This is a genomic window from Botrimarina sp. (assembly GCF_040219535.1).
Taxonomy (GTDB): domain Bacteria; phylum Planctomycetota; class Planctomycetia; order Pirellulales; family Lacipirellulaceae; genus Botrimarina.
Window position 1 is genome coordinate 230,685 of the sequence record NZ_JAVJSH010000016.1, and the last position, 56,990, is coordinate 287,674.

Consider the following 56,990-nt stretch of genomic DNA (forward strand, 5'->3'; position numbering starts at 1 on the left):
CGACCTGGTTGGTCGCTCCCTTACGGTCGCGGCTCGGCCAAGCGACTAACCCGTCGAGGCTGTCCCCGTCGAGGCTGTCGCTGGCGCGCGGTTTGCAACCACGGTCCGGGGTTGCGCGAGCGATGCGCTCGGAACCGTAAACCTATCCGCACCCCAAGGGAGCGATCGATGTACCACCACGTGAAAAAGCTGATGTTCGAGGTTAACGTCGGCGAAGCCGACCCGCGCTTCGGCAAGATGCTGCTCGAACAGTTCGGCGGTGAGAACGGCGAACTGGCCGCCGCGATGCAGTACTCCGTGCAGGGGATGAACTGCGAGGACCCGGCCCGCCGCGACCTGTTGATGGATATCGGCACCGAAGAGCTGAGCCACCTCGAGGTGATCGGCGCGCTGGCGCGCATGCACCTGAAGCCGCTCCGCGAGTCGGACGAGGCCGCGATGGCCGACCCGCTGATCGCGTTGGTGGGCGGCGGCGGCGTGGGCCTGCACAACTCGCAGGGCGCCGCGTGGACGGCCGACTACGTGTCGGTCTCCGGGCAGCTCGAGGTCGACCTCCGCAACAACATGGCCGCCGAGGCCGGCGCGAAGATCGTCTACGAGCGGCTGCTCAAATACACCGACGACGCCGGCAGCCGCGACGCGCTGAAGTTCCTCATGGCCCGCGAGATCGCCCACCTCAAGGCGTTCGGCCGCGCGCTAGAGAGCATGGACAAGGGCCCGCTCGAGATCGGCGACCTGCCAGCCGACGAGGAGTACGTCACCCCGTACTACAACGACTCCACCGGCGACGGCGACGCCGGCCAAGACTCCGAAGGCCCGTGGAACACGGCCGACGACGTCGAGGTCGTCGAGAACCCGGCCTTCAGCGGCATGGCCGTGAGCTGACGCCCGCCGAGCGTTGACCGGTCAGAGACAACCAAAGCCGGCAGCCACCGCGAGTGGCTGCCGGCCTTTTTTCTAATGTCGCTTCAACGAACAGCCACACACCGAACCGAGACCGTCAGGGAGCGACCAAGGGGGCTTGCGAGTCGCCCGGTCGCTCCCTGACGGACGCAGCTCGGCTCGTAGCAGTTTACTGGGGTCGCTGAACTGCGGCGAATTGCTGGTTTCGATTCGCTTCGATTCGTTCCATTCGTGGGCAGCTCGTGAACCCTCTCGCCGCGCCGCTACGCGGCTTTCCGCGCTTGGCCCACGTAGTGGCTGCCGATCACGGCCGGCAAGGGGCTGAGCACGAAGCGCTCGTGGTCGACGAACTCGAAGCCGCTTTGCTCGATGAGCCCGATCGGGTCGCGGTTGAGGTTGCAGCCGAGCATCAGCCGGCGCCAGAGGCCATTGACCGCGTGCTGCGTTGTGCGGGCCGCCGAGCCGGACGCGGCGCCGTGCTCGCACAGCAGCAGCCGGCCTTCCGGCTTGAGCACCCGACGGAGCTCCGATAGGACCGCGGCCGGGTCGGCGACCGTGCAGAGCGTGTAGGTGATCACCGCGCAGTCGGCCGAGGAGTCGTCGAGGGGCATCGCGTCGGCCGAGCCCTCGATCACTTCCACAGCGAACGGCGCCGCGGCCACCCGCTCGCGGCCCAGCTTCAGCATCGACAGGTCCGGCTCCACGCCGATCACCCGCTCGACCGCTTGGCCGTCGTAGTGCGGCAGGTTCAGCCCCGAGCCGATGCCGATCTCGAGCACCGTGCCGGAGGCTTGCGACACGACGCGCTTGCGTTGCTCGGTGATCGGGGCGGACGAGCAGATGTGGTGCACCAGCCGCGGCGCCACGTGTCGGTTGTACATGCCTGGGGTCCGGTAGGAGTGGATCGGTTACGGCGGGGGGACAACCCGCCGAGCGTAGCGGTTCGCCGCGCGTTGCGGGACCACGCAAAACGCGCAGGGGGCCCGGCTGATGTGCGGACGGCGCGGAACCGTTATTCGATTCGCGCACGTTCGCCCTGTCGTCGGCCGCCCTGTCCTTGGCCGCCCTGTCCGCGGGCGATCGCCGACGAGAGTCGGTAGTGGCCTCGTCGCGGCGCCGGCCGAATCGGAGTCGCGCGGCCAAAACACGAAGGAGCCCCACCACGCCGCGGCATAATGCGGGGTTTCTTGCTGGCGAGGGGGCGCGGATAAGTTGTCAGGCGGTTTGCCGCGTAACGAATCAGAACCCGTTGCGACGCCTGCACTTAGGCCCGGAAATGGCCGTTTAAGCGTGACACACGCATCGAAACGGGCGTGTCGCGTTTCGAATCAAAAGGAAGCGAGCGCCGGTCGCGTCTGGCCGGGGTCAGTACCGCAGCGGCGGCGGCACGGACGGCGCCGCGCCCAGGCGCGTGCCGCTGGGGCCGGTTGTGAGCGTCGCGGCCGAGCCGGCCGCCGACTGGAGCGTGGCGACCCGCGCGGCCACCTGCGGTTGGAAGCGGTTCACGGCCAGCGACCGCTGGTAGTTCTGCAGCGCCTGCATGTGGTCGCCGGCCTCGTCGCGCAACCGGCCGAGGGCGGCCAGGGCGCGGGCGTTGTTGGGGTCGATCGTGATGGCTTGCACGAGCTGGGTCTCGGCCTCTTCGGGCCGCTGGCTCTCTTCGAGCAGGCGGGCGATCTCGATCTTGGGGTCGGGGTTTTGGGGGCTGGCGATGGCCCAGTTGTTCAGCAGGCGGAACGCGGCGTCGCGGCGATCGGTCTCGTTCAAGAGCACGGCCAGGCCGCGGTAGCACTCCGCGTGGTTGGGGGAGCGGTCAAGGGCCTGGTTGTAGAGGTCCTCGGCTTGGCGGAGGTCGTCGGGGCGGTTGTGCCGCACGCCGGACTGGTGCAGGGCCGCGGCCAGGTTGTAGTAGCCGTCGCCCAGGTCGGGCCGCTTGGCGATGGCCTCTTGGAACTTCTGGGCCGCCTGCGGGTAGGCGCCCTGGCGGTAGAGGGCGACCCCTTCGGCGTTGAGGGTTTGGTTTTGGACCGAGTTGCAACCCGCGAGCCCGGCCGCGAGGCAGGCGCACAAACGGGTGGCGTGGGTCATCAAACGGCTAGACATTCCGGCCTCGCCTGGCGGGAGCGCAGGGTCGTGCGGGTTCTTAGGGTCGGGCGGGGGACCGTAGCAACGGCCGGCGCGGGCCGCAAGGCAAGGTGCGTGGCGCGAGCGGAACAGCAGATGCGGCCGAAAAGACCGCCCCACCGCGCACGACCCCGCAGACGGGAAATCTTCGCTGGCCGCTACGCCTTGCCACGGGGCGGGGTCGATGCTTGCACGTGTCGCCCCCCCCATCCGCCAGGTCGGCGAGCCGAAACGGTCCCTTCCGGAAGCCCCGCCGCCCCTGGCCCCGCCGAGGAGTCCCCCGCCTGTGGCCCAGACCAAGACCCCGACCAAGAAGACCGCGAAGAAGCCCGCCGCCGCGAAGGCCGGCAAGAGCCCCAGCCGCAGCGCGGCCACGAAAGCGGGCAAGGCGTCGAACGCCAAGTCCGCCAAGGCGAAGGCCACGAAGAAGCCCGCCGCGAAGGCCGCCGCGGGGAAGCCGGCCAAGCGCCGCTCGGCGGGCGAAGAGCTGGTCACGATCGACCGCCGCGCGGGCGCCGACCGCCGGGAGGAATCGGCCGCCGAGTCCGAAGCGCCGAAGCTGGAGCGACGGGAGAAGGTCAACCGCCGCCGGCAGATCGACCCGACCACTTGCGAACGCGACTACAGCGACCAGGAGGTCGAGTTCATGAACGCGATGGACGAGTACAAGCGTCGCAGCGGCCGGATGTTCCCGACGTGCAGCGAGGTCCTCGAGGTGATCCGCGACCTGGGCTACGTGCGGCTCACGCCGGCCGAGGCCGCGATGATCAGCGCCGAACGGGGCGACACGGCCGCCGAGCCCACGCTAGAAGACTCCGCCCAGCAAGACGCCGAGCAGGCGCTGGCCGAGTCGGAGGCCCTCCGGGCGGACTGAGCCCCGGGCTTCAGCCGCCACCCAACGCGCTTGATCCGGCGACGCGGCCGGCCGTTTATCGGTCGGCCGCTTCGCTGATCAGGTCGCGCAGCTCGTCGGGCGAGGCGTCGCGGATCCGCTTGCCGCGTTGGTCGAGCCGCTCGGTGACCTTGATCATGGTCTCCTGCATCTGCGCGTGGGTCTCTTCGGACCCGCCGGCGAGCAAGAAGTCTTTGCCGCGGGTCAGCCGCTTGTGCCCGTCGGCGTTGTCGAGGCCGATCCCCAACACGCCGGCGACGGGGGCTTTCTTCCGTTTCGGCGTGTCCATCGGGGACGCTCTCTGGCTCCGGGGTCGCTCGTCGGGGCAGCTTGCGGCGGCTCAGCGGCGGCGGGACATCTCTCGGAGGACCTGCTCGGCCGCCTCGCGGCTGTCTTTCGCCTGCGGCGCCGAGGGGCGGAAGGGGAGCTTGCCGGGCTTCTTCTTGCCCTTCTTGTCTGGGGTCCCGTCGTCGTCGGCCGTTTCGCTGGGCTCGCCGTCGGCGGGCTCGCCGTCGCCGGCGTCTTGGACCTCGGCCGTGTCGGCGGTGTCGTCGACCACTTGGCGGGTCTCGTCGGTCCGCATGCTCATGGTCTCGCCCAGGTTGGGCGCTCGGCCGGCCGGTTCGGGCGGGCTGAGCAGCCAGTCGCTGATCGAGGCCTCGAAGTTGTCTTGGTCGGCCGAGGAGGAAGCCTTTCGCTGCACGGCCTCGGCCGCGTCGGCGATTTTGGGGGCCTTGGCCTTCTTGAGCTCGCCCTCCGCGTCGTAGCGGAACTCGAGCGGCCCGATCCGCAGGCGGTCGCCGTTGGACAGCGTGTAGGCGCCCTCGACCTTCTCGTCGTTGACGTAGGTCCCGTTCCTGCTGCCCAGGTCCTCAACGGTCACGCCGGAGTCGGTCACCTTGAGCTCGCAGTGCTTTCGGCTGATCGCCTCGCTGCCGGCACGCAGGGCGCACTCCTTCGATCGTCCGATGATGAACGACGATTTCTTGATCGGCACAGCCGTCCCGGCTTTGGCGCCGGCGAGCACGGTTAGCTTCATGTTCCTCTTTCCTACGCCTTGTTGGGGCTGGGCTGCTCACGCACCAGAGAAGAACGCCAGCGGGGGCGTCGTGGTGGGAGCGCTTAGGAGTTGTTCCGGGTCCGCGATGCGGCCTGCGTCGCGGGTTGAGGGTTGGATATTGGCCTCGGGGTTGGGGGAAGAGCCCGTCGTGGGTTCTGCCCGTGGTTGGGCGCCGGCCGTCGCCGACGTTTTTAGCTCGGTTGTTCTACGCTCTCAGGACGCATTCGGTCGCGGAATTCGGGATGCCGAAGCGCTGCCATCGACCGTTGAGCCACCGTGCAAATCGATCGCTTTCCGACCTTCGGCTGCGCAGCTGTCAATGTAAGCCAAACGGCAGTCGGGCGCCTCTGCCCGGTTGGAAATTCGAAAGGGGCGTTCGATCCGCCTCACCGCTTGCGGAGCCACGTGGCGGAGGTGTGGTGAGAGTCGATCAAGCTGCGGATAGCCGCTTGCTCCGAAGCGGTTAGCTGGCTCGATCGACCAGCGAGTCCGAGTTGCTCCTGTAGCTGGCGGGTGAGGCTGCCGGCGAGCCGATCGACCGACGCGTCGGTGACACCCAGTTCGCTCAACCCGGGCAACTCTGGCGCCATCACCGATTGCTGGACCAGCACGCTGCCGTGCTGCAGCAGGGCGCCGCGGAGTTTCCGCTGGGCTGAGCCGCCAACCTTGTATCGGCCCGCAACCCCCGGGCTATTCACGCCCCCGGGCGGGGGGCCTTGGACGAGCAGGTCGCCGTCGCTGCGGCGGAGGAAGCAGAGGAACGGCTCGTCGGACCGCCCAGTGGTCCGGTCGGGGTCGCACAGCGTGAGCCGGCTCACCTCGCCGCCGAGCTGGCCGACCGCCGCGATCACCGCCCGGTGGGCCTTGCAGTACAGCGCGCGGTGGTCGCGGGCGAGGGCCGAATCGGTCGGCAGGCACAGCGAGTAGGTCAGCTCGTGGTCGTGCACGATCGCCCCGCCGCCGGTGCGCCGACGCACGCAGGGGAGCGACCGGCTCGGCTCGTGGCGGTCGCGATCGGAGTAACTCTGGAAGTAGCCGAGCGAGAGCGTGGGCTCGCTCCACTGGTAGAGCCGCAGCGTGGGCCGGCCCCCCTCGGCGACGCTCTGAAGCAGCGCGTCGTCGACCGCCATGTTCCACGCGCCGGGGGCCGGCGGGTCGATGATCAGGCGGCAGTCGAGCGGCATGGGGAGTCACGCAAAGGCGCGAAGTCGCCAAACATCGGCTAAGCGACTTCCTTTGCGCCTTTGCGGCTTTGCGTGAGAAATCTGATCACCCGCAGTGACACAGCGTCGGGTTCCGTGCGGCGTTCACCTCGTCCGGGCGGCTGATGGCCGTCGTGTGGGGCGCCTCGTGGAGCAGCTCGGCGGGCTCTTCGGTGATGCGGAAGAGGGTCTCGGCGAACAGGTCGAGGGTCTCCTTGCTCTCGGTCTCGGTCGGCTCGCACATGAGGGCCTCCGGCACGGTCTGCGGGAAGTAGACCGTCGGGGCGTGCACTCCGTAGTCGAGCAGCCGCTTGGCGATGTCCATCGCGGTGACGCCGCGGTCGGCCTTGAGCTTCTTCGCCGAGGCGACGAACTCGTGCATGCAGCGGTCCCCCTGCGGCACGGGCAGGAAGTGCTTCACCCGGCTGAGCAAGTAGTTCGCGTTGAGCACCGCCTGCTCGCTCACACGCCGCAGGCCGTCGGGGCCGTGGGTGCGGATATAGCAGTAGGCCCGGACCAGCACGCCCGTGTTGCCGAAGAACGAGCGGACGCGGCCGATGGACTTCTCTGAGGAGTAGTCCAAGTAGTATTGCGGGTCGCGGACTGCGGATTGCGGGTTGTCGTCGGCTGACCGCTTGGCGACGACCGGCGCGGGCAGGTACGGCCGCAGCATCTCGGCCACGCAGATCGGCCCCGCGCCGGGGCCGCCGCCGCCGTGGGGGCCGCTGAAGGTCTTGTGGGGGTTGTAGTGCTGCATGTCGGCGCCCCGGCCCTCGCCAGTAGAAGACCAGTCTCCCGGGCGGGTGATGCCGAGGATGGCGTTCATGTTGGCCCCGTCGAGGTACACGAGCCCGCCACGGGCGTGGACCTCGTCGCAGATCGTGCCGATCTCCGGCTCGAAGACACCGACCGTGTTCGGGTTGGTGATCATGAACACGGCGATGTCGTCCGAGAGCTTCGCGCGGAAGTCGTCCATGTCGACGGCCCCCGACGTGAGCGTCTTGACGGTGACCGCCTCGAAGCCGGCCATGATCGCGCTGGCCGGGTTGGTGCCGTGGGCGCTGTCGGGCACCAGGACCTTTCGGCGGTGGGCCTGGCCCTGGTCCTTGAAGTAAGCGGCGGCGACCCACAGCGCGGTCAGCTCGCCGTGCGCGCCGGCCGCGGGCTGCAGGCTGCACGCTGGCAGGCCGGAGATCTCGCAGAGGTACTGCTGCATCTCGTACAGCAGCTCGAGCATGCCCTGGATCGATTCCTCGGGCTGGTACGGGTGCAGGTCGACGATGCCTGGGAGCGACGCGGCCCGCTCGTTCCGCTTCGGGTTGTGCTTCATCGTGCACGACCCGAGGGGGTAGAAGTGGGTGTCGACCGACATGTTCTGCGTCGACAGGTTCGTGAAGTGCCGCACGACCTGCGGCTCGGCCAGCTGGGGCATGTCCGGCGCGCGCTCGGCGAGCACGCTCGGCGGGAGGAGCTCGTCGACGGGCCGCTCGGGCACGTCGAGTTCCGGCAGGCGGAGCGCGCGGCGGCCCGGCTTGGTGAGGTCGAACAGGAGCTGGGTGCTGTGGGTGTTTCGCATAAGGGTCACCGCGGAGTCGCGGAGGGGGCTAGCTTAGCTTGACGACGACGCCGAGCGACTTTTCGCTCGTGCCGTGGAGGTAGTTCTTTAGCTCTTTAAAGGCGCCGTTTTCAGCGGCGAGCGCGCTTAGGTGGCGGTCGAGTTCTGCGACTTCATTCGGGTAGACGGCGCGCTCGTCGCCGTAGCCGTGCGTGCTGCCTTCGATCGCCTTACCGCCGGTGAGCAGCGGGGCCAGGCTTTCGTTGGTTTGCACGTCGAGGCCCCCGTCGAGCCGCAGCACCTCGCCCGATCGATCGAGCTCCGGCGGCGCCTCGGGGAGCTCCATCGGCGGGGTGTAGCCGCCCAGGCGGCGGGCGATGAACTTGACCCAGCCGGGCTGCTTTGGTGGCTTGTAGTCGGGGTCCATCCAGAAAACGACCGCCAGCTCGGGCCGCTCAAGCAGCAGATTGAGCGTCGCCGCGGGGGCTTGCTTGAGCGACAGTTGAGGACTGCTCATAGCGACGCTTGGGGAACGCTGACGGAGCCGCGACCGTGAGGGAGCGACCGAACGGGGTTGTTGTCTCTCTGGGTCGCTCCCTCACGGTCGCGCCTCGGCGAGCTAGCCGACCGTCGCCGGCTCGTACTTCTGGGCCTTGGTGTGCCTCGTGGCTCCGTGGTCCCCAACCCCGACCACCTCAACAAGGCGGTCGAGTTCCTGCCGCGTGCGCTTCTCGGTCACGCACACCAGCAGGCAATCGGACAGCTCGGGGTAGAACCGCCCGAGCGGAACCCCGATCAGGTAGCCGGCGTCGAGGCCGTCCCGGATCAAGTCGTCGATGCGGTCTTGCCGGTCGCGCACGACGAACTCCTTGAACGTCGGCGCGGCGAAGGCCAGTTCGAACCGCTCGGTCTCGCACAGCCGCTCGGCCAGGTAGCGGCTCTTTTGGAGGCAGTGGTTGGCGGTTTCTTTCAGGCCTTCGGGGCCGAGCAGCGACAGGTAAACGGTCGCCCGTAGGGCGAACAGCCCTTGGTTGCTGCACACGTTGCTCGTGGCCTTGTCGCGGCGGATGTGTTGTTCGCGGGTTTGTAGCGTGAGCACGTAGCAGCGTTTGCCGCGGCGGTCTTTGGTTTCGCCGACGACGCGGCCCGGCATCCGCCGCACGAGGCCTTCGCGGCAGGCGAGCACGCCCAGGTAAGGGCCGCCGTACTGCATCGGCGAGCCGAGCGACTGGCCCTCGCAAACGGCGATGTCGGCCCCGCCGGTTAGGCGTTCCTCGGCGCCGCCCGCTTCGGCGCCGCCGGCCCAGTCGCCGGCGGCCCAGTCGCCGGGGCGCTTCATCAGGCCGAGGCTGATCGGGTCGAACACGGCGATCATCAACGCGCCGGCCTCGTGGGCGATCTGTGTCGCCGCGTCGGCGTCCTCGACGCAGCCGAAGAAGTTGGGCTGCTGCAGCAGAACGCAGGCCGTTTGGTCGTCGACGGCCGAGCGGAGCTCGTCGGGGTCGACCACGCCTGAGGGCGCGGGGACGGTCACGGCCTGGGCGTCGAGGCACGTGAGGTAGGTCTCGATCGTCTGGCGGTACTCGGGGTGCAGGCTCGCGGGGAGGACGACGCGGCTGCGGCCCTTGCCGGCGGCCAGCGCCATGAGGACCGCCTCGGCCGCGGCGCTGGCGCCGTCGTAGAGGCTGCAGTTGCTCACATCCAGGCCGGTCAGGCGCGTGATGAGCGTCTGGTACTCGAACATCGCTTGCAGGTTGCCCTGGGCGACCTCGGCCTGGTAGGGCGTGTAGCTCGTGTAGAACTCGCCGCGGCTGGCGATCGCGTCGACCACGGCGGGGACGAAGTGGTCGTACGAGCCGCCGCCGAGCAGCGACACCGCGCCGGAAGCCGCGCCGACGTTGCGGCTGGCAAGCTCGCGCGTGTGGCGGTCGAGCTCCATCTCGCCCATCGCGGGGGGCAGGTCGAGCGGTCGGTCGAGCCGGAAGTCGGCCGGCACCTGCGCGAGCAGCTCGTCGATCGATTCGGCGCCGATTGCGGCGAGCATCTGGGCGACGTCTTCGTCGGTGTTGTAAGTAAACGGCATTGCGGATTGGGGATTTCGGATTGCGGATTGTTTCGCTCGCGACTCTTTGCGGGGGGGGAAGCCGGACTCCGCAATCCGCAATCCCCAATCCGCAATCGCTACGCTTCTTCGGCGATCATCTTTTCGTAAGCGGCGTGGTCCATCAGGGCGGCGAGGGCCGCGTCGTCGGTGATGCGGATCCTGGCGATCCAGCCGTCGCCGTAGGGGTCGTCGGAGATCTTCTCGAGCTCGTCGGCGAGGGGCTCGTTGACCTCGGCGACCTCGCCGGTGACCGGGCTGTAGATGTCGCTAACCGCTTTGACGGATTCGACTTCACAGAACGCCTCGCCGGCGGCCACTTTCGCGCCGGGCTTGGGCAGCTCGATGAAGACCAGGTCGGTCAGGGCTTCGACGGCGTGCTTGCTGATGCCGACCGTGGCGACCTTCTGGCCTTCGGACTCGGCGACCGCCACCCACTCGTGGGTCTTGGCGTAGAGGAGTTTTTCGGGGTCCATGAAGAGGTGTGAGGCCTGAGGCTTGAGGGGGTGAGGCTTGGGGGGCGGGTCACGCGCGCTTGTAAAACGGCAGCGGCGCGACGACGGCGGGCGTCTCGGCGCCGCGGATGTCGACGGCCAGCCGCGTGCCGTCGGCCGCGAACTGAGGCTCGACGTAGGCCATCGCGATCGGCCGGCCGAGGGTCGGCGAGTGGGTCCCGCTGGTGACAACGCCGCACGGCCTCCCATCGACCATGACGCGGTATTGTTCGCGCGGCGGGCGCTTGCCCTCGACCAGCAGGCCCACGCGCTTGGCCAGCGCGCCGTCGTCCTTGGCGAGCAGGCACGCGTGGCGCCCCACGAACTCGCGCGGCGACCCGTCGGCCTTGTCGAAAGTGACGGCGAAGCCGAGGCCCGCGTGGATCGGGTTGAGGACCTCGGTCAGCTCGTGGCCGTACAGCGGCATGCCGGCTTCGAGTCGCAGCGTGTCGCGTGCGGCGAGGCCGCAGGCGAGGGCGCCCCGCTCGAGGAGCTTCTCCCACAGCGCGACGGCCTCGTCGGCCGGGCAGACGAGCTCGAACCCGTCCTCGCCGGTGTAGCCGGTCCGGCTGACCGAGCAGGCCACGCCGGCCACGCCGGACCTGCGGGCTTGGTAGTAGCGGAGCGAGGCCACGTCGGCGTCGGCCAAGCCGGCGACTAGCGCGACCGCCTTGGGGCCTTGCGCGGCGATCATCGCGGTCGCGGTCGTGTGGTCGGTGAGCCGGGCGCCGTCGTCGGCGTGGTCGACGAACCAATCCAGCAGCTTCGCGCGGTTCGACGCGTTGACGACCAAGTCGAAGCGCTCGGGGCCGCTGCGGCCGACGAGCACGTCGTCGAGCACGCCGCCGGACTCCTTGCAGACGAGGCTGTAGCGGACGCGGCCTTCGTCGAGGCCCTCGACGCGGCGGGTGAGCAACCCGTCGAGCCAGGCTTCGGCCTTCGGGCCCTCGACCGAGAACCGGCCCATGTGCGACACGTCGAACAAGCCGGCGGCGGTGCGGGTCGCGTTGTGCTCGGCGACGATCGAGCCGTACTGCACCGGCATCGACCAGCCGGCGAAGTCGACGAGGCGGCCGCCGTTGGCTTCGTGCCAGGGGGCGATCGGTGTTTGCAGCAGCTCGGCGATGGCGGGGGCGTCCGGCGAGTGGGCGGGGACGGGCGGCGCGCCGCGTCGTCGACTCGGGCAGGACCCTCAGCTTATCCGAGTCGCCCGCCCTCGGAAGGGGCCCGCCGCCGAAGCAGCGGCATTCGCGGGGCGGCTCTCAGCCCTTCTTCTTGCCCCGATTGCCCCCGCCCTTCGGGCCGCCCTTGTGACCGCCCTGGGGCCCGCCCTTGGCGCCGCCCTGGGCTCCTCCCTTAGCGCCGCCCTGTGGGCCGCCTTTGGATCCGCCTTTGGATCCGCCCTTGGCTCCGCCCTTGGCTCCGCCCTGTTGGCCGCCCTTGGCGCCGCCGCGCTTCTGTCCCTCGGCGCGCGCGGCCTTGCCCTTCACGCCCGAGGAGGATTGCGCCTCGGCGGCCCGGTCGCGTGCGCGGCGGTTCTTGCCCTGCGAGGGGCGTTTCTTCTTCTCCGGCGGGAGGGGGCGTCCGGACCTGCTGGCCGGCTTCTTTTCGCCATCGGCCTGGGGTGGGGCCTTCGCGCGGCCCAGGTAGTGGAAGTCGAGTTCGCGGGCGTCGACGTCGACGGCCGCGACCGCGACGCGGACCGCGTCGCCGAGGCGGAAAGCGCGGCCGCTGCGGCGGCCGACGAACGAGTGGCTGGAGCGGTCGAAGTCGTAGTAGTCGTCGCCGAGGGCCGTGATGTGGATGAACCCCTCGGCGGGCAGTTCGCGGCCCATGATGAACACGCCGAACTTCTCGACGCCGGTGATGACTCCGTCCATCTCCGTGCCGATCTTGTCGGCGAGGAAGTTCAGCAGCTTGACCTTGGTGAGCACGCGCTCCGCGGCCGTGGCCCGGCCCTCGCGCTCGCTGCAGTGGTCGCCCTGCTGGACGAGCACGCCCATCTCGTTGACGGGTTTGGGTCCCTGGCCCGACTCGTGCTGGGCCAGGGCTTCGAGCAGGCGGTGGACCGTGAGGTCCGGGTAGCGGCGGATCGGCGAGGTGAAGTGGCAGTAGCAGTCGCTCGCCAGCGCGTAGTGGCCCTCGTCCTCCGGGCTGTAGACCGCCTTCTGCATCGAGCGCAGCGTGGCGAAGTTCAGCGCGTGCTGGCGCGGGTCGCCCTTGACCCGGTCGAGCAGCCCTTGCAGCTCGAAGCGGTCTTGCAGGTTCTCGGCGGGCAGCCCGAGCGAGCGGGCGAACTCCGTGAGCGCGCGGCTCTTGCGGGGGTCGGGCGAGCCGTGGATCCGGCGCAAGAAGAGCAGCCCCGCGTCGCGCAGCCGCCGGGCGACGGCCTCGTTGGCGGCGAGCATGAACTCCTCGATGACCTGGTGGCTCTCGGTGTTCTGGGCCACGTGCGCGCCCTCGACGCGGCCCTTCTTGTCGAGGTCGATCTCGACCTCGGGCATGTGCAGCTCCAGCGCGCCGCGCTCCAGCCGGCGCTTGCGCAGCGCCATCGCCAGGCGGAACATGTCGCCCAGCAGCCGGTCGACCTCGGGCGTGAGGCCTTCGGGCAGCTTGCCGGGGCGGCCGGAGAGGAGGCTCTCTTTGCCGACGAGGTTCTTCTTGGCGAGGTAGTCGTCGACCTCTTCGTAGGTGAACCGCCGGCGGCTCTTGATCGCGCTCTTGAAGACCTCGCAAGCGACGGGCATGCCCTCGTCGGTCATCTCCAGCAGCGCGGTCACCGCGTACCGGACCTTGTCCGGCTGGAGGCTGGCCAGGTTGTTGCTGATCACCTCGGGCAGCATCGGGATGACGGCGTCCGGCAGGTAGACGCTCGTCGCGCGGTCGTAGGCCTCGTTGTCGAGGGCCGTCTTCGGCTGCACGAAGTGCGACACGTCGGCGATGTGCACGCCGAGTTCCCAGTGGCCATTCTTGAGTTGCTTGAGGGAGATCGCGTCGTCGAAGTCGCGCGCTGTGACCGGGTCGATCGTCACGATGACCTCGCCGGTCAGGTCGCGGCGGCCGGTAGGGATCGCCTCGTCGAACGCCTCGGCCTGGCGGCGGGCGTCGTCGAGGGCCGCTTCGGAGAACTCGCCGGGGAGGTCGAACTCGTACTTGATCGCCAGCGTGTCGACGCCCGGCGCGGCCCGGTCGCCCAGCACCTTGGTGATGACGCCCTCGCCGTCGCGCACCTGCGACGGGAAGCGGACCATCTCGACGACCACCTTGTCCCCCTCGTTCGCGCCCTTCGCGCCGGGGTCGCCCACGTAGATGCCGCTGCCGAAGACCTTGCCGTCGACCTCGACCATGCCGACGCCGCCTTCCTCGTAGTACGAGCCAACGAACACGTTGGTCGCCCGCTCGACGATGTCCACGAGCCGGCCGTTGGGCTTGCCGCGCGGCCCCGGCTTGCCGGAGACCTCGATCCGCACGACGTCGCCGCTGGCGGCGTCGCCCGACTGCTTCGCGCCGACGAAGATGTCCAGGTCGCGGTCCGCCGACTTGGGAGTCCCCTCGGGCCGGACGAAACCGTCGCCGGAGCTGATCCGCCGGAACGTGCCGACGACATAGTTCGAGCCGCGGCGTTCTGCCGGCTTCCCCTTTTCGCTTTCCCCGTTCGATTCGCCCATCAGGTTCGCCCGCGCAGGGTGATCGGGGTCGATCGGCACGACCAGGTGGTTCGGGCCGAACTCGAGCTCTTCCTCGCGCACCATCTTCTTGATGACCTTCTTGCAATGGGCGGCCGCGTCCCCTTCGAGGCCGAGCCGCTCGGCGATCACCTTCGGCTTGACCGCGCGGTAAGCCGGGTTGCTCGTGTAAGACAGCACCGCGGCGCGGAGGTCGTCGTCCATAGGTCGATCAAGAGTGGGTCGAGTCGCCGGGGTCAGGGCCGGCGGGCCGGGCGGTTATTGCCCGACTCAGGGAATCAGAGAGCACGGTCGGCGGCCGGGTCGACCGCGTGCGGGCTCGCCAGAACGCCCGCCGTGGGGGGCATGGTAGCACGCCCGGGGGGGCGGCGGCAGCGGGGCGCGGATCGAGCTTGACGCTCTCCGGCGGCCTCTGGAACACTCCGCGCCGCCCGCTCCTCCAACAATCCGAACCACCAATGCCCGCTCCCTCGGTCGCCCACCCCACGAAGCTCGCCGACGAAGTGACGCGCCACGCCGTCCAGAGCGTGAACGACTGCCACGCGAGCGACGACCCGTTCCCGCATTTCACGACGCTCGCCCTCTTCCCGGAGGGCTTCTACCGCGAATTGGTCGACGCGTTGCCGGGCGACGAGCTGTGCACGCCGATCGGCGCGAACTCGTCGGTCGACGGCGACGCCGCTTGCCGGCTGCGGTGGGGCACGCACGAGGACTCGCTCGCCCTGCTCGACGCCGACGCCGCGCGGCTGTGGCGGGCCGCCCGCGAGGCGCTCGCCAGCGAGGCGTTCCGCCGGGCCGTTTACACGAAGCTCGCCGGCGGCCTCGCGCTCCGCTGTGGCTGCCGCCCCGAGGAGGTCCTCGACAAGGCGCCCGGCTTCGCGTTGCCCGAGCTTTACCGGGAGACCCGGGGCTACCGGATCACGCCGCACCCGGACACACGCAAGAAGGTCGTGACCATGCAGGTCAGCCTCGCGCGCGACGCCAGCCAAGAGCACCTCGGCACCGAGTTCTACCGCCGCAACCTGGCGCCCGCCGCGTGGCGGAGCGAGCCGCGTGGCTTCGACATCGTGAAGACCGTGCCGTTCTTGCCCAACGCGGCGTCGGCCTTCGTCGTGCTGAACAAGATCGGGCTGAAGAGCTGGCACGGCCGCACGGCCCTGTCCGAGCAGAACGGCGTGCGGAACTCGATCCTCAACATCTGGTACGCGAAGGCCGAAGCCACCCATCGCTCCGGCGCGGGCACGCCGGCAAGCTACGCGGCCTGATCGCCGCGCCCGACCCACCTTCCCCCACGAAACCCGACGAGCCACCAGCAATGTCCGGCCCGCTGTACCGCGACACGACAGCCAACGTGCCGTGCCCGCTCACCGGCTCGCGCGGCGCGGTGGTGATCGCCGAGCGTGACCGCCACGGCAAGCCGCTGCGCACCGTGATGAGCAAGGCGAGCGGCCTGGCGTTCACCGACCCGCGGCCCACGCCCGACGAGGTCCGCCGGTTCTACGCCGAAGAGTACCGCGTCCAGTACAAGCAGACGGCCACCCCCAAGCCGAAGCACATCGTCCGCGCCGGCCGCCTGGCCCAGCGGCGGCTGTCGGTGTTCGCCAACCGGCTGGCGCCCGGCTGCCGCTTGCTCGACGCGGGCGCGGGGGGCGGCGAGTTCGTCCACTTGGCCACGCGGCGTGGGTTCGCGGCGCAGGGCGTGGAGCCGAACCGCGGCTACGCGGAGTTCGCGATCCGCGAGTACGGCGTGCCGGTCTTCAACGGCTTCTACCAAGACGCGCCGTTCCAGCCGGAGCAGTTCGACTGCGTGACGATGTTCCACGTGCTGGAGCACCTGGAGCAGCCGGTCGACGCGCTGCGGCTGCTGGCCGGTTGGCTGCGGCCGGGCGGCACGATGGTGGTCGAGGTGCCCAGCCTCGTCGCGACCGACACCGCGCCGAACCAGAAGTGGCACCTGGGCCACCTGTACCACTTCACCGAGGCGACGCTCGCGGCCACCGCGGTCCTCGCCGGGCTGCGGCCGGTCCGGTTCGTCGAGTTCGGCAACGTGTTCGGCGTGTTCGAGAAGCCCGCCGCGGGCGAGCCCGCGGGCGACGCCGGCGCCTGCCTGCGGGGCGCGTTCGAGGCGAATCTCCGCGTGCTGAAGTCGCACACGCCGCTCGCCCACTACAGCGTGCCGGCCCGGCCGCTGCTACGCGTCTGGTCGAAGGCTTCCCGCGCGGTGAGCGAACGGCGCGTGACCGAGCGGTACCGCGACCGCCGCCCGGCAGAGATGCTCAACGACCTGGCGCTGGGGCGCGTGGCGTGAGGAGATGAACCGCCAAGACGCCAAGAGCGCCAAGGTACGGGCTTAAGCCGAACGCACCGGCGTCGGGTGTACGAAGCTGGCGGCGCCACGCTTGGTTCGCCGGCGTTAGCGCGCTCAGCTCAAGCAAACAGCCTTGGCTTGGCGACCTTGGCGTCTTGGCGGTTTCAACCCCGTCGCTAAGCGCCTCACACGCCCTTCCAGAGCTTCCGGTCGATGTTCGGGAAGTACTGCGTCCAGCGGCTGTCGGCGTTGGGGCACTCTTTGATGAGGCCGGTGAAGCTGGCGAGCTTGGCGTCGAGGTCGTCGAGGGTGGCCAGCGTGACCGCCTCGAGCGTCATCGGGACCTTGGGGCTGCCGAAGTGCGTCTGGCCGTGGTGGCTGATCACCAGGTGCTTGAGCTCCATCAGCAGCACCGGGGGGATCGCGACCTGCGAGCGTTGCTCCGCGTCGCGCGCCTTGCGGTCGAGCACGCACACCGCTTGCACGATGTGGCCGATCATCTGGCCCTCGTCGGTGTAGGCCAGGTCGCGCTCGTACTCGAGCTCGTCGACCTTCCCCGAGTCGTGCAAGAACACGCCCACCAACAGCTTCTCCAGGTCGAGCTGCGGGTACATCGGCGCGACCGCTTTGACGAGGTCCATCATGCTGACCACGTGATCCAGCAGGCCGCCCTTGTAGGCGTGGTGGTTCTTGATGCCCGCCGGGGCGCGGCAGAACTTGTCCATGAACATATCGTCGGACAGGTACGCGTCGACGAGCGCGGCGAGCGGCTTGCTCTTGATCTCCTTGAGAGTCGCCACCAGGCGCTCCCTGAGGGCCTCGAGCTCCGCCGACTGCAGCGTCATGAAGTCCGACTCGTCGACCTCGCCCGGCTCGGCACGCTTGACGCTCTGCGCGATGACCTGCATCGCCCCCTGGAAGAGCTGGGCGGTCCCCTCCACGTACACGTAGTCGCCGTTCTCGATCCCCCGGTAGTCGCTCTCGCCGGCGTTCCACATGCGGCACGCGATCGTGCCGGAGCGGTCGGACAGGTCGAGCTGCAAGAACAGGTTGCCCTGCCGGTTCGGGCGGAGTTGCTTGTTGCTAGCGAGGAAGACCTGCTCGACCTGCTCGTTGTTGGCGAGTTGCGAGACGAAGCGACGTTCTGGCATTGCGGATCGCGGAAATCGGATTGCGGATTGGGCAGGGGCGGAGCCTATCAGATAGGGCGGCGGCTTACGCGGGGGGCGGCGCCATTCCGGAAAGCGCGGCCCGGGCCCTAGAATGCCCGCTCCCACCGCCGCCAATCCGCAATCCGCAATCCGAACTCCGCAATGGCCAAGTCCGCCATCTCCCCCACCCGGGCCGAAAATTACCCCGAGTGGTACCAGCAGGTCGTCAAGGCGGCCGACCTCGCCGAGACCTCCGACGTGCGCGGCTGCATGGTCATCAAGCCGTGGGGCTACGCGATCTGGGAGAACATCCAGCGGCGGCTCGACGCGATGTTCAAGGCCACCGGCCACGAGAACGCCTACTTCCCGCTCTTCATCCCGATGAGCTTCCTGGAAAAGGAAGCCGAGCACGTGGAGGGCTTCGCCAAGGAGTGCGCGGTGGTCACCCACCACCGCCTGGAGCCCGACCCAGAGACCGGCGGCCTACGCCCCGCCCCCTCGGCCAAGCTCGAAGAGCCGCTGATCGTCCGCCCCACGAGCGAGACCATCATCGGCGCAACCTTCGCCCGCTGGGTGCAGAGCTACCGCGACCTGCCGATCTTGATCAACCAATGGGCGAACGTGGTGCGGTGGGAGCTCCGCACCCGGATGTTCCTCCGCACGACCGAATTCCTCTGGCAGGAAGGCCACACGGTCCACGCCACGCGCGAGGAAGCCGAGGAAGAGACCCGCCGCATGCTCGACGTGTACGCCGAGTTCGCCGAGGGCGCGATGGCGATGCCGGTCATCCGCGGCGAGAAGACCGCCGGCGAGCGCTTCCCCGGCGCGGTGGCGACCTATTCGATCGAGGCCATGATGCAGGACCGCAAGGCCCTGCAGGCCGGCACCAGCCACTTCCTCGGCCAGAACTTCGCCAAGGCGCAGGACATCAAGTTCCAGAACCAATCCGGCGAGCTCGAGCACGCCTGGACCACCAGTTGGGGAGTGAGCACCCGGCTGGTCGGGGGGCTGATCATGTCGCACTCGGACGACGACGGCCTGGTCGTCCCGCCGAAGCTCGCGCCGGCCCACGCGGTGATCCTGCCGATCTACAAGTCGGACGACGAGCGCGCCGAGGTGCTCGCCTACTGCGATTCGCTCAAGGACGAGCTGTCCGCCCAGACCTACGACGGCGAGGCGGTGCGCGTGCGGCTGGACGACCGCGACCTCCGCGGCGGCGACAAGAAGTGGCAGTGGGTCAAGCGGGGCGTGCCGCTGCGGATCGAGGTCGGCCCCCGCGACGTGGCCTCCGGCGGGGCGTTCGTCGGCCGCCGAACTGCTTCGTTCGATGGGGGCGATGGCAAAGGGCAGGGGACCCCGCGCGGCGAACTGGTCTCTGGCGTGGCGGACACGCTGGGGTCGATCCAGAAGTCGCTGTTCGACCGGGCCGAGTCCGCCCGCGACGCCGCGACGACCGTTGTCGACTCGCTCGCCGACTTCGAGGCCTTCTTCGCCGACGACGCGCCCGGCGGGCTCGCCTACGCCCACTTCACCGACGGCCCGGAGATGGAGAAGAAGTGTAAGGAGCTGAAGGTCACGCCCCGTTGCGTGCCGATCGAGCCGCTGGCCGGCGACGACGGCCCCGGCGAATGTTTGTTCACCGGCAAACCGAGCCCCCGCCGAGCGGTCTTCGCCAGGGCGTATTGAACAATCGACGGCGCGGGGCGGTAGAATGGGCGGCCGCCGTGTTCGCCGGCACGGAATCCTTCCAATCCCCATGCGTGTGAGCCGGATGAAGTTGTTCTCGTTGCTGCTCGTTTCGGTCGTGCTCGGCGGCGTGCTCGGCGTGGCGCTGGCGCGGAACGACGTCGGACGCGTCGACGAGCGCTTCTACCCGTCGCCCGAGATGGCCGCCGCGGCCGCCGGGGCTGCCCTGCCATCGGCGCCTGGCGGCCCGGCCGCGTCGGTCCAGGGGCCGGTCGCGGAGGTCGACGACCCGGTCTACGACTTCGGCGCGATGCAGCGGGGCACGACCGAGTCGCACGAGTTCATCGTGACGAACGCGGGCACGAAGCCGCTGACCCTGCAGGTCGGCCAGACCACGTGCAAGTGCACCCTAGGCGAGGTCAGCTCGCGCCCCCTCGCGCCCGGCGAGTCGACGCCGGTCCGCTTGGAGTGGGTCGCGAAGTCGATGCCCGGCGCGTTCCAGCAACACGCCACGGTGATCACGAACGACCCGCTCCGGTCGCGGCTAGAGTTGACGGTGACCGGGCGGATCACCGAGCCCGCCGGCCTGCAGCCCAACGAGCTGTTGTTCGGGCAGATGGCGGCCGACGAAGAGCGTGCGGCGAGCGTCTACCTCGCTTCGTTCGAACCCGACGCACCGCCGCTTCGGGCGACCGCCCGACTGGAAGACAACTCTCCGCTTGAGGGGAAGGTCGAGCTCAGGGTCGAACAGGTCCCCGCCGACGAGCTGCCGCAAGAGAAGGCGAAGTCGGGCGTGAAGATCACGGCCACCGCCGGGCCCGGCTTGCCGATCGGCCACGTGACCGGCTGGGTCAAGGTGCGAACCAACCTGCCAGAAGGGCCCCGGCCGTCCGCCGGGGAGCAGTCCGTGTCGAAGTCGGCGGCGGCCGGAGCCGACGCCCAGGGCGAGGCCGACGAGCTCGACGGCCTGGAGCTCCAGGTGCCGCTGTACGCTCGCGTCGAGGGCGACATTTCTCTGCGTGGCGTGCGGTGGTCGCGGGAGCTGGGGATTCTGAACCTGGGCAAGGTTCGCCGGTCGAACGGGACGAGCGAAACGCTGCTGGTCTCTTTCAAGGGCGAGCACGCCGAGGGCGCCCGCGCCCGGCTCGAGAGCGTCGACCCCGAGTGGCTCCAGGTCGAGCTGGGCGAGCCCCAAGAGGTCCGCGACGGGGTCACGCACCAGAAGATGACCGTGACCATCCCCCCCGGCCGCACGCCGGTGATCCGCAGCGGCGGCGGGCAGGACGAGGGGGGCATCGGCGCCGGCGACGCCGTCATCAGCCTGTCGACGAACCACCCCGTGACGAGCGAGCTAGACGTGCGGGTCCGCTTTGTGATAGCAGAGTGAGCCGCTCCGGTTCGGCTCGCGGCGACCGCCGCCGCCCCTCCTCGACCGCCCAGCCCGACTAGCCCGCCGTGCCCCGACTCTACCGCGTCGTTGTTTGCGTCACGCTCCTGGCCGCGGCGCCGCTGGTGCTCACCGCACTGGCCCAGGCGCCCCCCAAGGCGGAGCAACCGGGCGGGGAGGACCCCCCGCCGTACCTAGCGGACGAGGAAGACCTCCCCGAGATCGCGGAACGCTACGGCCTCGACGCCGACGCGCTCGAGCGCCTGCGGCGCGCCCACCACCACCTGGTCGAACACCAGCAGCAGCCCAAGCCCGACCCGGTCGAAGCGAACGGCCCGGTGTTCGTCGATTGGCCGAAGCCAGACGCCGCGATCGTGTTCACCGGCGAGCAGATCGGCTACCTAGAACCGTGCGGGTGCGCCGGCCTAGAGAACCAGAAGGGGGGCCTGAAGCGGCGCCACACGATGATCCGCACGCTCCGCGAAAAGTGGGGCTGGCCGCTGGTGTTGCTCGACGCGGGCGAGCAGGTCCGCTACTTCGGCAAGCAGGCCGACATCAAGCACCGGCACACCATCGAGGCGCTCATCCAGATGGGGTACGACGCGGTCGGCCTCGGCGTGATGGACTTGCGGACGGAGCTGCTCGGCCTGGCGATCAACCTGGACGAGGCCGAGAACCCGCTCACGTCGGCCAACGTGGCGGTGCTCGACTTCGACAGCGGCTTCACGAAGCGTTGGCGCGTGGTCGAGGTCGGCGGCGCCGAGGGCCAGCCGCCGGTGCGGATCGGCGTGACCCACGTGCTCGGCGACAAGGCCCGCTCGGAGGTCGCCCCCACCGGCGACCTGACGATCGTGCCCGCCGACGAGGCCCTGACCGAGCTGCTGCCGCAGATCGACGCCGACGCGTGCGACCAAAACGTGCTGATGGTCTACGGCGACCGGGCCGAGGCCGAAGCCCTCGCGCGGCGGTTCGACGTGTTCGACTGGGTCGTCGCCGCGCGCGGCTCGGACGAGCCCCGCATCCGGCTCGACGAGGCCAACCGCATCGAGGGCGCCACGCGGGGCGGCGGGCCGTTGCTGATCGAGGTGGGTCACAAGGGGATGTACGCGGTCGTGGTCGGGCTGTACCGCAAGCCAGACGCCCCGGCCGACGAGCCGGGCGCGGGCTGGGAGGCCCGCTACCAGAAAGTTCCGCTGGACCACCGCTGGGCCGACTCGCCCGCTATGTACCGGTTGCTCGTGCGTTACCAGGACGAGCTGCAATCGCTCGGGTGGGAAGGCCTCGGGCTGGAGCCCAAGCCGCACCTGACGGAGCGCGACTTCGCCGGTTCGGCCGTCTGCGCCGACTGCCACACCGCCGCTTGGGAGGTGTTCGAGAAAACGCCGCACTACCACACGTCGGAGACGCTCGTCGCGCTGGAGCCCGCGCGGCACTTCGACCCGGAGTGTATCGCGTGCCACGCGGTCGGCTGGGAGCCGCAGAAGTACTTCCCGTTCGCCAGCGGCTGGAAGAGCTACCGCGAAACGCCGGAGATGTTCGGCCAGGGCTGCGAGAACTGCCATGGCCCGGCCGCCCGCCACGCGGCCGCCGAGTACGGCGACATCGAGGTCGACGACGCCGAGATGAAGACGCTGCGCGAGGCGCTCCACCTGGAGATCCAGCCGAACGAAGGGAACATGCCCGGGCAGCTCATGAACAGCACCACCAAGGCGGTGAACAACTGCCTGGGCTGCCACGACCTCGACAACTCGCCCGACTTCGACTTCCAGAAGTACTGGCCCGAGGTGGCGCACGAGGGGGTCGACTGATCCCCCGGCCGCGCAGCGATCTGCAGCCCGCTCGCGCGAATCCTACAACCGCCCCGGTCTGCCCAAGCAGACCGGGGTGGCTGGCGTTTCCGGGCGCGGCCCGCCGCGCCGGGCCTCCGCCGCGGGTGACAATTGCGGACACCCCGCTCGATCCCCGCCAACCGCGAGGCGCCCGATGGCCCGCTACACGCTCGACGAGTTCCTCCAAACCACCGCCCAAACCGACAAGGGGCAGGGCCTCTTCGAGCTCGAGACGCCGCGCCTGCTGGAGCTGAACCTCGGCGGCCCGGGCCTGCCCACCGACGCGTGGATAAAAATGGGCTCGATGGTTGGCTACACGGGCCAGGTCAAGTTCACCCGCGAAGGGATCCTCCAGCAGGGCATGGGCAACCTGCTGAAGAAGGCCGTCAGCGGCGAGGGCGCGCGGCTGACCAAGGCCGAGGGGGTCGGCCGGGTGTACCTGGCGGACAACGCGAAAAAGGTGACCATCCTGCAACTGCAGGGCGAAGCGATCTTCGTCAACGGCAACGACGTGCTGGCCTTCGACGCGTCGATCCGCAACGAGATCCGCATGATGAAGAAGATCAGCGGCTTGATCGCGGGTGGCTTGTTCAACGTGCGTCTGCAGGGCCAAGGGTTGCTGGCGATCACGTCGCACTACGATCCGGTCACGCTGCGGGTCGCGCCCGGCTTGCCGGTCTACACCGACCCGAACGCGACGGTCGCGTGGTCGGGCGACCTGGAGCCGAGCCTGAAGACCGACGTGTCGTTCAAGACGTTCCTCGGCCGCGGCAGCGGCGACTCCATCCAGATGCGGTTCGACGGCGACGGTTTTGTGGTGATCCAGCCGATGGAAGAGGTCTACTTCCAGGCGGGCGGTTGAGCCGGTCCGGCGCGGCCGCGGGGCGCGTCGGGAGCGGCCCGCGGCGCGGCCGCTAGCGCCCCTCGGCGCGGCTTCGGTTGACAGCCGCCCGGGCGAGCGCTAGTGTAAATAGCGAACGGAGAGCCGGCCCCCGCGGGCCGGCTTTTTCTTTCGGCTCAGATTCTTTCGGCTCGGTGGCGCGCGGCCCGGGAAAGCCCGGGTGGCGCCCCGCGGCCGGGGCGAGCGACACAACCCGACAACCCGAAGGCCACCCGGCGTCGCCGGGCAGAGAACGCCATGAACGCCGCCGAGATCCTCCGCATCGTCGATGCGATCCACCGCGACAAGAACATCGACCAAGAGATCGTGTTCGAAGGGATCGAGGCGGCCCTCACCTCGGCCCTCGCCAAGTACTACGGCGAAGAGGCCGACATCACCTGTGTGATCGACCGCAAGACGGGCGAGGTCGACGCCACCTGCAACGGCGAGAAGCTGGACAGCGAAGAGGTCGTCGGCCGCATCGGGGCCCAGACGGCCAAGCAGGTGATGATCCAGAAGATCCGCGAGGCGGAGCGCGACGCGTTGTACGACGAGTACAACGAGCTCGTCGGGCAGATGGTCTCCGGCGTGATCCACCGCAACGAGGGCGCCGCCGCGACCGTCGCGTTGCACAACGTCGAAGCCCTGCTCCCGCGGAGCGAGCAGATCCCGGGCGAGTCGCACCACGTGAACGAGCGGGTCCGCTGCACGGTCTACGAGGCCCGCAAAGCGGGCAGCCGGGTCAAGGTGATCCTCAGCCGCAAGATGCCGGCGCTCGTGCAGAGGCTCTTCGAGCAAGAGATCCCCGAGATCGCCGACGGCGTGATCGAGATCCGCGCGATGGCCCGCGAGCCGGGGTACCGATCGAAGGTGGCCGTGATCTCGAGCGACAACCGCGTCGACTGCGTCGGCGCGTGCGTGGGCGTGCGGGGCAACCGCATCAAGAACATCGTCGACGAGCTGTCCGGCGAGCGGATCGACATCGTGCGGTGGGACGACGACCTCGAGGTGCTGATCCCCAACGCGTTGCAGCCGGCCGAGGTCGAGCAGGTCATCCTCTGCAAGATGCTCGGCCGCGCGATCGCGCTGGTGCAGGAGGACAACCTGTCGCTGGCGATCGGCCGCCGAGGGCAGAACGTCCGCCTAGCGAGCAAGCTGTCGGGCTGGGACATCGAGATCATGACCCAGGAGGAGTTGGCGGAGAACATCGACCGGGCGATCGAGGGCTTCAGCACGATCGACGGGCTGGAGATGGAGGTCGCCGAGAAGCTCGTCGAGGAGGGCTTCCTCAGCTACGACGACCTCTCGATCATCGAGCCGGAAGACCTGATGGCGATGGGCGGCCTGACAGAAGAGCAAGCTGACCACATCGTCGAGCAAGCCGAGCGCCGCGCCGAAGAGGCCGAAGCGGCCGCGGCCGCGGCCCGTCGCATGAAGCGTGAGCAAGACAAGCTCGCCGAATTGCAGGCGGCCGCAGAAGCCGCGTCGGGGGCGAAGGCCGCTCAGGAGGGCGAGCAGCCCGCTGACGCCGCCGAGCCGGCCGATGGCGAGCCGGCGGCCGATAGCGAGCCGGCCAATAGCGAGCCGGCCGATAGCGAAGCGGCCGGTGGCGAAGCGGCGACCGAACCGGCGACCGAGACGGGCGGAGCCGCTGCTAGCGACGCCGCCCCCGAGCCCAGGGCCGATTCAGCCGAGCCGGCAGCGGAAAATTCGGCAGAACCCCCCTCGCCTGAGGGCCCCGTTGCGGCCGATGAGTCCGTGGAGGCCGCCCAGCCGTCCGACGCCGAGGACCCGGCGGCGAAAGCCTAGCGAGTCTTGGCGGGGCTTGAGGGTTTTCGCGATTTCGCCGGTTTTCGCGACCCCCCTCCCCATGCTCGCGTAAGGCATGGCATAATATTGGGTCTGCGGGTCGGCGGCCGGGCTACCACACCCGGGCCTGCCCTCGAAGGGATCCTTAAAGGGGTCCTGCAACGGGGTCCTGCAACGGGGCGAGCGGCGGACCGCAGCGGCGGCCGTGGCTCGCCCAAGGTCAACCAAAACAGAAACATCGACGCCGGCCGGGCGAAGGCCCGCCGGCGGCCCTGCCAGGAGGCGTGCGGAATGGTCTCGTGATCCTCGTTCGGAAGACGCCACAGCGGCCGGACCTAGGTCCTCGGTCGCCGGGCATCGCGAATCGTCCGCCCACGCCCACGGTGTCGCAGCGCTAGGACGCCCCGTCTGTCGACGGGGCCCGCCCGACGGCGCCTGCACGCCCGCCCGCGGCAGGAGAGCGAACGACGAACGATCCTATCACTCACCGATCTGAGGTAACGAGACTTGGCGGTCCGCATCTACGCACTGGCGAAAGAACTCGACGTCGACAGCAAAGAGCTGGTCGAGGTCTGCAACCGTGCCGGTGTCACGGGTAAGGGGTCAGCCCTAGCGAGCCTTTCCGAGGACGAGGTTGTCCGCGTTAAGGAATTCCTGAACGGGGGCTCAGGCGGGGGGACGGCCACAGCCACCGCGCCGCCCAAGCCGTCGGCGCCCCCGATGAGGCGCCCCACAGGCGATCAGCGCGGCGGCAAGATCCGCACGATCACCGCGCCCAAGGCGGGTCGCTCGGCGCTGCGTCGCGACGCGGAGGCATCTGATTCACCTAGCGACTCAGATGCTCAAGAAGCCGCCGCCGGCGAGGCAGCCGAGCAGGCGCCCGCCGACGTTCCGGCCGCCCAGCAGCCACCCGTCGCTCCGGCGCAACCAACCCCATCGCAACCGGCCGCCACGTCCGAGGCGCCCGAAGCCCAGAGCAGCACGCCTGCGGAGGCCGGCGCCGAGGATCGGGCCGCGGCGGTCGCCGAGGCGGGTGAGCAGCGCAAGGCGGAGCTCGCGCAGCCGGGCCCGCTGGCCCGGATCATGGGGCGCGGCGGCGGCAAGATGCCTGTTATCGGGGCCGGCCAGGGCGGCGGCCAAGGCGGGAAGCGGAAGTCCGGCGAGAACGCGCCCAAACCGCGTCCCGTCGTGAAGCTGGCCGCGATCCCGGCCCAGTCCCAACCGAAAGAAGACCCCAAGCGCACCGCCGCCAAAGACGAGGCGCCCGCCCAGAAGCCGGACATGAAGCTGCCCGCCGAGGTCCTCGGCGGCAAGCAGGGCGCCAAGCCGCTCGCGCACCAGCTCAAACGGGCCGAGCGGACGCTCGAAGCGGCCAAGCTGAAGGAACGCGAAGAGACCCCGGCCGCCAAGGGGCGCGGACGGCGCAGCGCGGAAACGAGCGTGCCGATGCTCGGCGGCCGCGAGCAACGCCAACTGAGCCGCAACCGCTCCGGGGGCAGGGCCAACCTCCGCCCCCGCCGGATGTCCAACCGCCGGCGCCGCTCGGGCGTGAACACGGCCGCCCCGCGGAAGGACCGCATCAGCGTGCAGCTCCCCTGCACGGTGAAAGAACTCTCCGAAGCCGCGGGCGTGCCGGCGGTGCAGATCCTCCGCATCCTGATGGAGGAGGGCGTGATGACCAACATCAACGCCGTGATGGACCCGGAGCTGACGGAGCTGGTCGCCGCCGACCTGGGGGTCGACATCGACTTCGTCCAAGAAGAGACCCTCGAGGACAAGTTCCTCACGTCGCTCGACGAACAAGAAGACGCCGAAGAGTCACTCGAGCAACGCGCCCCGGTGGTGACCTTCTTGGGCCACGTCGACCACGGCAAGACCTCGCTGCTGGACAAGCTCATCGGCATCGACGTGGTGAGCCGCGAAGACGGCGGCATCACGCAGCACATCCGCGCGTACCAGCTCGAGAACAACGGCTCGCCGGTCTCGTTCGTCGACACGCCGGGCCACGAGGCCTTCACCGAGATGCGCGCCCGCGGCGCCGGCGTGACCGACATCGTGGTGCTGGTGGTGGCTGCCGACGACGGCGTCATGCCGCAGACCGAGGAGGCGATCGCCCACGCCAAAGCGGCCGGCGTGCCGATCGTGGTCGCGCTGAACAAGATCGACTTGCCGGGCGCCGACGCGAACAAGGCGATGCAAGGCCTGGCCGCCAACGACCTGCTGCCCAGCGAGTGGGGCGGCGACGTCGAGGTCGTGAAGACCAGCGCCGTGACCGGCGAAGGGCTCGACGCGTTGCTCGAGACCCTCCTCACGGTCGCCGAGCTGAACGAGTACAAGGCGAATCCCGACCGACCGGCGATCGGCGCGTGCCTGGAGAGCCAGCAAGACGCCGACGCCGGCGTGATGGCCAAGGTGCTCATCCAGCGGGGCACGCTGCGGGTCGGCGACACGGTCGTCTGCGGCGACGCCTACGGCAAGGTCAAGGCCATGCAGGACCCGCTCAACCCGAGCCGCCGCCTGCTGGAGGCGGGCCCGAGCGTGCCGGTCGACCTGTCGGGCCTGAACCGCGCGCCGTCGGCCGGCCAGCGCCTGTACGTGCTCGACGACATCGCCGACGCGCGGGAGATCGCCGATGCCCGCGCCCACCAAGAGCGCACCGAGTTCCTCGGTTCGACCGGGTTCCAGGCGGCCACGCTCGAAACGCTGTTCGACCGGCTCGACGGGGTGTCGGAGATCCAGACGCTCAACCTGATCCTGCGGGCGGACGTCCGCGGCTCGATCGAGGCGATCGAGAAAGAGCTGGCGAAGCTCGACCACCCCGAGGTGCGGCTCCGCATCCTGCAGAGGAGCGTGGGCGGCGTCACCGAGGGGGACGTCGTGCTGGCCGACGCGTCGGACGCGGTGATCATCGCGTTCAACGTGGTGCCGGACGACAAGGCCCGCGCGAAGGCCGACCAGCTCGGCGTCGAGATCCGCCGCTACGGGATCATCTACAAGGTCGCCGACGACCTGAAGCTCGCCCTGGAGGGCATGCTGCGGCCCGAGCAACGCGAGGTGGAGCTCGGCCGCGTGCTGGTCCAGATGACCTTCAAGATCAGCCGCGTGGGCGTGGTGGCCGGTTGCCGGGTGCTGCAGGGCGTCGTGGAACGCAACGCCAGGGTGCGGGTGATCCGCGAGAACACGATCCTTGGCGAATACCCGATCGACACCCTGCGGCGGGAGAAGGACGACGTCAAAGAGGTCCGCGAGGGCTACGAGTGCGGCATCAAGTTGTCGGGCTTCAACGACATCAAGGAGGCCGACTTGTTGGAGGTCTACAAGGTCGAGGAAGTCACCCGCAGCTTCGACGACTGACGGGGCGATCGCCCCTGGCTTCAGGCCTCGGGCTTCGGGCCCCAGGCTTCGGGGCTCGGGCAGCCGATCGTCGAGCCCTTCCTAGAGCCCAAGGCCCGTAGCCCGAAGTGCACCTATGTCTTCCCGCCGCGCCCTGAAAGCCGCCGAAGCGATCCGCGAGGTCGTCGGCATGGCGATCCTCACCGACCTGCGCGACCCCCGGATCCAGAACGTGACGGTCACGAAAGTCGAGGTCTCGCCCGACCTCCGCAACGCGAAGGTGCACGTGTCGGTGATGGGCGAAGAGTCGAAGCAGAAGCTCGCCCTGCAAGGGCTGCAGAGCTCCGCCGGCTTCCTGCAGAGCAAGGTCGCCGACCGGATCGACACCCGCTACACGCCGCGGCTGGAGTTCCGGCTCGACGATGGCGTCAAGAAGTCGATCGCGATCGCCAAACTCCTCGCCGACGTGTTGCCCGACGACGCCGCCGACGCGTCGGACGGGCCCGCCGATGACGGCGGCGCCGACGCGGAGGCTTCCCCTCCGGCCGACGCCGATTAATCTGCTTCGGGTCGAACCCCCTCACGACCCCTCGGCTGGTCGCTGACCCTAGCGGCCGAACTCGCCCCACACTGCTCGCCCCGAGCCGACCGTTTATGGCTGCCTCGAACCGCGCCGCCCGGCTGACCAATCTCGTTGCGGACCTAAAGAAACGGTACAAGCCGGCTGTGCCCGAGTCGCGGCCGCTCTTCGAGACGCTGCTGTACGCCACGCTCGTCGAGAACTCGCCGTTCGACGCGGCGGATCAAGCGATGGAGGAGCTGCAGAAGAACTACTTCGACTGGAACGAGGTCCGTGTCAGCAGCCGCGCCGAGCTGGCCGAGCGGCTCCGCGCTCTGAATGACCCCTTGGATGCGGCCGACCGCCTGAAGCGGACTTTGCAGAGCGTGTTCGAGTCGATCTACGCGTTCGACCTCGAGGTGCTCAAGAAGCAGAACCTCGGGCAGGCGGTAAAGCAGATAGCCGGCTACGACGGAGTCACGCCGTTCGGCGCCGCGTTCACGACGCAGCACGGCCTCGGCGGGCACTCGATCGCGATCAACGAGGGCGGGCTGCTCGCCCTGGAGGTGATGGAGATCATCACGCCGGCCGAAGCCAAGAAGGGAGTCGTGCCGGGCCTGGAGCGAGCGATCCCGAAGAACAAGGGCCCCGAAGCGCAAGCCGCGCTGCACGCGATGGGGGTCGAGGTAGCCAAGAATCCCTACGGGACCGCCGCCCGCAAGCTGTTGGTCGATCTGGACCCAGACTGCAAGCCGCGCCTCCCGAAGAAGCCTTCGGCGCCAGCAGCCGGGGAACAAAAACCTAGCTCCGCGGCGTCGAGCAAGCCGCCAGCCGAGAAAACAGAAGCGAAGTCGACGCCCAAGTCCGACGGTCAAGCGGCCAAGCCGACCGCCAAGAAGTCAACCTCCTCCGCCGACGGACCCGCCGCCAAAAAGGGGGCGGCCGGCTCTGCCAAAGCGGCCCCGACCAAGAAGAAGAAAGCGGCGACGGCGAAGAGCTCGGCCAAGAAAACCGCGAAGCCGAAAACGGCGAAGAAGGCCGCAGCCAAGCCCAAGGCGTCGACCGGCGGCAAGAAGAAGGCTTCCAGGGCGGCTGCCAAGCGCAAGCCCAAGTAGCCCCGGCCGTCGGCTCCCGAAGCCGCCGCTTGCCCACACGGCGAGGGCAAGCACCCTCGATGGCGTGCCCCACGGGGCCGACGCGGTCGGTGGTGCGCCGCCGCGGTCCGGATCAGCGCGTCGCTCGCTGAGGGCTCAGGTCGGCAGTCGCGCGTGCACTCATCGCCCCCCTGTTTCGGGGCCCTCGCGAGCGGCGAGACGCGGTTGGCGCCTGCTTTGCAACCTTCTCGAGGGACGCCGCCCGGCTCGGGCCGTGAGCGGACCCGCGTCCGCGGGCCAAGAGTCCCGGTCGGCGGACCCCGTAAGCAATTCCAATCTGACACAGGAGTAAGTTTATGAAGATGCACTTTTTCGCGGGCCTCGCCGGCGTGTTAATCGCCGCCGCGCCTGCCGCCACGCTCGCCCAGAGCGGGTCGAACGAGGGGAGCCAGCCGAACCAAGATCAGAACCAGTCGGCTCCGGAATCACCCAACAACGAAGATGGGACGCAGGCGTGGGACGTGAACGAGCGTACCAGCCAGGACGGCTCGTCGGCTTCGAACCCGAGCGACGCCCAGCAGCGATCGGCCGACCAGCAGCGGTCGCAGCAGGATAGCGACGCGCAGCAAGCCAATGAGCAGCAAGCCGACCAGCAGCAAGCTCAGCAGCAAGAGTCGCGGCAGCGAGAAGCTCGGCAGCAAGAAGCTCAGCAGCAGCAGGCCGACCGCAACCAGTCGTCGCAGCAGAACGCTCAGTTCACGGAACAAGAGCGCACCGCGCCTTGGCGTTTCGTGCAGCGCGACGGCAACTGGTGGTACCGCACCCCGATGAACACCTGGATGGTCCAGCGGAACAACCAGTGGCAGCCGCTGCGTCGTTCGGCCGGCTACCGCGGCGATCAAAACGCCTACGGCGGCCAGGCGTATGGCAATCGTGGCGTCAGCTCGGCGCAGTACCAGCAGCCGTACAGCAGCCAGCCACGGTACAGCGACGGTGTCCAACGCACGGCTTACAACCAGCAGGGCTCGTCGTACAACGGCCAACACCCGAGCGTCGGCACGACGGAGTGGATGTGTATCGACGGCCGCATGCGGCAGGTGACGGTGGTCTCCGTCTCGTCGCCCGGCCAGTCCGGCCAGAGCCCCACGCCCGCCGATCAGGGGCAATCGCAGGGCTACCAGGCCAACAACTCGAACGCTCAGTCGAATCAGACCGATTCGCAGGCGTCGACGCAGGGCCTGACTCCGCCGCCGGTCCCGCAGCCCAACAGCAACAACGCGGCCCAGGCCCAAAACCAGGACCTGCCCGAAGCGCCTAGTCGGGACCGCCTGATGCAGTATGCGAATCAGCCGCAGGGCGCCGGGTCGCAGCAGGGCCAGCGGACGACGGTCCAGAAGCCGATTACCTCGGGCGAGTCTTACCAGGCGCCGGCTGATCCCCGGCCGGTGAGCCCCGAGAGCGACTTCCAGTCGCGGAACCCCGCCAGCCCCGCCGACAGCGGGACGGGCACGTACGGCCGGCCGGACACGCCGGACAGCTACCGGCAGGATGACCTGCTGGGTGGCCCGAGCGACGGCCTCGATTCGACCGACTCGTTCGGCGGCGACGCCGCCCCCGAGCGCCGCTGATTGAATTGGTTCTGCGGCCCACCATGCCGCGGATAGATTAAAAGCTGCCGACCCCGTCGCCACCGCCCCCGGTGGCGGCGGGGTCTTCTTTTGCGCCGGCCCCGTCGGCTTGCGGTAGGGGCCGGCAAAGCGGAAAATCGGGGGTTTCCCCTGACGGCCCGATGCGGCGGTTATCGCCCCGCGGGCCTCGGCTAACCCCCAACCCACCAACCGACAAGCGAAGCCTCGTATGGCCGGTCACTCCCACTGGGCAGGCATCAAGCACAAGAAAGCCGCGATCGACGCCAAGCGAGGCAAGGTGTGGAGCAAGCTCAGCCGCGCGATCATCGTCGCGGCGAAGATGGGCGGCCCCGACCCCGACACCAACCTGAAACTGCGCTACGCGATCAACGACGCGAAAGCCGTCTCGATGCCGAAGGACAACATCGAGCGGGCGATCAAGAAGGGCTCGGGCGACCTCGATGGCGCCGTCTACGAAGAAGTCGTGTACGAGGGCGCCGGGCCCGCGGGCACGATGGTGATGGTCGAGATCCTCACCGACAATCGCAACCGAACCGCTCCGGAAATCCGCAAGGTCTTCGAGAAGGGGGGCGGCAAGCTCGGCACGACCGGCAGCGCCGCCTGGATGTTCGAGCGGAAGGGGATCGTCGTGGTGCCGGCCGACCAGACGGACGAGGAGAGCCTCATGGAGCTGGCCCTCGAGGCGGGCGCCGACGACGTGTCCCGCGACGGCGACGTCTTCCAGGTCACCTGCCCGGTCGACGCGTTCAACGACCTGTGCGCGGCCATCGAGGCGGCCGACGGCCTGGAGCCCGAGAGCCAGTCGCTGGGCTACGTGCCCAACGACACGGTCGCCCTCGCCGGCGACGACGCGAAGAAAGCCCTCGCCCTGATGGAGGCGCTCGACGACCACGACGACGTGCAGCAGGCCGCGGCGAACTTCGAGGTCGACGAGGCGACGCTGGCGGAGCTGGGGGCGTGACCGCCGTAGGGTTTCGAGCGTGCCACAGCCCGTCTCGAACGTGTGCAAAGGGAATGGAGATATGAGGGCAGACTTCTCGTCGGCGCCGGATCCGTCGGGCACGACTACCGAGGCTCCCGCCGATATCCGCCGCCGAATGCTGGGACGCGAGTCGAACCTCCGAGCGGTTGGGCTTCTGATGATGCTTGCGGCGGTACCGAGCATCGGTATCGGCATTTTCGCGCTCGCGTTCGGCATTGCCGAGGCGGTCGGAATCCTGCCAGACAAGCCGACTATTCTGGCCGCCCCATCGAATCCGGCCTACGCGGACGAGATCTTGGTGGGGGTCGTTGGGACCGCCTTTCTGGCATGGGGGGGATGGCTCTGGCACGGCGCCCGAGCCCTCCGCCGTTTGGAAGCAGGTGGTAAACCGGCGGCGTACGCTTACGGTGTGGCGTCGCTGCTTGGCTTCCCGCTCGGCACACTAATTGGCGTTGCGGTACTGGCCCTCGTCTCGGGTCGAAGGTCAACCTACGCGCTTTCACCCGAGTATCGAGCGATTGTCGCTGCCACGCCGGAAATCCGCGCGAAGCTGTCGATCGTGACAAAAGTCGCTATCTGCGCCCTCGTGCTCGCAGTCGGTTTGGTTTTGATGGCGGTCGCGATGTCATTGCTGCAGGATTGACCCACCGACTGTCAGTACGGCGGTGTGCAGCGTGCCGGAAAGGTGCGAAACGCCAGCACGCCTAACTTCTCAGCCGATAGACCACCTCTTTAGCGGAAAAACCGCTTGCAACCCCTTTGATTCGGTCATTAAAACCAGCAGGCCAGGCGGCCCCTACCTCCCCACCGGCTCCGGTCCCTCCGGCGCCCCCTGCCTGCCATGATGATGCGCCCTGCCTGTTCCGTCGCGTTGGCGGCGGTCTTGGCCAGCCCGATGTTGGCTGGTGAGCCCGTGCTCTCTCGCTCGCTCCTGGGCCCGGGTCCACGACCCGGGTTCGCCGAAATCGGTAGTTTCGCCGACGAGCTGGGCTGCGCGACGACCCACGCCGGACCCGCGTGGAAGGACCCCCTGAAAGAGGGCGCGGTCGGATTTCTGGCGCCCGCGGCCAATGGAATCCTGCTCGACCCCACGATGCTCCGCCCGCCGCGTCAATCGAGACTGACAACGCCAGCATTAACGCTGACGGCCGCCGACTTGATGTGGCGCCCGTAGCGGATCGGGCGGCGGATCGCACAGGCGAAAGCTGGCCGACGAGGGCCCGCCGCGCTAGGCTTCCCTTGCCCGGCGACAGCTCCAATGGCCGGTCCCTTTACCGGCCAAGCACTCATGTCGAATCGATCGACCCTCGGCGGCGTCATCCACACGTACCAGCGGTACGACCCCACGAAGTTCCCCTCCCCCCGCGATGCGGGCGAGGGGCCCGACCTCGTGTCGGCCGCGTTCGAGCACGCGCTGATGTTCGGTGAGCGCCGCGAGCTGTCCGAGGAGGAGCTTGCGCGGGCGGTGCGGCTCGACCCGTCGCAGATCGCCGGCCTGGGGCCAAGCATCGACGCGCTCCGCGCGATGCTCGAGGAACGCAAGCGGAAGATCCTCGAGCGGTTCGAGACCCGCAAGGTGCGCAAACGAGCGCACAAGGCGCTGCACGGCGCGGCGGCCGAGGTGAAGCCGCCCAAGAAGTTCGCCGACCGCTACCGGGAAGCCATCAAAACCGAGCAGCTCCGAGAGCTGGAGCGCCTGTGGTACGCCACCGGCGACGACACGTCGCCGTTCGCTCGGCAGCTGGTCCAACTGCTCGAACGGATGGCCGACAAGTACCAGGTCGACGAGCTGCACGCCAAGTACGACTTCACCGGCCGCGAGTCGATGACCGTGCCGCAGGCGCTGGAGGTCAAGGAAGAGCTGGAGAAGATCGACGAGCTTCTCAAGCAACTCGAAGAGGCCGCCAAGACGGCGCAGATTGGCCTGATCGACATGGACCTGCTCAGCGAGTTCGCCGAGCCGGGCGACGTCGACCAGTTGTCGTCGCTGCAGCAGCAAGTGCAGGACTACCTGCGCGAAGCGGCCGAGCGCCAGGGCCTCGAGCAAGGCAAGCAGGGGGGCGCCTTTAAGCTCACGCCGAAGGCGTATCGCATTTTTCAGGGGAAGCTGCTCGAGCGGCTCTTCGCCGACCTGGAGGCCTCGCGGACCGGCCGGCATCAAGCGGACCTGACCGGAGAGGGGGCGGTCGAGACCCAACGCACACGGCCGTACGAGTTCGGCGACTCGGTCGCCAACATGGACGTGACGTCAACCTTCACGAACGCAATTCTCAGGAGCCACGCCGAGCGCGGGTCGATTGCGGATTCCGGAACGCGGGGTGCGGACCCCGAATCCGGGGCCGACTCCGGTGCGTCGATCCGCGAGCCGCAACCAGCATTGCGACTTCGCAGCGACGACATCGTCGTGCACGAGACCCGCAACACGCCAAAGGCGGCCACCACCGTCGTGATGGACATGTCGGGCTCGATGCGCTACGACGGCCAATACATCAACGTGAAGCGGATGGCGCTCGCGCTGCAGGGCTTGCTGCGGAGTGAGTACCCGGGAGACTTCTTGTCGTTCGTGGAGTGCTACTCGTTCGCCAAGCCGGTCGAGCCCGGCAAGGTGATCAACCTGATGCCCAAGCCGGTCACGATCAACAACCCGGTCGTGCAGCTGCGCGCCGACATGAGCCGCGACGACATCTCGGAGCAGATGGTGCCGCCGCACTTCACCAACCTGCAGCACGGCCTGTCGCTCGCGCGGCGGCAACTCTCGGTGCAAGACACCCCGAACCGGCAGATCGTGCTGATCACCGACGGGCTGCCCACGGCCCACTTCGAAGACGAGACCCTCTATCTGCTCTACCCGCCCGACCCCCGGACCGAGTCGGCGACCCTCCGCGAGGGGCTGCTGTGCGCCAGGGAGGGGATCACTATCAACCTGTTCTTGCTGCCGAGTTGGTCGCAAACCGAGGAGGACGTGCGATTCGCCTATCGGCTCGCCGAGTCGACCCGGGGCCGCGTCTTCTTCACCGCGGGCCGCGATCTGGATCGCTACGTCGTGTGGGACTACGTGTCTCGTCGGCGCGAGGTGCTGGGCTGACCCGTCCCCTGGGCGGGTGGCGAATCCAACCACGGGGTGTCCCGGCAGGGGCCCGCCGGTAAGATTTTCCTACGCCGCACAGTTTCCGCGGCCGCGCCGCTCGGCAGAGCCCGCCGAAGCCGTCCGGCCAGCGTCGCAGGGGGGCCGATTGTGGCGCGCGCGAGGAAACGTTGCTGGCGCCGCCGGCCGATAGAGCGAGAGAGCCCAGGATGTCTCACCGTCCCGCCCCCGGAGCCCAGACCGCCGCAATGAGAACCACCGCGCTCCCGCTGTTCGTCGCCGTGGCCGCGTTCGTTTCGACGGCGTCGCGAGCGGCCGTCCCGTCGGACCGCGTTTTCCCGCAGAGCACCGTCGGCTACCTGTCGATCGCCAGCGTGCCGGAGATGTCGCAGCGGTGGTCGTCGACGCTGATCGGCCGGCTGGCCGACGACCCGACCATGCGGCCGTTCGTCGATCAGATCGAAGGGCGGATCAACAACCGCTTCGGCGAGTTGGAGCAGCGGGTCGGCGTCACGCTCGAAGACATCCGCGCGGCCGCGTCGGGCGAGGCGGCCGTGGCCGGCGTGAGGGCCGAGGGGGCCCGGAAGACCGGGCGCGCGGCGGTGCTGATCGACTCGACGGGCCGCGACGCCGAGGCCCGCCAGCTGCTGCAGAAGATCGACCAGCGGCTCGTCGCACGCGGCGCGGCCAAGTCGGTCGATGGCGCCATCTCCGTGTACAGGCTACCGCCCGAGCCGAAAGACAAGCTGCCCGAGCGCACGGTCGCGTTGTTCTACGAGGCGGGGCAGATCGGCGTCGCCGAGGGGGCGGAGCTCGCGTCGGCGATGCTCGCCGCGGTGCGCGCCGGCGGCGTGCGAGGCGCGCTCGCCGACAACCCGGCCTACGCCGAAACGCAGCGCCGCGCGGCCCAATCGGCCGGCGCTGCGCCGCAGACGGTGCGTTGGTACCTGTCCCCCTTCGAGTGGGAGATCGCGATGCGGCCCGTGCCGCAGCCGGGCGACGCGCCGCCGAAGAAGTCGGTGATGGCGATCCTCAGAGAGCAAGGGTTCGACGCGATCCGCGGCCTGGGCGGCGTGGTGAGCATCGCCCCGTCGGAGCAGCGGGACTTCGTGCACCACACGTTCGTTTTTGCGCCGCCGGTGAAGGGCCGCAAAGGCGACCCGGCCGAGCAGAAGTACGAGCTGGCGATGCGGATGCTCGAGATGCCGAACGACGCCGCCGACCTGACCGCGGCCGACCTGCCGATCGAGGGCTGGGTCCCGCGCCAGGTGGCCAGCTACAAGCGGCTGCACCTGGACATCAACAACGCTTTCGACCACCTCGGAACGTTGTTCGACGCGATGTACGCGTACGAGGGAGCGTTCGAGAACACGCTCAAGGGCTTCGAGAAAGACCCCTACGGACCCAAGATCAAGATCCGCGACGAGATCGTCCGCAACCTGGGCGAGCGGGTCGTGGTGATGAACGACTACACCCTCCCGATCGACCCGGAGTGCGAGCGCTACCTGATCGCGCTGGACGTGACCGACCAAGAAGCGATCCGCGAGCCGCTGATCCGGTGGCTCGAAGCCGACGGGGCGCAGCAGAAGCGGCTGGGTGACATTGACTACTGGGAGATCGTCCCCGAGGACGAGGAGACCGCCAAAACCGACAACTTCGACCCCCTGCTACCGCTCGACGAGCCCCCGGCACGCGAGGAGGAGCAGACCCGCGTGCTGCGTCGCGCGGCCGTGAGCCTACACAAAGATCGCCTGCTGATCGCCAGCGACGCGGAATTCCTCCGTCAGGCGCTGTTCGAGGTGTCGGCGGGGGCGTCGCTCGAGCAGAGCCCGGACCTCCGCGCTGCGCTGGACGCGCTGGTCGACATCGCGCCCGGCAAGCGAGCCGCCTGGACCTTCGCCCGCAACGACGAGCTCTTCCGGCCCACTTACGAGCTGATCCGCGAGGGCAAGATGCCCCAGTCGCAGACCTTCTTCGGCCGCTTGCTCAACCGGCTGCTCACCACCGAGGACGAGCGCCAGGTCGGCGCGCTCCGCCCGCAGCGGATCCAGGGCGAGAAGCTGCCGAGCTTCGAGCTGGCGCGGCGTTACCTGGCTCCGTCGGCCCGCAGCGTGCGTAGCGAGGGGGACGGGTGGATGATCTCCGGCGTGGTGCTCAGCAAGGCGCCCGACGCCGACGGGCCGGCCGCGTCGGTCGCCCGGGCGGGCGGCCGCTGAGGGCCGCGGCTCAGAACGACTCGACCTTCGCCCAGTAGGGGCGGACCCGGTCGGCGCGGGTCCGCGCGTCCTCGAGCAGCACCCGCAGGTCGGGCTCGACCGGCTCGTTGCGCGGACTGATCCGCCGCCCGTTGTGCTCGATGTCGAGGGGCTTATCGAAGTCGACGAGCTCCGGCGAGAGCCACACGGTCACCCGCTCGGCGGCCGTGTACACGCCGAGCTTGCCGGTGGCGAACTTGCGGCCGCGCACCGACGCGGCGCGCGCCCCCCGACGCGGCCACTCGGCCGGAGCGACCATCGACTGCGCGGGCAGGTCCGCCGCCTCGATCCACCAGAAGAAGTTGTCCCAAGGGCGCATCGTGAAGCACTCGAACTCCTCGGGCGGTGGGCCGCGGCGCTTGCGGCCCATCCAGTCGAACGCGCGCAAGATGTCGTCCGAGAGCGACTCGTAGCCGCGGCCGCGGTATTCCACGACGGTCGCGTCGAAGCGCGGACGCAGGTAGCGGTCGAGCTCGCGCGCGTTGCGCTCGGTCTTGCCCGCGTCCAGCTCCCCCAGCACGATCCGCCACGGCACGTACCCGGCGTTCTTCCAGTACCAGGGGCAGTAGCGGTCGGCCACAGCGAGCATCGGCACGCAGCCGGCCCACACGTCGGGGTGCGCCAGCGCGATGTCCCAGGCGGCGTCGCCGCCGGCGCCGTGGCCCGTGAGGAAGACGCGGTCCGGGTCGATCGCCACGCGGCGCATCGCCGCGCGGAGCGAGGCCAGCACGGCGGCGTGCTCCTGGGCTGTGTAGGCGTAAGCGAGCTGTCCCGGCGTGGCCCAGTCGATAGCCAGCGTCACGTAGCCGTGCCGCATCGCCTGGCCGATACGCCCGGCGTCGCCCCGCGGCGACCCGGCCCAGAAGTCCAGCTGCCGCTCCAGCGGCGCCCCGATCTCGCCGAGCGTGACGATCGTCGGGTAACGGCTGAGCGGGTCGTATTCCGGCGGCAGCTGCACGACGCCGCGGACCTCACGGTCGCCGGTTTGGGCGACGATTTCGTGGCAGCCCGGCGGCGGCTGGGCGGCGGCCGGTTCGTCGCCCGCTCCGGTTTCGGCGCCCTCGGCAGGCGTGAGCGGTTCGGGCGGGGCGATCCGCGCGAGGATCTCCGCGACGGTCGGCACGTCGGCCGCTTGCGACTCGCGCAGCTCGATGAGGATGCTGTCCCGGACCGCCGGGTCGGGCTCGGTCAGGTAACGGACCACCGCGTCCCGCACCGAGTAGAGCGACAACGCGGTCGGCAGCGAGTCGACGGCGTTGTCCGACCCGAGCAGCCAGCCGCTCAGGGCGACCGCGGCCAACGCTTCGGGCGTGAGGGAGTCGCCGCGGGCCAGCTGCCGGAACGAAGCCAGCCGCGACGCGGTCGCTGGGCTCAGACGCTGGCGGATCTCCTCGACCAGCCGCTCGGCGACCCGCGCGGCGGCTGGCTCTTCGAGGCCGGTGGCCATCCGCTCGAGCGCGGCGAGCAGCTCGGCCCGCTCGGCCGCGGCGGCGTCGTCCTCGTCGAGCAGCTCGCGGACGCGCTGCAGGGTGTCGCCGGCCACGCCGTCGGCGGGGAACCGCTCGAGCAAGCCGCGTACGAGCCGGTGCTGGCCGGCCGAGCGTCGCAGCTCGATCTCGTCGAGCAGCCGACGGGCGGCCAGTTCGCGCAGCCGGCGGAGGTTCTGGTCGATGTCCTCCGCGTCGACCTCGGGGCGATCGGCGAAGTCGGCGCGGACCGATTCGAGTTCGGCCGCTGCGTCGCGGTAGCGCTCGGCTTGTAGGTAGAGCCGCACGATCTGCATCCGCGCGTCGAAGTCGCCCGCGGGAGTCGCTTGGTGGAGGATCGCCGAGAGCGTGTCGCGTGGCAGGCTGCTGGTGGCCAGCCGCATGTCCCACTGGAAGCTCTGCGGGTCGGCCCGCAGACCCATCACCTGCGTGTAGATCGGCGTCACGCGGGTCACGCCCTGCACGACCGAGATCAGGCCCTTGTCCGAGGGGAGCTCGACGATCCGCCGCCCGTGCTTGTCGAACGGTGTTGCGCGGACGACCTGGCCGATCACGCCGAGCGAGGCGGCGCGGCGCGCCTCGACCTGTTGGACGCGGACCTCGACCCACGGCTGGTCGCGTTCGTCGAGCACCGCGCGGACGGCCGTCTTGTGGACGAAGGTGCGTCGCAGCCCGTCTTCGACGACCAGGATCGGCTCGGTGCGGATCTCCCCGGCCTGGGTCGACGGGGAGAGCGGGTCCTCGGCGACACCGGCCGTCTCGCCCAGCTCGCCGCTGAGGATGCGGCCGTCTTCCAGCTGGATGGTCTTCGCCCAGGCGGGCCCGGCGGCCCCGACGGCGAAGATCGCCGTAATTGTGTACGCGGCCGGCCCAAGGCCGAATCGCGTGTTACGTTTCAGATGGGCCATCGGCTGCGAGGGGTGGTGGGCGGAGCGAGGAGCTTCGACCGTCAATTCTCGGCCGCCGGCCCCGCCGGTCAAACGGCCCGCGCGGCTGTGGGCCGTCCGGAGGACGGCTCGGGCCGACGCGTTTGACGCAAGCCCGTCAAGCACGCCAACCGGACCCCCCTTTTCGCCTCGGAGGTTGCTATGCCTGACTCTGCCTCGCAACGCGGAGGACCGTCCGCGATCCGCAAGAGCGAGTCGCCGCTTTCGATCGAGTCCCTGCCGTGGAGCGTTCGTGGCACGGCCGCGCTGGCGTGGCTGGTGGCGACCCTCGCGTTGGTCGGGGGGGCTTCGCGGTGGCTGTCGCCGGACGGGCGTTGGAGCGACCTGGCGTTCGGCATTGCGCTCGCGTCGGGGGCCGCGTACCTCGGGATGGCGTTGACCCGCCAAGCCACGTTCGCTTGGGACGCGTGCCGCCGGATCGCGGCCGCCACCGGCGCGATCAACGCGATCACGATGCCGGCCTTCCTTTTTGCGTGGGTCGGCGGCCTCGCGCTCGCCCCGCCGACCGAGGCGCCGCAGTACCACACGCACGTGATTCTGCTAGCGACCGCCGTGGTCGCCACGGCCACGCCGTGGGCGATTTACTTGGCCCTGGACGGCGCCAACGTGCGGCGGTGGATCGACACGTCCAACGCGGGGTGAGCCCGCTCGATCCGAAAACGGGGTGGGGAGGCGCCCGGGGCCCGCGACGCGCCGCTACGCATCGCGGGCCCCCGGCCTGCGCGCCGGCCCAGGCCCGTTGTCGCGCAACGCCCGACGGGCGACACTCGCCCGCATGAGGGACTTCACCAGAGAGAGCCTGGTCCACGACCCGGTGCACGGCTACGTGCCGTTCGTGTCGGTCGTGCCGGCCGGCGAGACCAGCGAACGCGCGCTGCTCGACAACCCGTGGCTGCAGCGGCTCCGGCAGATCCACCAGCTGCAGACCGCTTGGTGGGTCTACCCGTCGGCCGAGCACACCCGTTTCCAGCACGTGGTGGGCGCCATGCACATGGCGAGCCGCGCGGTCGGGTCGCTCTACGAGTCGCTGCACGAGGTCTGCCGCGGCGACCTGCCGAGCAAGAACGCCGTCGACTGCTTGTGCCGGGTCGCCGCCCTGCTGCACGACGTGGGCCACGGGCCGTTCGGCCACTTCTTCGACGAGCACTTCCTCAAGCCGCACTACGGCCTGAACCACGAGACCCTCGGCGCCCACATCATCCGGCACGAGCTGGGCCGCCTGATCGGGTCGGTCCGCGAGTGCCCGGCCGGCCGCATCGGCGAGAGCGAGTCGCTCGACCCGGAGCACGTGGCGATGCTGATCCAGCGCCCCAAGCACGGCGCGCCGGGCGACTGGCCGCGCTGGTTGGTGCTCTTGCGGAGCTTGTTCTGCGGGCTCTACACGGTCGACAACCTCGACTTCGTGCTCCGCGACGCGTACATGACCGGCTACAGCTCCAAGGCCTACGACCTCGAGCGGTTGCTGCGGTACAGCTTCTTCAGCGACCGCGGCCTGACGATCCACCAGAAGGGGACCGCCGCGCTGGTGAAATTCGTTCAGACCAAGAGCGAGCTGTTCCGCGCGGTCTACTTCCACCGCACCGTGCGGGCGATCGACAAGACGCTGCGCGACGTGTTCGTCGACAGCCGCGAGCTGCTCTTCCCGCACGACCCGCGCGAGCGGCTCGACGAGTACTGCGCGTTCACCGAGTGGTCGCTGCTGATCGACGTGTCCCGCTGGCGGCACTCGAGCGACCCGGCGCGACGCGCCCTCGCGCCGCGGTGGGAACGCGTCCTCGGCCGCGAGGTCGACTGGATCGCGGTCGAAGACCGCAACGTGACCTACAAGCCGGGCGAGTCGGAGGACGCGAGCGTGTTCGGCGACGTCGACGTCCTCGAGGGCGCGATCCGCAAGCGGCTCCCCGAGGGCATCCGCGACCTGCCGATGCAGATCGACCTGCCCCGCCACATCTACCGCCCCGACGCGATGGCGGCGACCACCGGGCAGAACTTCCAGTACAAGCCGTCTACCGGCAAGGTCTACCCGCTCACCGACGACATGCTCTTCGAGCAGCTGCCGATCGCCCACCGCGCGTGCCGGGTCTACCTTCAGAAGAACCACCCGCCGGAGCACGCGGCCGCCGTCGGCGAGGCGCTCGACGCGCTGGTCGGCAGCCGCAGCGAAGACGACCTCACCAACATGTGACTCCGACGACGAGAAGGCCGGTTCAAGCGGATCGAGCGGATTGCTTCCCTGCTGGGAACCCGCGGTGATCCGCCCGACCCGCGCCGATCCGCGTCCCATTCGTTGCCCGACTAGCCCATGGCCGTGAACGAGACCTACGAGAACCCCCTCATCACCCGCTACGCCTCGCGGGCGATGGCCGAGCTGTGGGGCGCGCAGAAGAAGTTTTCGACTTGGCGGCGGCTGTGGGTCGCGTTGGCGGAGGCCGAGGCCGAGCTCGGGCTGCCGATCAGCGAAGCGCAGCTCAAAGAGCTCCGCGCGCACGTCGACGAGATCGATTTCGACGCGGCCGCCGCTTACGAGAAGAAGCTCCGCCACGACGTGATGGCCCACGTCCACACGTACGGCGACCTGTGCCCCTCCGCCCGCGGCATCATCCACTTGGGGGCGACCAGCAACTTCGTCGTCGACAACGCCGACCTGCTGATCCTGCGCGAGTCGCTCGAACTCGTCGCCCGCCGCCTGGCCGCGGTGATCGACGCGCTGGGCGAGTTCTGCCAGACGCACCGCGACCTGCCGACGCTCGGCTTCACCCACCTGCAGCCCGCCCAGCCGACGACCGTCGGCAAGCGAGCCGCGCTGTGGTGCTACGACCTGGCGCTCGACCTCACGGAGGTCGAGCACCGCCTGGCCCAGCTCCGCGCCCGCAGCACGAAGGGGACCACCGGCACGCAGGCGAGCTTCCTGGAGCTATTCGGGGGCGACCACGACAAGGTCCGCCAGCTGGAGCGGCGTGTCGCCGAGAAGATGGGCTTCGACGCGTCGTACGCGGTCACGGGTCAGACGTACCCGCGGAAGATCGACGCGCAGGTGCTCGACTGCCTCAGCGAGATCGCCGCCAGCGCCCACAAGGCGACGACCGACCTGCGGATCCTGGCGATGCGCAAGGAGATCGAGGAGCCGTTCGAGCAGAGCCAGATCGGCTCTTCGGCCATGCCGTACAAGCGCAACCCGATGCGGAGCGAGCGGGTCGGCGGGCTCGCGCGGTACGTGATGAGCCTCGCCGCGAACGGCGCCGCGACCCACGCGACCCAGTGGATGGAACGCACGCTCGACGACTCGGCCAACCGCCGGCTGTCGCTTCCGCAGGCGCTGCTCGGCGTAGACGCGGTGCTGGTGATCTACGAGAACGTCGCCCGCGGCCTGGTCGTCTACCCGGAGGTGATCGCCAAGAACCTCCGCGAGGAGCTGCCGTTCATGATCACCGAGAACGTGCTCATGGAGGCGGTGAAACTCGGCGGCGACCGCCAGGAGCTGCACGAGCGGATCCGCCAGCACAGCCAAGCGGCCGCGGCCGTGGTGAAAGGGCAGGGCGGGGCGAACGACCTGCTGGAACGGCTACGCGGCGACGACGCTTTCGCCGGCGTGGACATCGACGGCGTCGCCGAGCCGCGCCAACTTGTGGGCCGCGCGCCCGAGCAGGTCGACGAGTTCCTGACCGAGGTCGTGGCGCCGATCCGTGTCCGCTACGCCGGACGGCGCGCGGAGGCCGAGGAGCTGCGCGTCTGACGAACCGTCAGCCCGCTTTCATAGCGGAGTACCCGGCCGGGGTGAGGGAGTAGGCGCCGGGGCGTCGCTCCCGCACGAGCAGTTGCTTCTCGGACAGCGACTCCAGGGCGAGGGAGTGCTGTTCCAGGGTCTGGCCCGAGAAACAAAGCATCCGGTGAGGCGTCATCAAGAAGTCGTGGAAAGCGCCCAGGGCGCGTCGCTCGGACTGGGTGAGCATCGGGTTCGCTCGTTAGAGGGGAGGCCCGCCCTGACCGGCAGGGCGCGGCTGGCGGTGGCGATCGATTAGTCCTCGTCGGCGGGAGCCTCGAGCTGTTCCTGATCCGGCGACGGGGAGCTGGCCTCTTCTTTGCGTTGCTCTCGCCGCTCGCGTTTCTCGATCGCCTTCCGCTTCTTTTCCGCCTCGCGTCGCATCTTCTCGAAGGTGTTTTGGTTTCGCGCCATAACGTTTGGTCGGGCGTGGGCGCCCGCTCCTGAGAAACGGTTTATTTCAGGTGTCCGGTCGGTCATTCCGTTCGGCCGCCCGCTCGACACGGGTGAGCTTGCGGCGGGCTTCGGTCCTCACGTGGGCGGGGGCGCCGTTCATCGAGAGGATTTTCTTAAGGTCGGCCCCGGCTTCTGCGGCGTGGCCGGTCGAGTAGAGAACGATCGCGCGGTTGTAGAGCGCCATGGCGCGTACTCGAGGCGGCGCGGCTGCCGTCTCGACGACGGCCGTGTAGTCGGCGACCGCCTCGTCGACCCGGCCGAGCTTCGCCCGCAGCATGCCGCGGCGGTACAGCCACTCGGCGTGGCCGCTGGAGGAGAACCGGCTCTTGAGCCAAGCTAGGATCGCCATCGCGCGGGAGGGTTGGCCACCTCACTCCTGGGTGCGGGTCTGGCGCCTCAGCCGCCGGTTTGTGGGGGCGCGAGCCGACGCGCTCGTCGCGGGACGCTAGGGTAATCCGGCGCGCCGGAGCGGCGGAACCGTTCTCCGCGGGCGAACCACATCGAGAGGCCGCGTTGGTTGTGGATCGGGGCTGGCTCCTCGGATTCGGCGCGCACGCCTAGCGTGCCCTGCCGGCCGGTCCTCTGCCAGCCGAGGTCTTCCATCACCATCCGGGTGAGGATGCCAACGGCCTGACGCAAGCGCTGAGCCGCCGCCGCGTCGGAGCCGGCGAGGATCCGGCGTACGCTCTCTTGAGACTCGAGCTCGCGGACCACGCCGGCGAGCGGCGCTCGGTTGTGGTGCACCTCGGATTCTTGCATCCGACGGCGGCGGTCGCCGTCGTTGAAGAAGTCCATAAGGTCCCGCAGCGGATGGTCGGGTTCGTCGAGGAGGTCGGCGAACGACTTACCCTGTCGGTCCTCGCGGAACCGATCAGCATTGATCTGGGCTGGCAAAATGGGCGCGTCTCCTGGGCAAGGGTTGGTGAGGTAGCCGTTTACGAGGACCGGGCGAGCAGCTACTTCACAGCGGCGGCTTTCCCCTTCGAGCCAGCGCCTCGCCTGCGACGCTTGCCGGAAGGCTTGGCGTCGCCGTGGGTCGAGCCGCTCGCCTGCCGCGACTGGCCGGTCGCCTTCTTTTCGCGCTGCGGCTTCGACTGCGCGGCGGGCTGACGCCGCCGATTCTCGGGCCTGCGTGGGCGGGCCCTTCGGGCGCCTCGTGATGGCTCCGCGGCTTGCGTCGGCGGGTCGGTCGGTTGGAACCCCTCGACGGTCGGCTCGACCCGCAGTCGCTGCTTGGTGAGCCGCTCGATCTGGCGGAGCTGCTCGCGTTCGTCGCTCGCACAGAACGAGACCGCGATCCCCTCCGCACCGGCACGCGCCGTGCGGCCGATCCGGTGCACGTAGGTTTCGGGCGTGTCGGGCAGGTCGAAGTTCACGACGTGCGACACGCCGGTGATGTCGAGTCCGCGCGCGGCGATGTCGGTCGCGACGAGCACCGGCGGGTTCTTGCCCTTGAAGCGGGCGAGGGCACGCTCGCGGGCGTTCTGCGACTTGTTGCCGTGGATGGCGGCCGCGTCGACGCCGTCTCGCTTCAGGTGCTTGACGATCTTGTCCGCGCCGTGCTTGGTGCGGCTGAAGACCAGGGTCCGGCCCCACGGCTCGGCGCCCAAGAAGTGGGCCAACAGATCGATCTTCCGCTTCTTGTCGACCAGGTGGACCGACTGCTCGATCCGCTCGGCCGGCGTTGAGGCCGGCACGGTGCTGACCGACTCGGGCTTGCGGAGCCATTGCTGCGCAAGGCGGCGGATCTCGTCGGGCATCGTGGCGGAGAACATCAGCGTCTGCCGCTCGCTCGGCGCCGCGGCAACGATCTTCCGCAACGCGGGCAAGAAGCCCATGTCGAGCATCTGGTCCGCTTCGTCGAACACCAGCACCTCGACCGACGAGAGCCTCACGTGGCCTTGCCCCATCAAGTCGAGCAGCCGGCCCGGCGTAGCGACGACGGTGTCTACGCCCCGGCGGAGCGACTTGACCTGGTGGAACTGCGACACCCCGCCGTAGACGACCGTGTGGCGCAGCTTGGTGTGCTTGCCGTAGCGTTCGAAGCTGGCGCCGATCTGGGAGGCCAGCTCACGCGTCGGCGACAGAACCAAAACGCGGGGCTCGCCGGGTTGCGGCGCCCCCTTTTTCTTGCTCAGCCGGTCGAGCACCGGCAGCGTAAAGGCGGCCGTCTTGCCTGTGCCGGTTTGGGCGCAGCCGATCAGGTCGGCGCCCGCCAAAACGACGGGGATAGCGGCCGCCTGAATCGGCGTCGCACGCTCGTATCCGCTCGACTTGACCGCACGCAGCAGGGGCTCGGCGAGGCCGAGTTCTTCAAAATTCATCCTTCGTATCCATCTGGTCGATTGGGCGCCGCGAGGTAAGGGACGCTCAAGAGGGCGCCGAAACTTGCGGGGACTCTTCGCCGGTCGCGCTGCGTCTGCAGGGCGACCTGCCCGGTGGGTCAGCCGCGAAGCCCGGGGTCACACAACCCGGGGCCGAGCCGCATTCGGGGCTCTTGCTAGTCCCGCCTTCTTGAGCGCAAAGGTCGCGCAGGGCGGGAGTCGCCGCGGCCGCAAGGGGCAAGAAAATCAGTCGCCGTCGAGAGCGAGTGAGGGCCGCTGAGCGTCGCTGGGGGCAGCGAAGCGGCCATCGCAGGCGTCGAAATCGAATGAACCCACCCTTGCCTAACGGCCACACAGGCCGGCTTTGGGAGGGTCTCACACCTCATTGGTCGGTCGAAGCGTAGCACGCCGCGGGCCGCCAGGCAAGCTCGGCGACCGCGGCTCATCCGCCGTGGCGCCGGACGCACACCGCCACCGCTTGCCCCTGGGGCGTCGCGTTCACGGCGAGGAACGAGTCGCCGGCGGGCACGCCCCGCTCGGCGACAACCCGGATTGGGCACTCCGGATCGGTCTGGTCGTGATTGAGCGTTCGGGGCAAAGCGCCCTCCAACGGACCGCTGGGGTCGAACGCAAGCAGGCTGCCGATCAGTTCGACGACCCCGCTGCCGGCTCCCAAATTCCCGAAATAACTCTTCAAAGCGACCACCGGCGCTTGGTCGGCTCGATTGCCCAGCACGGCCCGGAGGGCGGCGGCCTCTTGGCGATCGGGCGTCGGCGCGCCGAGGCCGTCGGCGTTCACGTGCCCCAGCTCCTCAGCAGCAAGGCCCGCGTCGGTCAACGCGGCGGCCGCCGCGCGGGCGATCGCCCGCTGGTTGTCTCCGGCGATCGACTCGCCGCGGCGCATGGCGACGGTGCTCGAGCCGAAGCCGGCCAGCTCGCCGTAGACCCTGGCGCCGCGTTGCGCGGCCGACTCGAGCGACTCCAGCACGACCATGCCGGCGCCTTCTCCGCAAACCATGCCCTGGCGCGAGGCTTCGAATGGGCGGGAGAGGGTCGCCGGGTCGTCGTCCGTGTCACCCCGTTGGACGGCCATCCCTCGCTCGGCTTCTTGCAACGCGTGGACCGCCTGCAACGGCAAGACCCTCGTGCCGGTCGCGCCGGCGATCATCAGCTCGGCGTCGCCGCGGGCGATGATCCGAGCCGCCTCGCCGACGGCGGCCAGCCCGCCCGCTTCACGGAGGGTGAGGGAATTGTTCGGCCCGCGCAGGTCGTTGTAGATCGCGATGTGGCTCGCGGGCATGTTGGGCAGGTATTTCAACATCCAGAGCGGTTGCATCTGGTCCAGCCCTTCATCTCCCCACCGCGCGTAAGCGAACTCGCCTTCGTCTAGGCACTTGCGGATCGCGTCGACGTAGTCGTCGGGCAGGGTGAGCATGTAGTCGCTACCCAGCACCACGCCGACCCGCTCCGGGTCGAGCCCCGCCGTGTCGCCCGCGTCCGCCAAGGCGTGCTGGGCCGCGGCGACCGCCATCTGGGTTTCGCGGCACATCAGCTTCAGGCCTTTGCGGATTGCCTTCTTGCGCCCGCTCTCTAGCTCCCCGAAATCGTCGATCGCGCCGGAAAAGTCCGCGGCGAACCCGCCCACGGTTGGCGCTTGATCGGTGTCGGGGCGCCGGCGCACGCCGCTGCGGCCCTCGGCGAGGGCCGCGGCGCAGGAGCCGACCGTCAGGCCCAACGGCGAGACGAGCCCCACGCCCGTGATCACGACGCGGCGCTCAGCCGCCAGGGAATTGCTGCTCATAGTGCCGATTAATTTACGCGAGGGCCGCGCCCTCGGCGAGGCGGGTTCGCCAGCTTGCGGGCAGCCGGGCCGGCCTGCGAGACTAGAGCTGCCGCGCCCTGAGGCGTTCCTCCCCCGCGTTCACCCTCCAGCCGCCCGCCATGCTCCGCCCGTTGATCGCCGCCGTGCTGCTTACCTCGTGGGCGTCGGCCCAGTCGGGCGCCGGCCTCGACGCCCCCTGGCGCCAGCTCTTCAACGGCAAGGACCTCAGCGGCTGGACCGAGGTCGGCGCCGAGCGGTGGGTCGTCGAGGACGGGGCCATCTACGGGGAAGGCGTCACCGACGAGTACGGCTATCTGGCGACCGAGGAAGAATACAGCGACTTCCACCTGTCGCTGCGGTTCAAGTGCGAGGCGTCCGGCAACAGCGGCGTGTACTTCCACACCGCGTTCGCACCCGGCACGGCGACGGTTACCGCGGGCCGCCAAGTCGAGATCGACCGCCGGATCGGCGGCCACACCGGCGGCGTGTACGGCGACGGCCGCGGCTGGCTCGCTTGGCCCGCGCCAGAGCTGGAGACCGTCATCCGTCCCGACGGCTGGAACGACCTGCTGATCAAGGTCGAGGGCCGCCGTTACGTGACCTACCTGAACGGCGTGAAGATGCTCGACTACACGAACCCTTCACAGGAGGCGACCTCCGGGGTCATCGCGCTGCAACTCCATTCCGGCGGCGAAGGCCGGATGCGGTTCCGCGATCTATGGGTTCGAGACTTGCAGCCCCGATAGCGGACGCCCGCTCGTCGGAGCGGTTCGTGACAACGAGGTCGCCGCTTGGCGCAGGAGGGTTCATGGACGACATCACCGATCACTCGATCGACGCCGAGCGGCCCTACCTGTTGCTCATCTTGGCGACAACCGGGTTCTTGGGCTGCCTATCGCTCGTTCTCGGCACGCTCATCGCCCCGTTGTTCGTGAGCGACTACGACCGGGTTGCCGACACCATCAGCGACCTGGCCGCCGGCGAGATGGAAATCCTGATGGACATCGCGCTGTACGGCTTCGCCGCCGGCCTGTTCGCGGTCGCGCTGGCGTCGGCCCACGCCCACCTGGGCGGGGTCGGGTGGTCGATCGGCGTGCTGTCACTCGCCGTGCTCGGCGCGCTCGTCGTGGTGGTCGGCGCGCGGAACGAATACGGCGATGGCGACAGCGACGGCGTCGTTATCCACATCTATCTTGTGTACGGCTTGGGAGTCTTCTTCTTGCTGGCGCCGTTGTGCATGGCCAGCGGCTTCGGACGCAGCCACGCGTGGGCCAAGTGGACGCTCCTCGCGCTCGCCGGCGTGTGGGCGGTCGCCACCCCGGCTTTCTTCATGCTGCCGACCGGCATCGACGGGGCGTTCGAGCGGTTTCTGGGGCTCGTCGCGTGCTCGTTGGTGTGCACGATGAGCTGGGTCTTTTTCAAACGCGGCCTCGACGCGGCCAAACACTAGTGCGCCCCCCCGTCGCTTCGGATCCGAGTGAGCGCGCGCCGAGACGGCGACGAACCGCCGTGCTGCGTGCGCCCGCCCAACCCGCAGCCGTTGTCGCTGGGCGACAACGGCTGTCGGCGGGCGGGGTCTCGCACGCGGCTATCGCACGGTTTCTTCGTACCGATGGTTGTACGCGTGGCGGATATACGGCCGGTCTTGCTCGTAGTCGCCCTCGTATTCGTCTCGGAGCCGGGCGTCGAGCTTGTCGTCCCACTCGCTGTGCTGACTGCCGTAGTGGTGCTTGGCCGCGTGACCGAATCGGAAGGCCTGCTCGCGGTTCTCGAACGCGTCGTCCAAGCCCATCGCTTGCTTGATGGTGTCGTCAACGTCCTGGTTCATGTCGCGGGCGCTGTCCGAACCGAAGTCGGCTTTGGTTTGTTCCCAGTCGTTGGCGAACGCGGCTTTCACGCGATCCCAAGTGGAGTCGGTCTCTTTGGTTTGCCATTCGGGTCGTTTGCCCATTGCTTTCTCCGTAGGTCCGAAAAAGAGAGGAGCTCCGCCGGGCGATCCGGCGGGATTCCGAAGCGGGTCTTCTGTCGGGAGCAAAGCAATAAGCGTGCCCGAGTCGGAGCTAACCCGGTCAGGCAGGGCGGGACGCGCGGACCAACTCGGGCGGGCTGCTACGAGTTGCTGAACCGCCAGACGCGGTTCTCGACCTCGCTCGCTTCCAGGTGGTCGATCAAGTCACGGTCGTCGTCGAAAGAAAGCCGGGTGGCCTGGCGGACCTCGACAGCCACGTCGAATTGCTGGTTCGCGAAAGGCCAGGGTTCGACCGCTAGCGCGTCGTCGTCGCGCCGCCACATCAGATAGCGCTCGCCGCGGAGGCCGTGCGTGACCTCGATCTGCCGGCCCATCGCGGGAACGTCGCCGCGGGTGAGGATCAGGCTGCAACGGTCGCACCAGCGGAGCAGCTGGTACGCGTGCTCGAGGTCCGCCTTCTTGAGGCCCATCTTCCGCAGCACGCGCCGCCGGCGGTCTCGCTCGTCGTCGAGCAGAGAGCGCATGCCGTGGGATACGTCGTCGTTGTCGCCGTACAGGTGCTCTTGGTGACGCGAGATCAGCAGCCCGACCCAGCGGTGCTTGCGGTAGCTCTCGCGGAGCCGCCGCTGGGCCTCGGCCAAGCGGTCTCGCGCACCCATCGAGACGAGCGTAAAGTCCTTCGGCGCGCCCAGCTCGGTGACGTAATGCTTGCCGTCGAAGTCTTCCTTGTAGTCGTCGTGCGAGAGGATGGCTTCGAGCGTCTCGACCCACAGCAAAGGGCGGAACTCATCGCGGAACTCGGCCGCGATCCGCCCGGCCAACAAGCCGTGCGACTTCTGGAAGACGACCTCCCAACCTTGCTCGACGCTGGTGACGATCATCTGGTTGGCTCGAGGGTTTGGCGAAGGGAGCCCAGGCATTCTAGCCGGTCCCCCGCGTTGGCCACCCGTGGCGATCGGGTCCTTCGCAGGCGACGCCTGCCCCCCGTGTCAGCTCCGGTCCGGCGGCGCCGAGTCCTCTGTTCGGAGTTGACGGCGATAGGGCGCGTCGGGAGGTCGGGGACCCGCTGCCGGGACGGCCGTTTAGACCCGCCAGAAGGGAAATGCTCGACCGCGTGTCGGGTTGGTCACCGCCACGTTGATTCCCGAGTGCCGGCGGCCGCGAACGGCTGCTGGGCTTCGGACCCGTAACGACCAATAGGCGCCTAATGAAGACCAACTCTGCCGCCCCAAACGCCCCCACCGTAGGAGCCACGCTGATCGCGCTAGCGGTGTTTGCCGCTTGCCCATGTAGCCAAGCCGCTCCTCTGAACGCCGGAGGGCTCAACTTCTTGAGCGGCGCCACCCTGGCCGCCAACCCTCAGTTTGCGCAACTCAACGTGGACGACTCGGTCCGTCCCTTTGAGATACTCGGGAACTTCGGCGAGGTGCTGCTTTCTGGAAATCTTCAAGACCGGGTAGGGCGATCGAACGACACGGGCACGCTGATCTTCGGCCCAAGGTTGAAGGACCTTCAGGGGGCGCCGTTTGCGCCCGACGTCGAAATCCGGGCGCTGTTCCTCTCCGGATACGGCGACACGTTTACGGACGTCGAGTACCGCACGGATGGTCTCGGCGACGCGGGCCCTGTCGCGGCGCTGCGGAGCTTCGACGCCGACAGCCTGCAGTTCGCCTACAGTTCGGGCAGCTTGTCGCCGCCCGACGAGAGCTACTTCATGTCGGTCTTTACCGACGCCACGGAGTTCGCACCGGTCGGGACGGCAAGGATCGTGGTGCAGAACACGGTCAGCGGCGAGTTCTTTGAAACGACGCTGACGGGCATCAACGTTCCCGTCCCCGAGCCGGCCGCCGCCACCCTGCTCGCGGTGATCGGCGTTGTCGCCGGGCTACGGTCGAGCCGAAGTTAGGGGTCGCGCCCTTGCCGAATCTCGGCGGCTGGCCGCCACCCTCGCGAGGCCGGCCCATCGCGGAGCTCCAATCGCGACCGCAGCTAACGCCAAACCGCACTGGCGCATGGGCGGCGGCTCGGATTTCTGGCTCTGAAGGGGGCGAGTCAAACGCCCCCTCAATACCGCCCGCTGAAAGACGCCGCCGGGCGCGACGCCGTGTTGACGCGGCCCGGCTCGGTCGCGGCGGGGCCGGCGGTGGGGGTGCGGGCGTCTTGCACCTGGACGAACAGCAGCGCGTCGGCCCGCGGCGGGGCCTTCATCGCCTCCGGGAGCATGCTGTTGAGCGTGCCCGAGTCGTCCGGGCCCGGCGTGGCGACCATGCCCATCGACAGCAGCAGCACCTGGTCGGCTGGCCAGCGGAACCGCTCGTGGAGGTTCGCCATCGTGAGCTGCGGCACCTCGATCTGCATCCGCTGCTGGCCCGTCGAGCCAGCAATCTGCGGCGAGGGCAGGTCGAGCGACACCCGCCGCATCCGCTCCACCTGGTTCATGCGGAGCTTGATGAGGGCCTCCGCCCGGTCGAGCCCCATCGACAACAGGGGGACGAACTCCAGCGAAGCCCCCTCCTCGAGTTGGCCCGGCTCGGGCTGGTAACCGGGCCAGGCGTTCTGCGTCGGGAGGACCCCTTTGATATACCCTCGGGGGCGCATGGTGCTGAACACGCTGGCTTGGCCGTTGGGGACGAGCTGGCCGGTAGCGGTGTAGTCGCGCACGTCGCCGCGGCGGGCGAGCTCGGACATCAGCAACGCGTAGTTCTCTTTGGCCAGCGTCCAGCCTTGCAAGCCCGGCGACTGGACCTCGATCGGCGACATCAGCCCCAACGCCCTCACACGCCAGTCGGGGTTGCGAACCGTCATGATCCGCATGCTGAACGCGTGGGCAGCCGCCCGGTGATTGACGAAGCGATCGACGATGTCCGTCACGATCGCCTGCATAGCCGGCGTGTGGTACACGGTCAGCGTGTCGGGCGAGGCGTTCAGGATGCCGAAGGTGTCGGAGTGCCAAGCCTCGTAACCGGTCTCGCGGAGCACCCAGTCGACGATCCGCTGTTGCGGCTTCTGGTCGGCGCCGGCCACGCGCTGGGTGTAGGGGCGGATGTCGTACTCGCGCCATACCTGGCCCGCGTCGTTCGGCAAGCGGCCCGCGCCCTTACTAACGCGAGCGCGTTCGACTTTCGGCGGGGCGACCGGCGAGAGCCCGGGCTGGCCGCCGGCGCGGCGGGGCTCGGCCCGAGGCCTCGGGGCGGGACTCTCGCTGTAGCTGCGGCTCAAAGGAGCCGGGCTGGTCGGCGCCGGCTGCGAAGCGCCGCGCGCCAGTTCCTGGCCGGCGGACTCGTAGCGGCTCGACCGGTCGCCGCCGGGCGTGGGCGCCGGCTGGCGCGGTGTGGCGAGGTCGGCGGGCAGCTCGAGATCGCTGGGCAACGCGGCCGGCTCACCGTAGCGGGCCGGCACGACCTGGCCGGCCGGCGGCTCGACCCACCCATCGCCGGGAGGTTGCTGGGCCGCGACGCGCCCGCCGACAGCCAAGCAGCCGGCCGAAGCGGCCAAAATGACACAGCAGCGTAGTGTGCGGGAGCGGGGCACCGGGGAGCCTCCAGCGGGGCGGCGGGCTTGCGAGAGGGGGCGGATCGTAGGCGCCGGGCCGTGGAGGGGGCAATAGGAGCAAGGTGGCAGGCGACGGGAATGCCGCGTCCCGGACCGCCGCGCCGGCCCCCTGTCGCCGGCCTCCTCTGCCGCTTGATTGGCCGATTGGCCACGTTATACTTCGAGGTCTGGTGGGTTGCGGGCCGATAAAAGGGTTCCGCCCCCCGGGGAATTCTGCTTGGCGATAGTTTCCGCTGGGCAGGAAGTTCCGCTAGGCGGAACGATGCGGCTGTAGCTCAGTTGGTAGAGCATCACGTTGCCAACGTGATTGTCGTCGGTTCGAGTCCGATCAGCCGCTCTGGTTTCCGGGCGTGAAAACGCCTTTGAGGCTTCTCCACGCCTCGCCGGTGTCGCGGCTTTGCCGCTGCCGGCTTCCGAAGCGGCGGCTTCGCCTTTGCTTCGGAGGGTCGCGGGTTCGCGGCGCTTCACTGGTTGGTGGGTCTTTCGCGGCCCCCTCTCGGCTCCCGCCGGTCGCTTTGCCAAGCGGACTGGCCGGCGCAGGGTTTGCTGCCTAGGAACCAGGGCGGTCGCGTTTTCTCCATCGCTCCGGCCTGCGGCGGACGCTCGCCCGGCGCCTTGCAAGTTGCGGGTAACTGCGACACGTTGCTATCGGGCCTGCCGATTGGCGATGCGTCGCTTGGCTGGGTATCAGAACGCCTAAACCTCAACAAGGAAACTACTTATGGCCTACGAACTGCCTGATCTCCCCTACGCGTTCGACGCGCTCGAGCCGCACATCGACGCCAAGACGATGGAGATCCACCACGACAAGCACCACGCCACGTACGTGTCGAAGCTCAACGGGGCGTTGGAGGGTTCCGGTGTCTCGGAACAGTCGGTTGAGGACCTCTGCCGCAACCTGTCGAGCGTGCCAGAGAACATCCGCACCGCGGTTCGCAACAACGGCGGCGGCCACGCGAACCATTCGTTGTTTTGGGTCACGCTAAGTGGCTCTGGTGGCGGCAAGCCGTCGGGCGACGTCGGCTCGGCCATCGACTCGGAGCTGGGCGGCTTCGACAAGTTCAAGGAAGACTTCTCCAACGCGGCCGCGACGCGCTTCGGCAGCGGCTGGGCGTGGCTCAGCGTCGGGGCAGATGGCAAACTGCAGGTCGAGAGCACACCGAACCAAGACAACCCCTACATGGAAGGCCGCACACCAATCCTCGGCGTGGACGTGTGGGAGCACGCTTACTACCTGAAGTACCAGAACCGGCGGCCGGACTACGTAGCCGCGTTTTTCAACGTGATCGACTGGTCGAAGGTGGATGAGCTGTACAAGGCGGCCAAAGGCTGAGGCCCCGGCGCGGGCCTTGGGAGCCTCGCGACAAGAGCGTCAGACCAGAGCGATCGACCCGAGCGGACGCCGGCATTGCTGGCGTCCGCTTTTTGTTGGCGGGGCCTCCTCGGCGGCCACTGCGAAAGCTGGCGTTGACGCGGCTTGGCAGCGGCTTCTACGGTCCGCCGCGCTACGGCTCTGGTCTGAGGAAACGCTCAACCGGCAACCGTTGCGCGACCGAACCAAACCGAAGACCCGCAATCCGCGTCGCCACTCCGCCCACCGGCGAGCGACGCCGAAACCGAGCCCGCCCGTCACAATGAACCAGACAGCCGCCGCTCGCCGACTCGCCGCCAGCGCGCTCGCCTTCGCGATTTGTGTCTCCCTGCCGGGGTGCCGATCGGCGAGCACTTCGCGTTGGGCGTGGAACCCGTTCTCGCGGGGTGGCGCCGACGCGGAGGCCCTGGCCGCTTCGGAGGCGCCGAAGCTACCGAGCGACGGCCAGACCCCGCTCATTGAGGGGCTCGAGCCGGAAGCCGCTCCGTCCGATGCGGTGGCCAAAGCGACCAGCGAGGCGAGCAAGACAGCTTCCGAGGCCGTGGCCGCAGTCACGCCGCAGATCGACGCCGCCGCGCCCAAGTGGACGGCCTATCCGGCTACCGACGCGGTCGCCGCGACGCCGGCGCCGACCCCCCCGCCCGCCGCGGCGGCGCCCTCGACCACCCGGCCGGCTGCGCCGGCCGCTTCGAGCCTAGCGGCGACCGGCGCTTACGATCCGAACGGCTACCGCCCGCCGGTGACCGAGACGCTAGCCGCCACGCCGGATGGCTCCGGCGCGGCGGACCGGTACGCGTCGTCAACGCTGCCGGACGACTTCGGCGATTTGCCGCCGATCGGCGGCGTGCCCAGCACGTCGAGCCCCGGCGGCGCCAACCGCTACGCCGCAACCGCCAGCACGTCGCCGGCGGCCGGGCAGGCCACGAGCCCCTTCCCGTCGACGAGCCCCTTCCCGTCGACGGGTTCCTCGCCCGCGACGGGCGCCACGCCGCCGGCTTCGAACACCGCGTCTGCCAATCCTTCGACCACCTATCCGTCGACGGGCCTGCCCTCGACAGCCCTCCCCCCGACGGGCGGAGCAACACAGCCTGGCTCGACCGGTGTCGCCGCCGCGGGAGCGTCGCCGTACCCGTCGACCGCCGGCTCGAGCACGCTGGGGTCCTTGCCGCCGGGCGCCACCCCGTCGCGGGTCCAGCAGACCGCGTCGACGGAGTCGGGTTCGGTCGTACGGATCACCAGCCGGCCGGGCGAGTATCGCCCTGGCGGCACCGGCACCT

The 56,990-nt window shown here is 69.2% G+C and carries 47 protein-coding genes and 1 tRNA gene (1 of these 48 only partly in view); 26 read left to right on the forward strand and 22 right to left on the reverse strand.

Features of this window, described 5'->3' with window-relative positions; all coding sequences use genetic code 11:
* The first annotated feature begins 168 nt into the window (after positions 1-168).
* On the forward strand, positions 169-885 hold the full coding sequence (locus RIC11_RS08840) for a manganese catalase family protein (RefSeq protein WP_350210388.1): 717 nt from the start codon (positions 169-171) through the stop codon (positions 883-885).
* A gap of 281 nt (positions 886-1,166) precedes the next feature.
* Here the strand turns inward: RIC11_RS08840 and RIC11_RS08845 are convergent, their stop codons facing one another.
* On the reverse strand, positions 1,167-1,784 hold the full coding sequence (locus RIC11_RS08845) for a class I SAM-dependent methyltransferase (RefSeq protein WP_350210390.1): 618 nt from the start codon (positions 1,782-1,784) through the stop codon (positions 1,167-1,169).
* A gap of 484 nt (positions 1,785-2,268) precedes the next feature.
* The gene (locus RIC11_RS08850; RefSeq protein ID WP_350210392.1) at positions 2,269-3,006 is read right to left on the reverse strand and encodes a tetratricopeptide repeat protein; all 738 of its coding nucleotides are present in this window, start codon (positions 3,004-3,006) and stop codon (positions 2,269-2,271) included.
* A 307-nt stretch (positions 3,007-3,313) separates the two neighbouring features.
* Here RIC11_RS08850 and RIC11_RS08855 point away from each other — a divergent pair, with 307 nt between their 5' ends.
* Complete coding sequence (locus RIC11_RS08855; RefSeq protein WP_350210394.1) at positions 3,314-3,901, forward strand: hypothetical protein; 588 nt, start codon at positions 3,314-3,316, stop codon at positions 3,899-3,901.
* A gap of 55 nt (positions 3,902-3,956) precedes the next feature.
* On the opposite strand, the gene RIC11_RS08860 is transcribed toward RIC11_RS08855, so the two are convergent.
* From RIC11_RS08860 to rnr, 9 genes are all read right to left on the reverse strand, one after another.
* Positions 3,957-4,208 (reverse strand): hypothetical protein, encoded by a 252-nt coding sequence (locus RIC11_RS08860; RefSeq protein ID WP_350210396.1) that lies wholly within the window; start codon positions 4,206-4,208, stop codon positions 3,957-3,959.
* Positions 4,209-4,259: 51 nt separating this feature from the next.
* Positions 4,260-4,958, reverse strand: a complete 699-nt coding sequence (locus RIC11_RS08865) for an FHA domain-containing protein (RefSeq protein ID WP_350210398.1) — start codon at positions 4,956-4,958, stop codon at positions 4,260-4,262.
* Between the two features lie 407 nt (positions 4,959-5,365).
* Complete coding sequence (locus tag RIC11_RS08870) at positions 5,366-6,163, reverse strand: lipoate--protein ligase family protein (protein WP_350210400.1); 798 nt, start codon at positions 6,161-6,163, stop codon at positions 5,366-5,368.
* Between the two features lie 85 nt (positions 6,164-6,248).
* Positions 6,249-7,757 (reverse strand): aminomethyl-transferring glycine dehydrogenase subunit GcvPB, encoded by a 1,509-nt coding sequence (gene gcvPB, locus RIC11_RS08875; RefSeq protein ID WP_350210402.1) that lies wholly within the window; start codon positions 7,755-7,757, stop codon positions 6,249-6,251.
* A 28-nt stretch (positions 7,758-7,785) separates the two neighbouring features.
* Complete coding sequence (locus RIC11_RS08880; RefSeq protein ID WP_350210404.1) at positions 7,786-8,253, reverse strand: hypothetical protein; 468 nt, start codon at positions 8,251-8,253, stop codon at positions 7,786-7,788.
* 102 nt (positions 8,254-8,355) lie between these two features.
* Positions 8,356-9,819: an aminomethyl-transferring glycine dehydrogenase subunit GcvPA gene (gcvPA, locus tag RIC11_RS08885; protein ID WP_350210406.1), complete on the reverse strand. Its 1,464-nt coding sequence runs from the start codon at positions 9,817-9,819 to the stop codon at positions 8,356-8,358.
* 98 nt (positions 9,820-9,917) lie between these two features.
* Positions 9,918-10,313: a glycine cleavage system protein GcvH gene (gcvH, locus tag RIC11_RS08890; RefSeq protein WP_350210408.1), complete on the reverse strand. Its 396-nt coding sequence runs from the start codon at positions 10,311-10,313 to the stop codon at positions 9,918-9,920.
* 49 nt (positions 10,314-10,362) lie between these two features.
* Positions 10,363-11,457, reverse strand: a complete 1,095-nt coding sequence (gene gcvT / locus RIC11_RS08895; RefSeq protein ID WP_350210715.1) for a glycine cleavage system aminomethyltransferase GcvT — start codon at positions 11,455-11,457, stop codon at positions 10,363-10,365.
* Between the two features lie 136 nt (positions 11,458-11,593).
* Positions 11,594-14,221, reverse strand: coding sequence for a ribonuclease R (rnr, locus tag RIC11_RS08900; protein ID WP_350210410.1), 2,628 nt, complete (start codon positions 14,219-14,221; stop codon positions 11,594-11,596).
* Positions 14,222-14,475: 254 nt separating this feature from the next.
* Between rnr and RIC11_RS08905 the strand changes: the two genes are divergently transcribed.
* Together RIC11_RS08905 and RIC11_RS08910 are read left to right on the forward strand one after the other, a co-directional pair.
* A complete protein-coding gene (locus tag RIC11_RS08905; protein WP_350210412.1) occupies positions 14,476-15,282 on the forward strand; it encodes a hypothetical protein in 807 nt (268 codons plus the stop codon).
* 50 nt (positions 15,283-15,332) lie between these two features.
* A complete protein-coding gene (locus RIC11_RS08910) occupies positions 15,333-16,325 on the forward strand; it encodes a class I SAM-dependent methyltransferase (RefSeq protein WP_350210413.1) in 993 nt (330 codons plus the stop codon).
* A 185-nt stretch (positions 16,326-16,510) separates the two neighbouring features.
* On the opposite strand, the gene RIC11_RS08915 is transcribed toward RIC11_RS08910, so the two are convergent.
* Positions 16,511-17,476, reverse strand: coding sequence for a 3'-5' exoribonuclease YhaM family protein (locus tag RIC11_RS08915; RefSeq protein WP_350210415.1), 966 nt, complete (start codon positions 17,474-17,476; stop codon positions 16,511-16,513).
* Between the two features lie 162 nt (positions 17,477-17,638).
* Between RIC11_RS08915 and proS the strand changes: the two genes are divergently transcribed.
* The 13 genes from proS (at position 17,639) to RIC11_RS08980 (ending at position 37,985) form a co-directional block, all read left to right on the forward strand.
* Entirely contained in the window at positions 17,639-19,162 is a 1,524-nt protein-coding gene (gene proS, locus RIC11_RS08920) for a proline--tRNA ligase (protein WP_350210417.1), read from the forward strand.
* Positions 19,163-19,232: 70 nt separating this feature from the next.
* The gene (locus RIC11_RS08925; RefSeq protein ID WP_350210419.1) at positions 19,233-20,549 is read left to right on the forward strand and encodes a DUF1573 domain-containing protein; all 1,317 of its coding nucleotides are present in this window, start codon (positions 19,233-19,235) and stop codon (positions 20,547-20,549) included.
* A 68-nt stretch (positions 20,550-20,617) separates the two neighbouring features.
* Positions 20,618-22,357 carry a multiheme c-type cytochrome gene (locus RIC11_RS08930; protein ID WP_350210421.1) on the forward strand — a complete coding sequence of 580 codons (1,740 nt, stop codon included), beginning with the start codon at positions 20,618-20,620 and terminating at the stop codon, positions 22,355-22,357.
* Between the two features lie 175 nt (positions 22,358-22,532).
* Complete coding sequence (locus RIC11_RS08935) at positions 22,533-23,240, forward strand: AIM24 family protein (RefSeq protein WP_350210423.1); 708 nt, start codon at positions 22,533-22,535, stop codon at positions 23,238-23,240.
* Positions 23,241-23,516: 276 nt separating this feature from the next.
* Entirely contained in the window at positions 23,517-25,067 is a 1,551-nt protein-coding gene (gene nusA, locus RIC11_RS08940) for a transcription termination factor NusA (protein WP_350210425.1), read from the forward strand.
* A gap of 720 nt (positions 25,068-25,787) precedes the next feature.
* Positions 25,788-28,421: a translation initiation factor IF-2 gene (infB, locus tag RIC11_RS08945; protein WP_350210427.1), complete on the forward strand. Its 2,634-nt coding sequence runs from the start codon at positions 25,788-25,790 to the stop codon at positions 28,419-28,421.
* A gap of 115 nt (positions 28,422-28,536) precedes the next feature.
* The gene (rbfA, locus tag RIC11_RS08950; RefSeq protein WP_350210428.1) at positions 28,537-28,959 is read left to right on the forward strand and encodes a 30S ribosome-binding factor RbfA; all 423 of its coding nucleotides are present in this window, start codon (positions 28,537-28,539) and stop codon (positions 28,957-28,959) included.
* A 95-nt stretch (positions 28,960-29,054) separates the two neighbouring features.
* A complete protein-coding gene (locus tag RIC11_RS08955) occupies positions 29,055-30,074 on the forward strand; it encodes a hypothetical protein (RefSeq protein WP_350210430.1) in 1,020 nt (339 codons plus the stop codon).
* A 335-nt stretch (positions 30,075-30,409) separates the two neighbouring features.
* A complete protein-coding gene (locus RIC11_RS08960; RefSeq protein WP_350210432.1) occupies positions 30,410-31,681 on the forward strand; it encodes a hypothetical protein in 1,272 nt (423 codons plus the stop codon).
* Positions 31,682-31,910: 229 nt separating this feature from the next.
* Positions 31,911-32,663 (forward strand): YebC/PmpR family DNA-binding transcriptional regulator, encoded by a 753-nt coding sequence (locus RIC11_RS08965; RefSeq protein WP_350210434.1) that lies wholly within the window; start codon positions 31,911-31,913, stop codon positions 32,661-32,663.
* Between the two features lie 61 nt (positions 32,664-32,724).
* On the forward strand, positions 32,725-33,327 hold the full coding sequence (locus RIC11_RS08970; protein WP_350210436.1) for a hypothetical protein: 603 nt from the start codon (positions 32,725-32,727) through the stop codon (positions 33,325-33,327).
* A 645-nt stretch (positions 33,328-33,972) separates the two neighbouring features.
* Positions 33,973-35,769, forward strand: coding sequence for a vWA domain-containing protein (locus RIC11_RS08975; RefSeq protein ID WP_350210438.1), 1,797 nt, complete (start codon positions 33,973-33,975; stop codon positions 35,767-35,769).
* Between the two features lie 248 nt (positions 35,770-36,017).
* Positions 36,018-37,985 carry a hypothetical protein gene (locus tag RIC11_RS08980; protein WP_350210440.1) on the forward strand — a complete coding sequence of 656 codons (1,968 nt, stop codon included), beginning with the start codon at positions 36,018-36,020 and terminating at the stop codon, positions 37,983-37,985.
* A 10-nt stretch (positions 37,986-37,995) separates the two neighbouring features.
* On the opposite strand, the gene RIC11_RS08985 is transcribed toward RIC11_RS08980, so the two are convergent.
* A complete protein-coding gene (locus tag RIC11_RS08985; RefSeq protein WP_350210442.1) occupies positions 37,996-40,419 on the reverse strand; it encodes a carboxylesterase family protein in 2,424 nt (807 codons plus the stop codon).
* A gap of 180 nt (positions 40,420-40,599) precedes the next feature.
* On the opposite strand from RIC11_RS08985, the gene RIC11_RS08990 reads away from it, so the two are divergent.
* The 3 genes from RIC11_RS08990 to purB all read left to right on the forward strand — a co-directional run bounded on the left by RIC11_RS08990 (position 40,600) and on the right by purB (position 44,191).
* Positions 40,600-41,100 carry a hypothetical protein gene (locus tag RIC11_RS08990; protein ID WP_350210443.1) on the forward strand — a complete coding sequence of 167 codons (501 nt, stop codon included), beginning with the start codon at positions 40,600-40,602 and terminating at the stop codon, positions 41,098-41,100.
* Positions 41,101-41,233: 133 nt separating this feature from the next.
* The gene (locus RIC11_RS08995; RefSeq protein WP_350210445.1) at positions 41,234-42,643 is read left to right on the forward strand and encodes an HD domain-containing protein; all 1,410 of its coding nucleotides are present in this window, start codon (positions 41,234-41,236) and stop codon (positions 42,641-42,643) included.
* A gap of 123 nt (positions 42,644-42,766) precedes the next feature.
* A complete protein-coding gene (gene purB / locus RIC11_RS09000) occupies positions 42,767-44,191 on the forward strand; it encodes an adenylosuccinate lyase (RefSeq protein WP_350210447.1) in 1,425 nt (474 codons plus the stop codon).
* A 7-nt stretch (positions 44,192-44,198) separates the two neighbouring features.
* On the opposite strand, the gene RIC11_RS09005 is transcribed toward purB, so the two are convergent.
* The 6 genes from RIC11_RS09005 to RIC11_RS09030 all read right to left on the reverse strand — a co-directional run bounded on the left by RIC11_RS09005 (position 44,199) and on the right by RIC11_RS09030 (position 48,799).
* Entirely contained in the window at positions 44,199-44,408 is a 210-nt protein-coding gene (locus tag RIC11_RS09005) for a hypothetical protein (RefSeq protein ID WP_350210449.1), read from the reverse strand.
* A 65-nt stretch (positions 44,409-44,473) separates the two neighbouring features.
* The gene (locus tag RIC11_RS09010) at positions 44,474-44,632 is read right to left on the reverse strand and encodes a hypothetical protein (RefSeq protein ID WP_350210451.1); all 159 of its coding nucleotides are present in this window, start codon (positions 44,630-44,632) and stop codon (positions 44,474-44,476) included.
* 46 nt (positions 44,633-44,678) lie between these two features.
* Positions 44,679-45,023 carry a tetratricopeptide repeat protein gene (locus RIC11_RS09015; RefSeq protein ID WP_350210453.1) on the reverse strand — a complete coding sequence of 115 codons (345 nt, stop codon included), beginning with the start codon at positions 45,021-45,023 and terminating at the stop codon, positions 44,679-44,681.
* 47 nt (positions 45,024-45,070) lie between these two features.
* Positions 45,071-45,568, reverse strand: coding sequence for a hypothetical protein (locus tag RIC11_RS09020; RefSeq protein WP_350210455.1), 498 nt, complete (start codon positions 45,566-45,568; stop codon positions 45,071-45,073).
* Between the two features lie 62 nt (positions 45,569-45,630).
* On the reverse strand, positions 45,631-46,998 hold the full coding sequence (locus RIC11_RS09025; RefSeq protein ID WP_350210457.1) for a DEAD/DEAH box helicase: 1,368 nt from the start codon (positions 46,996-46,998) through the stop codon (positions 45,631-45,633).
* 442 nt (positions 46,999-47,440) lie between these two features.
* Positions 47,441-48,799: a beta-ketoacyl-[acyl-carrier-protein] synthase family protein gene (locus RIC11_RS09030; RefSeq protein WP_350210459.1), complete on the reverse strand. Its 1,359-nt coding sequence runs from the start codon at positions 48,797-48,799 to the stop codon at positions 47,441-47,443.
* Positions 48,800-48,939: 140 nt separating this feature from the next.
* Here RIC11_RS09030 and RIC11_RS09035 point away from each other — a divergent pair, with 140 nt between their 5' ends.
* Complete coding sequence (locus RIC11_RS09035) at positions 48,940-49,566, forward strand: 3-keto-disaccharide hydrolase (protein WP_350210461.1); 627 nt, start codon at positions 48,940-48,942, stop codon at positions 49,564-49,566.
* 62 nt (positions 49,567-49,628) lie between these two features.
* Positions 49,629-50,270, forward strand: a complete 642-nt coding sequence (locus RIC11_RS09040) for a DUF998 domain-containing protein (RefSeq protein ID WP_350210463.1) — start codon at positions 49,629-49,631, stop codon at positions 50,268-50,270.
* Between the two features lie 138 nt (positions 50,271-50,408).
* On the opposite strand, the gene RIC11_RS09045 is transcribed toward RIC11_RS09040, so the two are convergent.
* Positions 50,409-50,771, reverse strand: coding sequence for a hypothetical protein (locus RIC11_RS09045; protein WP_350210465.1), 363 nt, complete (start codon positions 50,769-50,771; stop codon positions 50,409-50,411).
* Between the two features lie 158 nt (positions 50,772-50,929).
* Positions 50,930-51,670 (reverse strand): DUF3891 family protein, encoded by a 741-nt coding sequence (locus RIC11_RS09050; protein ID WP_350210467.1) that lies wholly within the window; start codon positions 51,668-51,670, stop codon positions 50,930-50,932.
* A 449-nt stretch (positions 51,671-52,119) separates the two neighbouring features.
* On the opposite strand from RIC11_RS09050, the gene RIC11_RS09055 reads away from it, so the two are divergent.
* On the forward strand, positions 52,120-52,695 hold the full coding sequence (locus RIC11_RS09055; RefSeq protein WP_350210469.1) for a hypothetical protein: 576 nt from the start codon (positions 52,120-52,122) through the stop codon (positions 52,693-52,695).
* A gap of 158 nt (positions 52,696-52,853) precedes the next feature.
* Here RIC11_RS09055 and RIC11_RS09060 read toward each other — a convergent pair whose 3' ends face one another.
* A complete protein-coding gene (locus RIC11_RS09060) occupies positions 52,854-54,320 on the reverse strand; it encodes a hypothetical protein (RefSeq protein WP_350210471.1) in 1,467 nt (488 codons plus the stop codon).
* 285 nt (positions 54,321-54,605) lie between these two features.
* Here RIC11_RS09060 and RIC11_RS09065 point away from each other — a divergent pair.
* From RIC11_RS09065 to RIC11_RS09075, 3 genes are all read left to right on the forward strand, one after another.
* Positions 54,606-54,678, forward strand: a tRNA-Gly gene (locus tag RIC11_RS09065).
* A gap of 384 nt (positions 54,679-55,062) precedes the next feature.
* Entirely contained in the window at positions 55,063-55,674 is a 612-nt protein-coding gene (locus tag RIC11_RS09070) for a superoxide dismutase (protein WP_350210473.1), read from the forward strand.
* A 301-nt stretch (positions 55,675-55,975) separates the two neighbouring features.
* Positions 55,976-56,990, forward strand: the 5' portion of a protein-coding gene (locus RIC11_RS09075; RefSeq protein WP_350210475.1) for a hypothetical protein. 86 nt of this gene lie beyond the right edge of the window; only the first 1,015 of its 1,101 coding nucleotides appear in the window; the start codon lies at positions 55,976-55,978; its stop codon lies beyond the right edge, outside the window.

Coding starts and splice junctions, on each gene's coding strand:
- RIC11_RS08840 (WP_350210388.1), top strand. CDS start 169: ATGTACCACCACGTGAAAAAGCTGATGTTCGAGGTTAACGTCGGCGAA.
- RIC11_RS08845 (WP_350210390.1), bottom strand. CDS start 1,784: ATGTACAACCGACACGTGGCGCCGCGGCTGGTGCACCACATCTGCTCG.
- RIC11_RS08850 (WP_350210392.1), bottom strand. CDS start 3,006: ATGTCTAGCCGTTTGATGACCCACGCCACCCGTTTGTGCGCCTGCCTC.
- RIC11_RS08860 (WP_350210396.1), bottom strand. CDS start 4,208: ATGGACACGCCGAAACGGAAGAAAGCCCCCGTCGCCGGCGTGTTGGGG.
- RIC11_RS08865 (WP_350210398.1), bottom strand. CDS start 4,958: ATGAAGCTAACCGTGCTCGCCGGCGCCAAAGCCGGGACGGCTGTGCCG.
- RIC11_RS08870 (WP_350210400.1), bottom strand. CDS start 6,163: ATGCCGCTCGACTGCCGCCTGATCATCGACCCGCCGGCCCCCGGCGCG.
- gcvPB (WP_350210402.1), bottom strand. CDS start 7,757: ATGCGAAACACCCACAGCACCCAGCTCCTGTTCGACCTCACCAAGCCG.
- RIC11_RS08880 (WP_350210404.1), bottom strand. CDS start 8,253: ATGAGCAGTCCTCAACTGTCGCTCAAGCAAGCCCCCGCGGCGACGCTC.
- gcvPA (WP_350210406.1), bottom strand. CDS start 9,819: ATGCCGTTTACTTACAACACCGACGAAGACGTCGCCCAGATGCTCGCC.
- gcvH (WP_350210408.1), bottom strand. CDS start 10,313: ATGGACCCCGAAAAACTCCTCTACGCCAAGACCCACGAGTGGGTGGCG.
- rnr (WP_350210410.1), bottom strand. CDS start 14,221: ATGGACGACGACCTCCGCGCCGCGGTGCTGTCTTACACGAGCAACCCG.
- RIC11_RS08905 (WP_350210412.1), top strand. CDS start 14,476: ATGCCCGCTCCCTCGGTCGCCCACCCCACGAAGCTCGCCGACGAAGTG.
- RIC11_RS08910 (WP_350210413.1), top strand. CDS start 15,333: ATGTCCGGCCCGCTGTACCGCGACACGACAGCCAACGTGCCGTGCCCG.
- RIC11_RS08915 (WP_350210415.1), bottom strand. CDS start 17,476: ATGCCAGAACGTCGCTTCGTCTCGCAACTCGCCAACAACGAGCAGGTC.
- proS (WP_350210417.1), top strand. CDS start 17,639: ATGGCCAAGTCCGCCATCTCCCCCACCCGGGCCGAAAATTACCCCGAG.
- RIC11_RS08925 (WP_350210419.1), top strand. CDS start 19,233: ATGCGTGTGAGCCGGATGAAGTTGTTCTCGTTGCTGCTCGTTTCGGTC.
- RIC11_RS08935 (WP_350210423.1), top strand. CDS start 22,533: ATGGCCCGCTACACGCTCGACGAGTTCCTCCAAACCACCGCCCAAACC.
- nusA (WP_350210425.1), top strand. CDS start 23,517: ATGAACGCCGCCGAGATCCTCCGCATCGTCGATGCGATCCACCGCGAC.
- infB (WP_350210427.1), top strand. CDS start 25,788: ATGAGGCGCCCCACAGGCGATCAGCGCGGCGGCAAGATCCGCACGATC.
- rbfA (WP_350210428.1), top strand. CDS start 28,537: ATGTCTTCCCGCCGCGCCCTGAAAGCCGCCGAAGCGATCCGCGAGGTC.
- RIC11_RS08955 (WP_350210430.1), top strand. CDS start 29,055: ATGGCTGCCTCGAACCGCGCCGCCCGGCTGACCAATCTCGTTGCGGAC.
- RIC11_RS08960 (WP_350210432.1), top strand. CDS start 30,410: ATGAAGATGCACTTTTTCGCGGGCCTCGCCGGCGTGTTAATCGCCGCC.
- RIC11_RS08965 (WP_350210434.1), top strand. CDS start 31,911: ATGGCCGGTCACTCCCACTGGGCAGGCATCAAGCACAAGAAAGCCGCG.
- RIC11_RS08970 (WP_350210436.1), top strand. CDS start 32,725: ATGAGGGCAGACTTCTCGTCGGCGCCGGATCCGTCGGGCACGACTACC.
- RIC11_RS08975 (WP_350210438.1), top strand. CDS start 33,973: ATGTCGAATCGATCGACCCTCGGCGGCGTCATCCACACGTACCAGCGG.
- RIC11_RS08980 (WP_350210440.1), top strand. CDS start 36,018: ATGAGAACCACCGCGCTCCCGCTGTTCGTCGCCGTGGCCGCGTTCGTT.
- RIC11_RS08985 (WP_350210442.1), bottom strand. CDS start 40,419: ATGGCCCATCTGAAACGTAACACGCGATTCGGCCTTGGGCCGGCCGCG.
- RIC11_RS08990 (WP_350210443.1), top strand. CDS start 40,600: ATGCCTGACTCTGCCTCGCAACGCGGAGGACCGTCCGCGATCCGCAAG.
- RIC11_RS08995 (WP_350210445.1), top strand. CDS start 41,234: ATGAGGGACTTCACCAGAGAGAGCCTGGTCCACGACCCGGTGCACGGC.
- RIC11_RS09005 (WP_350210449.1), bottom strand. CDS start 44,408: ATGCTCACCCAGTCCGAGCGACGCGCCCTGGGCGCTTTCCACGACTTC.
- RIC11_RS09010 (WP_350210451.1), bottom strand. CDS start 44,632: ATGGCGCGAAACCAAAACACCTTCGAGAAGATGCGACGCGAGGCGGAA.
- RIC11_RS09015 (WP_350210453.1), bottom strand. CDS start 45,023: ATGGCGATCCTAGCTTGGCTCAAGAGCCGGTTCTCCTCCAGCGGCCAC.
- RIC11_RS09025 (WP_350210457.1), bottom strand. CDS start 46,998: ATGAATTTTGAAGAACTCGGCCTCGCCGAGCCCCTGCTGCGTGCGGTC.
- RIC11_RS09030 (WP_350210459.1), bottom strand. CDS start 48,799: ATGAGCAGCAATTCCCTGGCGGCTGAGCGCCGCGTCGTGATCACGGGC.
- RIC11_RS09035 (WP_350210461.1), top strand. CDS start 48,940: ATGCTCCGCCCGTTGATCGCCGCCGTGCTGCTTACCTCGTGGGCGTCG.
- RIC11_RS09040 (WP_350210463.1), top strand. CDS start 49,629: ATGGACGACATCACCGATCACTCGATCGACGCCGAGCGGCCCTACCTG.
- RIC11_RS09045 (WP_350210465.1), bottom strand. CDS start 50,771: ATGGGCAAACGACCCGAATGGCAAACCAAAGAGACCGACTCCACTTGG.
- RIC11_RS09050 (WP_350210467.1), bottom strand. CDS start 51,670: ATGATCGTCACCAGCGTCGAGCAAGGTTGGGAGGTCGTCTTCCAGAAG.
- RIC11_RS09070 (WP_350210473.1), top strand. CDS start 55,063: ATGGCCTACGAACTGCCTGATCTCCCCTACGCGTTCGACGCGCTCGAG.